The following is a 57,671-nucleotide window of genomic DNA, read 5'->3' as shown; positions in this document are numbered from 1 at the left end:
GATCGGAAACGACTGCATCATTGAAGACGGTGTCAAAATTGGAGATCGTGTTCAAATTGGTGATGGTGCAAGGATTGGAAAAAATTGTGTCTTCTTTGATGATACCATTGTTGGAAAACGATTCATTGTATTTGGAAATTCCACTTTTGGTGGGGATGGATTTGGTTTTGTTTTTGCAGAAGGAAAACACAATAAAATTCCACAAGTGGGACGTGTGGTCATTGGTGATGATGTAGAAGTCGGAAGTAATTGTACCATCGATAGAGGTGCACTAGCTGATACTACGATTGGAAACGGATGTAAGTTTGATAATATGGTTCACATTGCACACAACTGTAAGGTGGGAGATCATGTAATCATCGCTGGCCAATCAGGTCTTGCTGGTAGTGTCACTTTAGGAAACCATGTGATCATTGGCGGAGCATGTGCCATTAGTGACCACATAACTCTTGTGGAAGGAACCATCATCGCTGGTGGATCAAGCTTACGAACTTCTCCAAAAACAAAAGATGTGTATGTGGGTTGGGATTTAGGACTTACCTTCCCAGAGTTCCAAAAATACCGCGTGAATATCAAAAACATTGTGAACCTAAACAAATGGCTCAAACGAATTGAGAACATTGAAAAAAAAGTGGGAATCGAAGCAAAAGAATCCTAAACTTTGCCCAATCGTTTCTAGTAAAAACATCACAGCTTACGTTGTAGGCTGTGAAATAACTGGAGAAGTTCTCTCACAAACCTACTGAATCTATGTACAATTGAATGCGATTTTCGATATCGACCAAGATAGAACCTTCGGGAAAGGGAACTGAATTTCCTTCTGGATCCGTCCAATCAAATGTATCCCCCTCTTTTTTTCGTAAACTCAAATAAAAAATAGGAGCAGGACTTTTTCTTTTTCCATCTAACTCACCTAATCGTAGTGTTACGGAACCCATATCAGATACCACCCACTCAAAACCATGGCCTTTCCATTCCATAGTCCATCGGATCGGAAATTCAAATTCAGTTTTTGAAACATGTTGTTTCTCTAAATTGTCATGGGGAAACTTCGTAAGTAACCATTCGTATGCTTGGATCGATTTTTCTTTTAAAATAGGTAAATCCTGGATCTGGATCGAATTCATTTTTTAGTCTCTCAATTTGGATTTTTGTAACTCTTGTTTTGCCAAATCCCAATACGTGTCAAGTTCCTCTAACGTATGGTCTTTTACAGTTTTACCTGTTTGTTCGACAAGCCCTTCTAAAGTACGAAACCTAGACTCAAATTTTTCATTCGCACGGCGAAGGCAAATTTCAGGATCGATGGAGAGTTTTCGAGATAAGTTCACGAGTAAAAAAAATAAATCGCCCAATTCATCTTCAATGTGGGCATCATATTTTAATTTTTTAGAATGGAGAGATCCTTGTTTTTGGAGTTCCACATCTAATTCCCCAATTTCTTCTTGGAATTTTTGAAACACTCCTGAAACTGTTGGCCAATCAAACCCATGTTTGGTGACCTTTGATTGGATTTTTTCTGATCGTTGGATGGCAGGGAGTGCTTTTGGAATTCCTGCAAGGATACTTGTATCGGAACTATCGATTCCTTTTTTCTCTTTTTCCTTCTGCTTTAATTGGTCCCATTGGGTGAGAACTTCTTCGCCCGAACCAATTCCTTGTTTGTTTCCATAGACATGAGGGTGGCGATACACCAATTTTTGAAAGACATCATTTGCAACATCATCAAAAGAAAATGCCCCTCGTTCCTTTGCGAGTTGGCTATGGAAGGTGATTTGGAAAAGTAAGTCTCCTAATTCCTCTCGTAAATGGGTATCATCACCGCGTTCAATGGTATCTACCACTTCATAAGTTTCTTCAAGTAAATGAGGGATGACAGACATGTGGGTTTGTTCTTTGTCCCAAGGACATCCTTCGGGGCTACGAAGGTCACTGGTTAGTTTGAGTAGGTTTTGGATCGGTGAATCAAAATTGGGAGGGTTCACTCTTTGTATTTTTTCCCGATCTACTAAGGAAGCAAACGCAAATTTTATCTTGCGAAAGCCCCCCCCCTTTACGAGTCTATCCCTATGTTCCAATCTCGAGTTTCTGTTGCCATCCTGATGGTGATTGCCACTGTCCTAAGTCGTATTTTACCGCACCCTCCCAATTTTACGCCTGTTTTGGCTGTTTCTCTCTTTTCTGGTGCTTATTTGACTGACAGAAAGTTAGCCCTAGTGGTTCCCATCCTTGCGATGTTAGTATCTGATTTATACCTTGGATTCCATGACCTAATGCCAGTTGTTTATGGTTTTATGGTTCTTTCCGTTCTTTTTGGAAAACAAATCAAAACTTCCGTTTCAAAAGCATTTGGTTATACTTTGATTGGTTCCGTTGTTTTCTTTGTTGTGACAAACTTTGCTGTATGGGCAACAAGTGGAATGTATAGTTTGAATGTTTCTGGTCTCAGAGAATGTTTTGTAATGGCGATTCCATTTTTCCAAAACTCAATTTTAGGTGATTTCGTGTATTCGGGAATTCTATTCGGAGCAATGGCTCTTCTCAATCGCACAGTTTTCCAAACAGCAAAACAAACAGCTTAGTTTTTTTTAAACTCTTCCAAGATTCGGTGGACACGGTCCTTTGGTCCATCTGCCGAATTCTGAACTTTTTCCACTAATTTTAATCTCCCTACAAGACCCATTCGATTTGCAATTTGTATCCCAAGCCCAGGTCGTGCATTCATTTCTAATAATAATGGTCCTCTTGTTTCATCGAGTACGATATCCACACCCAAATATCCAAGTCCTGACAGATCATAACACCTCGACGACATCTCTAAGATTGAAAACCAATGAGGGATGACACGCCCACTTAATACCTGTTTTGTGTCTGGATGGATTTCAATGAGTTTGTCATTGCAAACTGAATGTGTTAGAGTTCCATTTGATAGGTTTACACCGACACCCAATGCACCTTGGTGTAAGTTTGCTCTACCACCTGATTCCTTTGTTGGCAAACGTAACATGGCCATAACAGGATAACCCAAATATACAATGACTCGTATATCAGGAATCCCACGAAATGAAATCTCTTGGAAGAATGGATGGCATTCCAAACGTTCTTGTAATATGCAAGTATCTGAATTTCCATCAAGGGAATACAAACCAGATAAAATTCCTGAGATATGGTGGTTTAATTCCTTTTCTTGTAAAAACTTTCCATCTGATTTCTGGTATAAAATTTTCCCGTGTTCCGATGTTTCAGAAGAAGTGATGACTAAAATGCCATTTCCCATCCCACCATTTGCTGGTTTGACCACAAATCCAGGATGGTCTTTGACTAAGTCTTTTGTCTTTTGGATTCCACCAAAAGTATCAATGACACCATAATGCTTGGGCATGGGAACGTGAAACTGCCTCGTGAGTTCTGCAGTTTTCCATTTGTCGTCAACGAGTGGATAAAACTCACGTGGATTGTTTGGTAAAATATATTCGCCGATCCTTCGATTGATTCCAAGAATTCCTGCTGATTCAAATTTTTGGAAAATGGAAATCACGATTTAAAAATTTCCTTAAATCGAAGGAGTTCGGAAATACGATACCCTTTATACAAACCTAGTAAAATTTGAATCGCAATGACAATGAGTAGTAACTCTGGATGTGTAAAAAATATTATCTGCAAGGAACCAAAGAAAAATATCATATAACTGATGAGAGCGATAACCAAGGTTCCAAACAAAGTAACCAAAGTATTCATCACTCCTTCTTCAATGATCATAATCGAAAATCTTTCAACAAATATTGTAGTGATCACTATCGGAAATAAGGTAACGCTCATTTGGTTAAAAATAGAAATCTCTTCATTGATGATGGAAAAAAGTATCAAAGTGAGAACAGTAATAGTGAGTAATATAGACAATCTAGGTACGGCAAGTAAGTAAAACTTGTCGAGGGCAAACCTTTCAAAAAAACCAAGGGCAATCATCAAAAGAAAAAAACCAATCCCAAACCATAGATTGGTTTCATAAAAAAACATAGCAAGTAAGATAGGAGTAAAAATTCCAAATGTAGGAATCCCAATCATATTCCTTGCAGTGGACAACACAAGTGCTCCAATTGGAATTAATATCACCAAACGAAACAAATTTTGCAAAGGTGTTGGTAAACTATAAAGAGAGTAATATCGCAAAAAACTATTGCTAGAGGCAATCTCTTCACTATATTCTTTAAAATTATATCGATTTACATTTGATTTGGTAATATAGGCCGTATAACGAAACGTTATGGGATCTTCGCCTAAATTCCTTTTTTCTTCCATTGATTTCCAAAGAGGTAGATAACCAGTTACTGAACCTGCAAATATACTTTTATAAGTTGATACAAAATACCATTTCCCATGGAACCTAACTTCATTCCAAAATGTGATTTTGTTTTTGTTATCTTTTTCGGTTTGTTTATTCAAATCAAAACCTGCAACAGTGCGAGCTTGAATCCCTCTCATTCGGCAAAGTAACGAAAAAAGTAAGGCTTGGTTATAAGCATTTCCACTATTCAACCGAATGGTCTCAGATAACGAGATGTCTTTATAAGAATTGATAATTTCTTCTGAGATAAAATAATAAATTTGTTTTGCGGAGGCAACGTTATCTTTATCATACGGATGAATTTGTTCATATAGTTTTTTTGCTAATGCCAGTTCATCGGTGGAAAATTGTTTTAACGAAAGATAATAAGGTTCTTTTGTTACTGTTTTTCTAGAAGGCGTTTGAATTTCAGGTTCTGGATCTTTGTTCTCGTAGGGCAACATTTTGATTTTTGCATAATAACCTATGGGGGAATTCCAATCTTCCCCTTCCCAGATTCCCAAATGACCATACTGTTTTTTTTGTACGCGAAAATCCAAATCATCGGTTTTGAGATTCGATTTTAATACTTTTGCTTGTATAAATTGTTTTGGGATAGGGAATACAACTTCAGAGATGGCAACATTTTCCTTAGGAGAAATAACTAATTGTAAATTGACAGTATCATCAACGGCTACCGGTAAAAGAGATAACTCAGCAACATTTAACTTATACAGAATAGAAAGGATAGGTAGGATAATCAGAATAACAATTGTGATATAGGTTTTACGATCCAAGTTAATCCCCTAATTGATGTGATAAAGACACATCCACTAAAAATTTACCGCGTAAAAAATTCCTACCGATCAAAATCGGATAATTTAGATTTGTGCGATCATTTAAATTGATCATGGTTTCTTCTTTGTATTTTCCAATTTTTATGACTTCACTAATCATGATCCGTTTTTCAGATACACCAGAAGTGCTAGTTACCTTTGCTTCCTTTACAAACTTACTTTTTAATCGAATTGGTTTTTCATTTACAAATGTATCAAACAAAATGAATGTTTCACCATTCTCTACAACTCTTTCAATATTCACAGCATTGATGGAACAAGAAAGAGCACCTGTATCAATTCTTGCTCTAAGTTTCAATTTCCAGTTAGGAAACTCGACCCATTCTACTCGCCCTACAATTGGTTTTAAATATTGGGGAGGAATCACAATTGGTTTTACATGTTGGTCTGGTTTTTTTTCAACCACCTGACCTGAGCCAAAACAATTCAAAAAGAAAATTATTACAAAATAAATACAAATCAGACAAGAATTAGATGTGAATTTTAGAATTTTATGATGACAGGATTTTTTAGAAATACTCATACTGCTTTCGATTTTTTATTTTTATTTTTCACTTCATTTTGATAGGCATTAAATAAATCAATATATCGTAAATAACCTAGACATCTATTTTCTTCAACTATAGCAAGTTTGTCGACATCATATTCCAACAAGATCCGAAGTGCTTTCCCCAATGTATCTTTTTGACACACTGGAGGCACATCTTGTACAATTTCTGCGCAAGTGATTAAATTTTTAAGCTCTGCTTCATATTCTGGGAGGATTCTATTCTTCCTGAGTGAGACAATTCCCTTATATTCCTCATTGGATCCTATTAGTATAAAATCACTGGCTTGGATACCAGGTGCATTGGATTGTAATTGAGTTAAGGATAGATGTTCCGAAACCATCGCATACTTTCTGAATTCCGTAAAATGATCCTGAATGCGAATTCGATCCATAATATCTTGGTTCATATCCCAATGGTGAGAAGGAGATAAAAATCTGTTTTTAATTTGATTCCGATAAATAGAAATTTTATGTGATAAAACCACTGCAATCATTGCGACAATCATAAGTGCAGGTAGTAATGCATAACTTCCAATCATATCACATACCATGATCATTCCGGCAATGGGAGCTCTTGCAACACCTGCAAAAAATGAACCCATTCCAACGAGTAAAAATGGGAAAACGATGATATTGAGTTCAGGAAATAATACATTTGCCATTGTCCCCACAAAAGCACCTAACATACCACCTATGGCAAAAGAAGGCCCAAGTAATCCTCCTGAACTTCCTGATCCTACAGTTAAGGAAGTGGAAAAAACCTTAAAGATGGCAACCGCGAGTAAGAAAAACGGTCCTGAAAAACCGAAACTTGTTGAAGTTAACACTTCTCCATTGATCATCCTTTGGATGAGTCCAAATCCGGAACCTAACACTTCTGGGAATAATAAAGCAATACATCCGACAATAAGTCCACCAAACGCAGGTTTTAAAAAATTTGGTAAAGGGAGTTTGGAAAATATATCCTGTACCCAATGGTATACCTTAACAAAAAAATAACCCACTACATAACACAAAAGTCCAAGGACAATGTAGAGGGGAATATGACGGTAATCATTTAAACTATATTCTTTAACAGAAAAGATTGAACCACTTCCCGCAATACTCGTGTATGTAAGATAAGCTGTTACGGACGACAAAATGCAAGGTACAAGTGAATCACTTTCGATATCTTCCTGGTAAACCATCTCAACAGCTGTGATGGCACCGCCTAACGGGGCACGAAAGATTGCTCCAAGTCCACCAGCCGTTCCAGCTAACATCAATGTTCGCCTTGCTCTGGCACCTGCTCCCAAAAAGTTAGCTAAACTCGATCCAAAACCTGCCCCAATCTGAGCAGTTGGTCCTTCTTTCCCCCCTGAACCACCTGAGCCTAACGTGAGTATGGTGGCTAGTGCTTTATAAAAAGGAACTTTGGTGCTAATTTTTCCCTCATTAAAATGAAAAGCATGGATGAGTGAATCTGTCCCTCCCCCTTGTGCCTCTTGGCAGAAAAAACTGGTTATGATTCCAACAAGGAGGCCACCAATGGCAGGCAAAAAAAGAATCCAAAGAAGGGAAAGTTCCCCTACTTTGTCGACGGAGTGGAAATGCAAATCTCCGGCAGGTGTCCCTGGGTCATAGCCAATCAAATTGCCAAAGGTAAATGATTCTGTCCAAGTGAGTGCCCAATTGAATCCATAGGCCCCAAAACCGGAAAATAAGCCTATGAGCAGGGAATAGACATAAATCGAACGTGGTCCCTGGATCGAAAACACAGAACTTAGACCGATGGGAAACCTCATATGCCAACCTTAGAATTTCCGTCAATTTTCCCAAGGAAATTCTGAATCCTCTTGACCCAATTCGGAATTCCTGGGACGATTGGATGGTATGCTCCGACTGATTTCAATTCTATTGGTTCTTGTTCCTTTTTTTTGGGGATGCCTCAAAAATGATAATAATGCAGCTCTCAGCATCTTAGATGATAGTACTCCTGCTTTATACCCATTCAATGGAGAAGTAGATACGAGTGTAACAACAAGCTGTGGACAAGCATCTCCCGCCACTTCAACAACAGGTACTACAACGGGGACAACACCAGGCTCTACTGGTACAACCGGAACAAGTACGAATAACACTCGTTTCTCTGTGATTTCACAGTTAATTTTTAAAACCAAAGAAACTTTAAATATCAGATTTCAATACGACAGTACTCAAATCCAAGGCAACATTGACCCTCAACAAGGATTTATCCTAGCGGGTGGATTATTTGGAAAAACAGTCCAAGGCACACAAGGGACAGTGAAGTGGTTTAACCAAGGGATCAACATCGATACCTCTATTCAAAACTCACAACAGATATCTTTTTTTAATATTGAAATTCGTCTCAATGGAACTTATTCTACAACAACAACAAACTCAGCTACCATTCTACTCCAATGTTTTACAACTGACGGTGTAAACTGTACTTCTGTAACAACGACTTCCAGATGTTTTACTTCTGATAACAAAACTTGTATCGTACAAAACACAAGTGGAGATGCAAAATCAGTGATCATATCAGGAACTATTAAATGTAACGCACCTAATATCGTTCCACAGTAAATTAACTTCACTCTGGTTTGTTTCGTTTTGTTCTAAGTTTTTTATGTTTTCCCTTTCTTCTTTTTGCAGAAGGGGAACCTCATTTGATCCATCTTGGAACCAATCCCAATTCTCTATCCATCAATTATAACCAAACTCAATCCATTTATTACTTTGGATTCACCAAAGAAAGCCATTATTATGAAATCCAATTGGAAGAAGATCCAACACGTTACATTCATTTTGAAAATGGCATGTTATCTGAGATTGATTGTGAGATTTACCAAAATAACAAAAAAATAAAAGAATTCCAAACAGGTTTATTTCGAAAAAAACTTCCAGAAGTTTCGTATACGGGAGGATTTTTATTCCCAGCGAAAGAAGAAGGATTATATCGATTTCGGATCCAATCAGATGATACCCATAGAATCAATTTTCATATTCGAAAAGAATCAGATTTATTTCAATATACAAAGTCTTTATCCTTATGGCAAGGACTCTACCTTGGACTTTGTATCCTATTATGTTTATTCACTGCAGCGCAGTATGTATTACTCAGAGAAAAAATCTCACTCCTATTGACATTTGCAATATCAACAATTCTATTCACGAATGTTTTGCGATCTGGGTTGTTTTATGAATATGGATTCAGTAATTTGGAATGGTTTTTTCGTTATGTTCCAGGACTATTGTCTTTAAGTCCAATTGGTTTTGTTTTATTCCTAAGAGAGTTTTTACATATAAAAAAGGAACATCCAAATTTTGATAAATATGTAAAACTTTATCTTTATTTAATGTTGGCTTCTATCATTTTAGCAATCATAGACCTTCAACTCTATTTTCGGTTTATTTACACCAACAGTTTTATGTTATCGACTACAACTTTTGGTTATTCGATATACTGCTTGATCAAAAAAAAGGAACATGCCAATGTTCTATTTTTTGCCTTCCTCATAAGACAAATTAGCACAATACTTCTAATTTTCACTAACACTGGTTATCTTCCTTCTTTCCCTTTTTTAAGTTCCGCAAATGAAATTGGTGCCGCAATTCAAATGACTATCTTTACGATTGTTATTTCAAAGTTTCAAATACAAACCAGGATCATCAAAGAACAAACAGTAACAAAAGTAAACGAAGAACTGGAGTTTATGGTTTCTGAAAGAACAAAAGAACTCCAATTTCAAAAAGAAAAATTAGAATCTACTATCTTACAATTAAGCCAAACCGAAAACCAACTAGCACTATCTGAAAAAATGACTGAACTCGGAAAACTAGTAGCAGGGGTTGCCCACGAAATTAATAACCCGCTGAGTGCCATCAAAGCCTCAATCGAAACCTTAATGGAATCCAAACAAAACGAAACAAGCCAACTCGGCTCCAAGGAAAACATTTTTGATAGTCTATCGACACCAGAAATCAATACTTTAAAACAACTTTTCCGATACCAATCCGACTTTGGATTATTAGCTAGTTATACGGAACGTAAGGAAAAAAAATCTGATCTCAAAAAAACACTAAAAGATAATGATTTAGATTACGACGAAGCAACTTTAGAAAAGTTTTTGGATGTCGGGATCACAAAACTTGAAGAAGACCAAATTTTATTATTAAAAAAAGGAAAAGAAAAACTTACCGATTTAATTTTAGATGAAAAAAACTTTCGACTCCATTTATCAATCATTCAGATTGCAGTTGACCGTTCTTCAAAAATCATTCTAGCTCTTAAAAACTTTTCAAGAATCACCCATTCAGAACATAGAAAAATTTTCACTCTACTCGAAAACATTGAAACAGTGATTACGATTTACCAATACAGAATGAGAAGTAAGGTTTCCTTAAAAAAAATATTTTTAACAGATGCAACTTTACTTGGATGGCCCGAGGACCTAATGCGTGTTTGGACAAACTTAATATTAAATGCATTGGAAGCCATGAAACAAAAAGGCAATCTTACCATTAGTTCTGAAAAAAATGGAAAGTATGTAGAAGTGAAAGTCATCGACAATGGACCTGGGATACCAATCGAAATTCAAAAAAAAATCTTTGAACCGTTTTTTACCACGAAACAACAAGGGGAAGGAACAGGTATGGGTCTCGGAATCACTAAATCCATCATTGAAAAACATAATGGATCCATTTCCTTAGAATCAGAGCCAGGCAGAACATGTTTTTCCATATCACTACCTGTGATCGAACTGATTGATCCGAATGAAACAGAATGAAATTTTATTTAAGTTAGTCGATTTAGCTGTTCGATGAAAAGTTCCCTTTCTTCTGTTTTAGGGAATTGATTTAAAAAGAGTAATAAGTCATTTTTTTCCGATTCCAATTCTTTATGAAGAATGTTTGGAATATTTTTTGATTTCATTAAGTTTAAGATGATTTTCTCATCATTTTCATCTCGAAATTCTTTTTGGAACATTCGATTCAATTTAGATTTTTCAATCATACTAAGTTTTGATCGTAATAACAAAACTGGATATGTAAATAATCCGTTTTTAAAGTCTTTTAAGAACTCTTTTCCACTTGTTTTTGAATCTTCAAAATAATCGAGACAATCATCTTTTTTCTGGAATAATTTTCCCAATCTAACACCAAATTGGCGAAACTGCTTTCTCTCTGATTTTGATTTGTTTGCTAAAATAGCAGCAGATTCTGTGCAAACACCAAACAAAGAAGCTGTTTTTCCATAAATGATTTGGTCATAAATCTTAAGAGTGATTTTAGGATTTTTTTCCCATTCCATTTGCAAAAGTTCACTCACTGATAAATCACGAAGCACTTGGGAAAAAATTTCCATGAGTTCTGAATTTCCAAGGGAATTGAGTCGGCTGATTCCACATGCCAATAAATAATCGCCTGCAAGGATGGCTGTTTTGTTTCCGAAACTTGCGCCAATCGTAGGTTTCCCCCGCCGGATTGGGGCATTATCAACAACATCATCATGTAGTAAGCTGGCAGCATGGATGAGTTCAGCTACACTTCCCACATCCAACCAACTAACATCCTTTACTTCCAAAAATTGGCAAAAAAGATAATGTGCAAAAGGTCGAATCCTTTTCCCACCAGAAGTGATTACTTGTTTTTTTATTTTTTTGAGGATAGGAATGTCTTCGTAAATGATACTATCTAAATTTTTATCAAATTTTGATAGTACAGATTGGATATTGAATTTAGACTTCATCCGTTATTCAACATGTGTGGATCGACTTTCAAGAATCTGAAGATGATCCTTAATTGTATTTTCCATTTCTTTGGTCTGATTGTCTCTATAAATGTGGAGTAAATTTCGGCACATACGTTTGATCATCGAAAGTGTAGATGCCTTTGTGAAATATTTTGGTGAATTGGAATATCCATTTGCTTCCAAAAATTTCTCACAGGTAAATTTATCTAATAAAACCCCACCATGAAAGGGATCGATGTATGTGAAATATCCATCTGATTCGTATTGCAAAAGAAAATGTAATGGTAAATTGGTGCCGTATAAAGGCAAACCTAGACGTTGGGCAACTAGAAGGTATACAACAGACAATGAAATTGGAATTCCCAAACGACTTTTGATTACTTGGAATAAATAGGAATTTCCTGGATCATTATAATTTTGGATATTTCCAACAAAACCTTCTTCTTGGAACATCACCTGGCAAAGGATTTGTACTTTGAGTTCGTCTGTTAAATAACCTGAATGATCATCATACAACTCAGAAATACGAAGTGCAATTCGATCTAATTCATGTTTGATTTCCGCATAATTTTGATCAGGAAAACCAATACTAGAAAGTTGAACAACCATCTCTTCTAAATCTTTATAATGATTTGTATTCCCACGTAACGTGAGTTTGAAGAAAGAATGCCTTAATCGATGGCGCAAAATTTCTGATTTTAGATTTCTAGCTTGGACACGAAGATAAGGATCTTTCACTTCATCCAAGGCAGATTCCAATTGAATTTGCCAAGGAATACGCGAAGCTATCAGTTTTAAGATAAAACGTTTTTTTTCTGCAGGAGCTACTTCCCAATCATACAATAAACGAGTGATATCATCCGGGTAAAAATCAGGAAAGGAGTTTTGTCCCATGCAAAAACTATCTTGATTAAAATGAAAAAGTCAATCGAAACAAAAAGTTTAAGCTAATTCTGCAAGAGCTTGTGCTTCTTGTTCTTTATTTGGTGGAGTACCATGCCACTTAGGATTGTTTTCCATATAAGAAACACCTTTACCTAAAATGGTTCTAAAGACAATGAGTGTTGGTCCACCAGTATGTTGTTTCGCTTTTGCAAATGCAGAGAAAATTTCTTCCATATTATGTCCGTCTGCATTGATCACATTCCAACCAAACATCTCAAATTTTTTATCCAATGGTTCTAACTTCATTACTTCTTCTGTGTTACCATCAATTTGAATGTAGTTACGATCCATAAACGCAATGAGGTTATCTGTTTTAAAATGAACTGCAGATTGGGCTGCTTCCCAAGTCATTCCTTCACCACATTCACCATCAGATATACATGTATAAATTTTATATGTCTCTTTCTTTAACTTTGCACCAAGTGCAAGCCCAACGGAAACGGAAAGACCTTGTCCAAGGGAACCAGAACTAGATTCAATTCCCTTCATATAACGAGTAGAAGGGTGTCCTTGTAAATAAGAGTTGATATTTCGGAATGTCAAAAGGTCTTCCACTGGGAAATAACCAGAAAGTCCCATGGCAGCATAACGAACGGCACAAACGTGTCCATTGGATAAAATCAAACGGTCTCGTTCTGACCATTCTGGATTTTTGGGGTCATGGTTGAGTATTGAAGTATAAAGGGCAGCGTAGATATCAGCAAGTCCAAGTGGTCCACCTGGGTGACCAGAATTAGCTGCCGTAACCATTTTGATTACTTGGATTCGGATATCATTTGCAAATTTCTTTGCGACTTCAATTTTTTCCATGAACATTCCTTAAAGCGGTTTTGATTGAAATAAAAACAGACCGGAGATATAAACAATCGTGTACAAAGGCAAAAAGATGTAATGCAATTTTACATGCAAATTTCGTTTTCTTTTCCATCCAGTGTAACCCATGACAAGCATCAAAACAAGGCTGATGGCCGCAAAAAAACGATGGGTATGAATGACAAAATCAGGTGCTGTTGGATAAATCTGAAACTCAGATATACCACCTAACAAATATTTAATACATAATAAATAAACGGCAGCTATTAAATTTGAGCCAATCCCAATCAAATTTGCGATTCGATGTTTTGTAATGTCAACTTTCCTAAAAAAATAACCAGTATAAAATCCCAAAACGGATAGTGTCATTAAAGAATTCACAAAAAACAGTGCCATCTAGGGTCATTCTGTGAGAATCCATCACCACTCAAAGAATTTTTATTTGACCTTAACGGCTTTTCACAAAAATTGGATATGCATGCCGCCTTAGCTCAGTGGTAGAGCAGCTGTTTTGTAAACAGCCGGTCGGAGGTTCAAATCCCTCAGGCGGCTCCATGCAACTTCTTCGGGTAGGTACTCAAGTGGCCAACGAGGGCAGACTGTAAATCTGCTGGTTTTACCTTCGAAGGTTCGAATCCTTCCCTGCCCAATCAAGTCTCTATTACCACAAATCAATTTCCCAACTAACAACTAATTGAAGGATTCGAATTGAGGAGATCGTCTGCGACCCCGCGAAGCTTTCACAAAAAGCTGAGGCGAAGTTGTTTGTCGTTAGACAAACAAGGGGGGATGGAGCAGTTTCCGCACGATGCGGAAAAGATCGACGACGGGCCCACGCAAACGGAGCCAGGATGGCGGAGTGAAGGGTGGGCGAACCTTCCCTGCCCAATCAAGTCTCTATTACCACAAATCAATTTCCCAACTAACAACTAATTGAAGGATTCGAATTGAGGAGATCGTCTAAGGCTCCGCGAAGCTTTCGCAAAAAGTTGACCCTTAAGGGATCACCCAACTCGAAATTTTCGTTCGGTAAAAGTAATAAGCTCCATCCTTTTTCTTTTGCAACTGAACTCCAAATTGGCCTCGTTTGGAACGAACCAGAGAAACAAAAACCAAAGGGTCCACACCTTCCCAAACAACGGTAGGGAAAACTTGTTTGCCCATGGAATCATAAAATGCCCACTGCGTTTCAGTTGGGTCTGTTATCTCTTCTGTAAAAAAAGATTCCAATACTACTTCTCCCTCAAGAACAGAAAAACAATTCAATTGGTTTCCCATTGGATTTCTTCCATACACTTGGATGGGATTTTGTTTACAGAAACGTAACTGGCTCCTAACGTTTGTTTGGAATTCTAATTTTAGAATTTCGTCAGGAGTGACAAGGAAATTAGACAATATAGGTAGGGTTGTGAAAAGAAGAATGCATATGATGCCGATCAGAAGAAATTTATCTTTCAATTGGTTCATAAACTATCCTTGGGATACAACACATTTAAAAACTCGTTCCCTTCACGTTCAGCAAGGATTCGAATACTAGCAAAAATAGGTCGTGTTGATTGTGTACCATTCGGAGAACAATGATAATGAAGGAGAGTTTCGATCTCATCAAATGGAGATACAAAAAATTTAAATGTAGAGCACATCTCTTTTGTTTTTCCTTGTAACACTAGAGATTTACTCGCTTCTAAATCAGCTCTAGGTTTTGCAAAAAAACTACCACTCATTCGAAAATAACGAGCAGATAACTCGTGTTCATTGGATTGGCGATAATGGACTCCCATTAAATACAATATATCCGATTTTTCTTGGTCTGTTCGTTCTTTGTCAGAATCAGTTAAAACTTTTTTTAAGAATTCTTTTCCCTGTTCTGTATCTAATTTTAATTCAGATATCCCGATGAATAATGGAGTCAGGAACATACTAGGATTTTCTTCGTAAAGAGATAAAATCACTTTGTATTGTTTGCGTTTTAATAAGAGTATGGAGGAAAATTCATATAATTTTGGCAAATTTCGTTGTCTCAAATGCTCTCGCAATTCACTAGAATTCTCTCCATTTGCCTTTGTAGCGAATACATATGTGGAAGATAATTCGGAAACATTGATTGGTTTATAAATTTCAGCAAGTTGGTTCCAAATCCATGACCGATCCTTTGATGGAATATGCGAGGGGAAACGACTTCCCAAAAATAAAGCATCTAATAATTTTGAATGTTTTTTATACAGAAAGAATAAACGAGAAACAACTGCTTTCTGTAATTTACCACTAGGTTTTTGGCTGAGTGCTTTTTCATATAATGGAATCGCAAACAAAGTATTTGTTTGTTCCATTTCATATGCTTCTTCGTATGAACCATTTGCGAAAAGGGGAAATAATATCCCAGATACTGAATAACTACCAACATACAATACAAAGGCGAATATTAAACTTTGAAATTTCAACAATTGGTACAATTAATACAATCCTTTCATTAAATCCTTATGATCCGAGGAAGTAGATTTATGATCTTCCGTACACGGGCCTTCCGGTGGATAATCAGATAAATACAATTCTTGTGTACTCGGACAAGTTGGTGATGCTTGTTTTCCCGATAATGTACAAATTTTGTAAGGTTTTGCATAGACTGGCAAACTAAATTGTGTTTTTGGTAAGATACTTTTTTTATCGATTGTGGCAAGAATCTCACCCCAAAGAGGAGCGGCCACTGCCCCACCAAGACCACTTGGACCCATTCCAAATTTTGGATTGTCATAACCAACCCAAACCGCAAGAGATAAATCTGGTCTTGCACCAACAAACCATGCATCTTTATAATCATTTGTGGTTCCAGTTTTACCAATTAGATCTCCCGTATAACCACCGTTTCGTACGCCACTTGCCCTACCACTATCCCGTAATAATGAAATCATTACTTCAGCAGTATCAGGCCGAATCACCTGCCTCTCTTCAGGCAATTTTAATTTAAACTCATCACTTCCTCCTACTTCGTAGAGGACATTGCCTTTTGAATTTTTGATCCTTTGGATTAAGTAAGGTCGTTTGATAGTACCTTGGTTCACAAAACTAGTAAACGCAGAAGCCATCTCTAAAGGTGAAATCTCAAGTGTACCAAGAGCCAATGAAAGATCCCCGCGAAATCTATTTTTTTTCTCTGTTTCGTTGGGAAAAAAGAATTTAGTAAAATACTTTTCTATCCCAGAACTACCTAGTCTTTCTGCTACTTGTACTGCAGCTGTATTTTTGGATTTAACAAGAGCCGTTCGTAGTGAAATTTCTCCATCAAAACTTCCACCTAAATTTTCAGGAGCCCATTCTTTTCCTCCACCCCCTCGGTAGTACAAAGGTGCATCTAAGATTCTCATTCCGGAATGAATGGAACCAGAATCAATGGCAGAAGCATATAACACTGCTTTAATGGAACTACCAGTTTGCCTTCGCATCTGGGTAACTCGATTAAACTGGTTCGAAGAATTAAACTCATCACCACCATGTAAAAATAAAACCTGTCCAGTGTTAGGTTGTATTCCGACTATTGCTGCTTGGATAACTGATTGGTCCTTATCTCCATCTAAATGATCAGGATTCCATACCATCTCATTCAAAAGTGATATCTCTTCCAACTTTTGGCGAAATGCAAGGTCGAGAGGTGATTCTGGTTTTAGACGTACTCGTCTCTTCTGAATTTTTCCAGAACGTTTGTTTTTGGCTAAGTATTCCCTTACAATGGGACCAATCAATTCTTGGGCATTCCGATCGAGTGTTGTTTCAACCGTATATCCGCCACTTTCATATATGTTTTTTTCCCCTTCAATCGAAGACAAAATGGCACGCACATGTTCAGTCACATACGGAGCAATGTCATGACGAGAGCCAAATACAGTTTCATTCGGAGACCTAGTGGATAAATTATGATAAAAACTAACAAACTTATCTCGGTCCAAATTGGGATAAATGCCACGATTCCTAAACATATTCAAAATGGCTCTAACTCGCGTATATGAATCTTCAGGATTTTTTAATGGTGAATACTTATTAGGTGCTGATGGAAGGGAAGCAAGTAAAACCATTTCCTCTTTCGATAATTCCATCGGATTTTTTTGGAAATAAAACTTGATTCCTTCTCCAAATCCAAAAGCACCATGGCCTAAATAAACATGGTTCATATAGGTTTCGAGAATTTGTTCTTTTGTTAAGACAGATTCCAAGGCAATCGCAAGCTGTGCTTCTCTCCACTTACGATTCAGACTTTTACGTCTGTCATCTAAAATGATCCTTGCTAACTGTTGGGTGATGGTAGATGCACCTTGTTTATAACTTAGATTGATAATGTTTTTAAAAAAGGCTCGTAAGATGGCGGAATAATCAATCCCACCATGGAAAAAAAACTTTTGATCTTCTATATTTAATAATATAGAAATCATATCTTCTGGATAATCTTGTAAACTTAGAGTAGAAGTACGTTTTTGGAAAATTTCACTGACAACTTGTCCATTTCGATCCAAGATTTTTGTTGGAATATTTTTGGACAAAGTTTCCAAATACATGGGAACTTCTTTTTTGGTCGCAAGTACACCTGCCACAAAATAAGAAAAACTAACAATGAATAAAAATAGAAGGATCGATGTGATCGTAAAGGCTACACGTAAATAAGAAAACGAAGACGGATTTTTTCGAGTGTTATTGTTTCTTCGAGACAATCGTAAAGGATTGGTATTAAATTTTACGTTTTCTTTTTTTGGTTCTTTTTCCCAAACCACTCTCTTTTCAAAAAATGGTTTTGGTTTTCCACTCGAAGTTTTTGAGGATGAAGACTCTTTAATTGAATCTGTGATACTAGGAACTGGAATTTTAAAACTTTGGTACGATTGTTTCAGATCTTCTTTTGGACTGGGAAGGATTTGAACAATTTCAAATCGATAATCGACAAAATTTAATACAACTTTTTCTGCACAATGAGCACACGTTAGCTGGAACTTTCCTTCTTTTGGAATGGGTTCCGGCAAACGAGATGCTTTTTGGCAATGAGGACAAAGGTATTTGGGAGAAAGTGCCGACATAGGTTCTCCCTATTCTTATCGGTCGTTTGTTAAAATTACAAAATCAGCGATTTTCACAAAATCTGATTCCTCTTCCCTTCCCTTGGGAAACCCGGATAAAACCAACACAGAATGGCCCATTTCTCGTAACCTAGACACAACTCCACCATTTCGATCGGAATGAAAACGTCCGTTCAAATGGACCACTTTTTTACCAGATTTATGGATTTCGGAGGAAATGGCCTCCGCCATGCCCTGGTCCCAAGTGGCTTGGCCTAGTATCATAAATTGGAGATTGGTTTTATGTTGGTTTGAATGTTCAATACCTCCAAAAAGATCAGTTAACCTTTGTTTGTATTCTTTTGTGAGATATTTTTCTAAGGTGTAGGCTTGTGGCAAAAAGGTTAATGCAGTAGTTGAAAAATCTCGATATGCCAGAAGTCCCTTTTTGGAAATCAAATTCACATACCTACGTGGGGGATTTGCAGCGATCACTTTACATTGATTTTCTTTTGTTAGATTGACAAGAGGCAAATAATCCGTTTTGAAATTTTTCCAATGTACGATGGATGTTAAAAATTGTGACTCCGAGATGGTTCCGTTGAGGTATTCATCCACAATGAATTGTTGGTCTTTTTCCAACATTTCAAGTGATAAACTGACCACATCTGTTGCATATAATGTACGTAAGAAACCTTCGTAAAACCGATGTAATTCGTGATTATCATGTTCTTCACCAAGTACGATGACATCATATTGTTTTGTTTCCTTAATGATGTCATCCATGGAAACTGATTCAGAGGTTTTGGTTCGTATGATATTTAGGTTGTTAGGACTTGTTTGCCCAAACAACCCAAACACAAAAAACGAATATAAAATGAAAGAGAATGTTCTCTTATAAAATACTTTCAATGGCTGTTTTCAATTCAACACTTTCAGGTTTAGTGGAAGATGGAAATCGATTCACAACGTTTCCATTTTTATCGATGAGAAATTTTTCGAAGTTCCATTTTACATCACCTTTTTCCTTCGCATTCTCAGTTAAAAATTGGTACACTGGATCTTTGTCATTTCCCAGAACTTTTGTTTTTTTCATCAGATCAAAACTGACCCCAAAGTTAAGCTTACAAAATTCTGCAATTTGAGCTTCCGTACCTGGTTCTTGACCGCCGAAGTCATTGGAAGGAAAACCAATCACTTTTAATCCTTTCTCTTTATATGTGAGATGGAGTTTTTCCAATCCTTCATATTGTGGCGTATAACCACATTTAGATGCTACATTGACTACAAGAACAGGATGGCCTTTATAATCACCTAGAGAAATTTCCTTTCCTTGGATGGTTACAGATTTTAAATTATGAAATGACATTTTTTTTCCTCCAGCATACAGATTCAATCCAACAAATAGAAAAATAGCAAACAAAACTTTTCTTTGCATTAGGACCCCCTCCTCCAATTTTAGACTATGCCATCATTGTTTTTTGCAGTTCTTTCCGAAGCAAAACCTTGGATCCAAAAAACAAATGCAAAACCGGTCCACCACTCTGGTAAATTTCGAATCTACAAAAATGATTCTATCTACATCATCATTTCAGGCATTGGAAAAATGGCAATGGCACTTGCCGTTTCAGAGTTTGCACACCTTTTGCCAAAAGAAGAACGAGACAAAATGAAAGTTTGGAATTTAGGAATTGCTGGTTCCAACCAACCAAATTGGAAGGTTGGCGAATTCTTTTGGATTCATAAAATCACTGACTTTGCCACTGGGAAAGACTTTTATCCAGAAAGGATGACAAAATCTGTATTTCCAATGGAAACAAACCTTACAACATTTGATCGTCCCATTGCCAAAACCACAACAGAAAACCAATTCCAAGTCTTCAGTGAAACGGATTTACAATCAGTATCACTTGTTGATATGGAAGGATCTGGATTTTTTGAAGCGGCATCACTTTATTTTCCTTTGGAAAACATATCGATTGGGAAAGTCATCTCTGACCATCTAGAAGGGAATTTTTGCAAGCCAGAAACTGTGGAATCCATAGTAACAAATGTGATGGAACCATTATTCTTTGAATGGACTCACCCTCTTCCTTGGGTAATGGAAGATCCATTTGAAACAAAAATTTGGCCAGACATTTGGAAAGAAGTAAAGGAACTTCGCCTAACAGAAACCATGAAACATGATCTTAAAAAATCATTACGATATTATTTTTTGCGTTATCCAAACACAAACATACCCATGCCCAACTTAGAAATTGTTCCAAAAATCAAATCGAAATCGGAAGTAAAAACATTTGTGGAGGAATGGAAAAAACAACTCCATGTTTAAATCATTTTCACATATTTATATTGAAGAAACAGTAGCTGATCACTTTCGAACCAAGGAAATCCTATCCAAATTTCCAAATGCGATCCAAATTCCCATTCGGCATTATAAGGACAGTTTTAATCGTAATTCACAAAACTTTCGAATCCAAAAACAATCGCCAAAACTGGTGTTAGCCGAAAAAAAAGAACATTTTTTATACCCTGGAAGTGACTTTTCACCTAACTTTTCTCACAAACATTTTTATTACAATACCTTAGCACTGAACTGTATTTATGATTGTGAGTATTGTTACTTACAAGGGATGTTTCCTTCCGCAAATCTTGTGTTATTTGTGAATTGGGAAGATTTTTTTACTGAAACAAAAAAGTTCTTAGATGTCAATGGATCTTTGTATTTGGCCCTCTCGTATGACACAGATTTGTTGGCATTAGAATCGTTTTTCCCTGCGACAAAAAGTTGGATCCAATTTGCTTCAACGGAACCAAATTTAACACTTGAAATCCGAACAAAATCTACCAATTTTCAATCCATTGCCCATCTAACACCCAACCCAAATATCATCCTTGCTTGGACAATCAGCCCACAAATTGTCATTGATACGATTGAACATGGAACTCCCTCTTTACAAGCGAGGATCAAAACAATGCAAAAAACAATCGAGGCCGGATGGAAAGTAAGAGTTTGTATTGATCCAGTACTTAGAATTCCAGATTGGAAATTCCATTACCAATCGTTAGCCGAAACGTTAGGGAAAGAACTAAATCCAAAAGGGATCACAGAACTCAGCGTGGGAGGGTTTCGTATGAATCTCGATTTTTTAAAACAAATCACAGACAAACGGAAGGACTCTTCCATTTTATTTCATCCTTTTGAAAAAAAAGACAAAATTGTTTCGTATTCAAAAGAAGAAACAGAAGAGATCATAAATGTAGTAGTCCCTTCCTTAGAGAAACATTTTGATCCTTCTCAAATAAATCTAAGTTATCCTTAAATTTTTCCTTTCCATTTCCCTTCGTTCTCATAGTCTTTGTAGCCTAACTATGAAGAAAACGTTTCATTTGGTTGTATCATTCTGCCTTCTCTTCTCCATTTTGTCCTGTGGAGAAGTCAATCGGAACAAACCAATTGCTGAAAAAGGGAAAATCGACTTGTCTTCATGGGATTTCCTCCGTGATGGAAACATCAACTTGGATGGTGAATGGGAATTTTATTGGAAAGAGACGTTAAGTGGCATTCAAATTGAAAAAGAACTAGGAAAAGAACCTAAGTTCATCTACCAAGTTGTTCCCTCGAATTGGAAAGGTGTCAATTGGTTTGGTGAAACACTTGGTGGTTATGGATATGCGACATATAAACTAAAAGTAATTTTTCCTGAAAACACACCTACTTTAGCCTTTCACAATTTGGATCTATCATCTGCGTACCGAATGTACATCAATGGGAAATTGGTTGTGGAACAAGGTAGTTTTGGAATCAATCCAAATTATTTTGAACCTTCCTACAAATCCATCTTAGTCGATCTCGAGCCCGTTTCTGGAGAAACAGAAATTGTTTATGAAATATCTAATTTCCATTATTCGAAAGGCGGATTTTGGGAAAGTATGGAAATCGGCGAAAGACGTAAGTTATACGACAAGGTCAATCGCAGTTACCAAATCACTTCCTTCTTAGCTGGTAGTATTTTTCTCTGGGCATTGTATCACTTGGGTTTGTTTCTCATGCGTAGGCAAGACAAAGCCAGTTTGTTCATCGCACTTTTCAGTTTACTCATTGTTATGCGCCTTCTCACGATTGGTGAGAGGAATATTTTGGACATCATTCCATCGCTCCCAATGTCTGCTCTCATTCGACTGGAATTTGCGACGATTTACATATCGACCATTGTTTTTGCATACTTCTATCGATTGGTTTTCCCTAAAACGGTGGGGCAAAGGACAATGTATGTTCTTTACACCCTCATCACACCATTTTTAGTTTCTTTGTTTTTACCTGTCTCTGTATTTACTTCACAAATCCATTATTTTCAAATTTTCCTCATACTCGTTTGTGTTCGTATCACCATTGCTATCATCATGGCCTATCGTTCCGATACAGTCGGAGCAGGTTTATCTCTCATTGGTTTTAGTTTTGTTTTTGGCACCGTCGTACACGACATTTTATACCAAAACAATATCATCAATACGATGAATATCACTCCTTTTGGATTTTTAGGTTTTATTTTGTTCCAAGGGTATATTTTGTCTAATGGATTTACAAGAGCCTATTTATCGATCGAAAAACTAAAAGAAAGTTTAGAAATTTCAAATAAAGAACTCAATATCTTAAAAGATGGATTAGAAGATATCGTTGTTGAAAGGACAAAGGAATTAGAAGTTTCAAAAGCCAATATTGAAAGGCTCAATGAATTTGCAAAAACACTCAACACATCTCTTGAGTTAGATAGCATCCTCAACAAAGCTTTTGATTATTTAAAAGAAGAAGTATTTTGTGATTCGATGATACTATTACTTGTCGATTCAGAGAATGGCAAACTCCAGTATCACAAAGCATTAGTTTCTTCCACATCCGAATTACAACTTGAATCTAAATTTCGTGGTGTCAGTTTCCCATTAGATCCAAGCGCTGGTTTGTTTTACCATGTTTACAAACGAAATCGACCCTTTCGATTTGCAAAAGTTTGGGAATCACGTTTAAATGAATCCAATCAAAAATTCATTCAATTGATTGGGAAAAATCCAGGAATGATCATTCCTTTGAGTTCACAAGGGAAAGTTATTGCGATGTTAGCTATTTTCAGCGAACAAAAAGGATCTAGTTTTTCAAAAGCACAATTACAATTAGTTGAAAATACTGCAGAAAATATCGCAACTGCAGTAACCAATTCCATTCTTGTGGAAGAGATGAACCGAGAAAAGTTCATTGCAGATAACGCACGTTTGCAAATGGAAGATGCCAAAAACGAAGTTGTCAAACTCAATGAATTCGCTAAAAAAATAAACTCTGAATCCAGTTTGTCTCAAATCATAGACGAGATGTTTGATTATATATTAAAGAGTTTTGAAATTGAAGCCACACTCATACAATTAATCGATCCGAAAAAAAGAGAATTATACACTTACAAAACCACAATTCCAATTTATGCAACAGAAGAACAATTACACTTTGCAAAATCCTTCCGAGTTCCATTGAATGAAAGAGGAGGGATCATTTATAAAACGTATTTGCGTAAAAAAACATTATTTGTTCCCAAACCCCCAAAAACATACGAATCAGAGTTAGACGAACAAATATTTTCAAAATTAAGTTTAACTTCTTTTATTGCAGTTCCTCTTGTTGTACAAAACGAAGTGATAGGAATTGCCTATTTTACATCCTACCAAAAACCATTGGAAGTAACACGTGAAGTACTCAGACGTATTTCGGGTTTTTGTGACCAAATCGCGGGAGCAATTCAGAATTCATTATTACTCCAATTAACGGAAGATGAACGAAAAAAATCGGAAAGAGCAAAAGCAGAAATTCAAAAAATGAATGAGTTTGCAAAAACGATAAACTCTCAAAACAACTTAGAAAACATTCTTGCCGAAATCTTTGGATTCATTCGCAAAAACTATAAAATTGAAAACTGTGTATTGTATTTTCTAGATAAAGAATTTAATGAGTTTCGTTATTTAAACCATTCCGGCTTTGATTTGTTAAATGATGAAAATGTGAATTTTTTTAAAACGCTAAGGTTTCCTCTGAAAGAAGAAAGTGGATTTGTTTATAAATGTTACTTACGAAAAAGACATTTTTACATGAAACATGTTCCCAAATCAATGCCTTACCATATTGATAAACAAATTACTGAAAAATCTGGTATGAAGGGTTTTTTAATTTCTCCATTAGTGAATAACGATGAAGTTGTGGCCATGGCAATGTATGGAATCAATGATGAGACCATACATTTTACCAGTGAAGAAGTTGATTCCATCGTAGGTGTTTCGGAACATATTGCAAGTGCCATCAACAACCACTTTTTACTGAAAAAAATTGAAGAAGAAAAACAAAGATCCGACTCTCTTTTACTCAACATCCTCCCAAAAAACGTAGCAGAAGAACTGCAAAAGAAAGGAAGAGTAAATCCAGTTGAATTTGAAAATGTAACCTTACTCATGACAAGTTTTCCTGGTTTCTCTCAAATTACAGGACAACTCACACCAGAAGAATTGATTGAAGGTCTCGATTTATATTTCTCTCGATTTGATGAGATCATCAAAACAAAGGGAATGGAAAAATTAAGAATGACTGGGGATATGTATTTAGCTGCCGGTGGTTTACCTGTCGGGAATTTTACTCACGCAGTTGATGCTTGCCTTGCTGCCTTACAAATTAAAAACGAAGTGATTCGTATGATGGAAGATTTTAAAGACATTCCATTCAAACCGAATGGCATCACCATTGCAATTCACTCAGGGCCTGTTGTTGCGGGAGTGATTGGAAAATCAAAATTCAACTATGATGTTTGGGGAAAAACGGTCACACAAACACAAGCCATCAGACGTGGTGGAGTCGGTGTTTCGATTAACATTTCCCAAGAAACCATGGACAAAGTGAAACGATTATTCCATATCGACAACCAAAGAATGATCAATACTTACGAAGGAGAACAATTCCCTATTTACGAATTGTTAGCATTAAAATCAGACTTAGCAGACGATACTGGAATCCTTCCAAATGATAAATTTGAAAGGTTATATACCCAACAAAAACGGGGAGCAAAAATCCTAATCAAATGATCTATGTTATCTATCTGATTGGTTTTTTGTTTTTAGGAATCCTATATGGGATAACGAAACTATACAAACAAAATGAAGAAAACCAAAATACTGTTACCGTCTTAAAATCTAAAATTCAATTACTGAATGAGGAATTAGAAGAAAAAGAAAAAGAACTACTCTCAACAAAAACGCAATCAGAGGAATTTTCGAACAAACTTGTTGATTCATATGGTCAACTTTCTGACCTTGATAGCCTTTTAAGAGAAATCAACTCAGCAACTGATTTAAAAGATGTTCTGAGAATATTAGGATTTTATATCAGAGAAAAATTCAACGTTCCACATTACCTTTTATACGTTTATAAAAAAGAATTAGATGCCTTAGAATTTTTTCACAGTAACTTCCCAGAAGAACTTTCAGAATCCGTAAAATTAGAGATCATGGGCAGGAGAATCCCTGTTTCCGATTCTTACGTAACTACGTATGCACATGCGTATGTTCGAAAAAGAAAACGGAGTTTTTATATTGAAGACTTTGAAACTTATAAAACAGAAGGTGTGGAACTAGAAAATAAAAAATCAGCAAATTTAAAATCACTTCTCATTGTACCACTTTACCTACGCAATAAATTCATTGGGACATTGGATTTATTAGATTACTCAGGTATATTTTTATTGAATGAACAACAACTGAACCAAATCAAAATCATTGCTGATTATATTGCAGGCACAATTGAAACAGGGTATCTTCTTGATGAATTAAAAACGGTTAATTCAAAAATCCAAGAAGAAAAAGATAATATAGAATCCAATCGTTTGAAATTGGAAAACCTTCACAAATTCAATCGAAAAATTAATTCCTATTCCGAAATCGAAGATATCACAAGAGAAGTATTTAGTTATTTAAAAGCCAATCACAGAGTTGAATTAGGTTTTATCTTATTAGTAGATCCAAAATCCAATACATTAGTCCCTCTTATGGAAGGAGCAGAAGTATTCAATAAAGGATTACTTGTCACAAATTTTTTACGAACATTTCGTCCTCAACTGATTCCTTCTATTGGCTCACTCTATAGGTCTTTTCAAAAACAAAAACCAATTTATCTCAAAAAATCATCTCGATGGAAAGAACTAACTCCAATCGATACCTCAATCGTTGAAAGTTTTAAATTAGAAATTTTTGGACATGTACCTCTTGTTGTCCAAGGTCAAACCATTGGGATAATTTGTGTCACTCGCCTAACAAAGGAAAACCCTTGGACACAAATTGAATTCCAAGAAATCATTTCGTTTTGTGAACAAGTGGCGGGTGCAATTCATAATGCAAATTTACGCCGAGATTTGGAAAAAGAGAGAGAAAAAACACTTCACTTCATTCGAAACATTCTTCCTGGTGATTTGGCGGATGAACTCATTGAACGTGGAGAAGTTGTTCCTATGGAATATGAATCCGTTAGTATATTATTTACTGATTTCAAAAACTTCACAAAAGCAGCAGAATCATTGTCTCCAGAAGATTTGATTGAACAATTAGATGGATGTTTTTCCCAATTTGATGATATAGCAGTAAGGCATAATTTTGAAAAACTAAAAACAATTGGGGATTCTTACATGGCTGCTGGTGGAATTCCGCAAGGAAATTTCACTCACCCCGTAGATGCATGTTTGTTTGCCATGGAGATCAAATCTTTTATGACACAGATTCGCTCCTTTAAACAAATGTTAGGCCAAGATTTTTGGGAGATTCGAATTGGTATCCACACTGGTCCTGTGGTTGCAGGTGTCGTTGGAAAATCAAAATTTGCATATGATGTTTGGGGAGATGCAGTGAACACTGCAAGTCGAATGGAAAGCTCAGGTGATGCCGGCGAAATCAATTTATCTGAGACTACTTATGATAAAGTAAAACGATTTTTTGAATGTGAATACCGTGGTAAAGTCAAAGCAAAAAACAAAGGGGAAATGGGGATGTATTTTTTAAAGCGTTTACGTCCAGAATTTTCCAGAGATCCAGATGGGATGGTTCCCAACCAAATCTTTTTAGATTTATACAAAAATTTGCAGATCGGTGCAAAAATCATCTACCGCCAAACTGGTTCTTAATTAGCTTCCACTCTGTTCCGAACCAGTCCCTACAGAACTAGAACTTTAAAAATTCTCTCCAAGATGATCCGAACCAGATCGTGAGGATGATCGCTGATGATTAGGCATCGTAGTTGCAACTGGGTTGTTACATTGAGGAGATGGAACCATTGTTTCATGTGTTTAAGGTCGCACGGTTTTTTAACTCTCCCAATATAAGAAAAACGCAAATGTGCCAATTACCTTTGAAACATACTTGATTCTACATTAGAGAAGTTTGAAATTGAATCATTAGATGGAAACTCGCACGTTACGTATCCTATTTTTGGTTTTTTATGTGATTTCTTTAATTGTATGGATCATTGAAGAAATATACACTCTTACAAAACCACCTGAATACTTCGACCGATTTCGAGTCATCATAGCAACCATAGAATCATTCATTGCCATTTCTTCCTTCCTTGTTGTTTTTATTTTATACAAAGAACTCAAAAAAGAAGCTGTTGAAAATAAACAGGCAAAAACACAAATCCATGATTTAAAAAGAACCAATCGAATTTTAAAAAATCCTGAAATAGGATTTTGGGCGGAAGCAAAGGCCCAGATGTTAGAATGGAATTTAACAGAAGCAGAAACTGAGATTGCTATTCTTTTGTTAAGAGGTTTTTCCCAAAAACAAATTGCTGCTGTTAGGAAAAAAAGTCTGAGGACGATCGAAAACCAAACCGCGTCTATCTACGAAAAATCTTCTATGAGAGGGAAACTGGAATTTATTTCTTTCTTCCTTACTCCCCTTTTACCCGAAGAAGACTGAACAAAAAACCTTGACCAAAGTGGTTCTTTTTTGTTATTTTAAGTTTGTTTTATGAAAAATCGAAACGTAATTTTATTCACATTCTTATTTGCATTATGTAACATTTCTCTTTGGTCCCAAACACAATTAGAAGACCGTGACAAACAAAGACAGTCTGGGTTAATCAAAACCAATCAAAAAAAACAAGAGGAAATTCTGCAAAAGTATAACGATTTTGTTTCTAAAGTGCAGAGCAGATTCCCTGGCCTCAAAATTTCCTCTTCCCCCATTGATTTAAAATTAGCAGAAGGAATTTCTGACCACAATAATGCACCAGGAGCTACTGATAAAAAATCCAAATCTGTAAGTGCCATTGCTTCTGATCATTTTTATTTACAACTCGAGCCAAATAAACAGCCTAACGCACGTTCGCAAATTAAGGTAAAAAAAGGGGATACCCTCGAAGTAGTTTTAGTTTTAAAACAAGATGTAACAGAAAAAAAAGAAGGTTCTCATTGGGTTTTGGTTCGAACAAAATCAAAACAAGAAGGGTATACCACCCAAGACTTATTACAACCAACAAAACCAGCAGTAAAATCCAGAAATACTGAAGGATTCTCTTTAGATGTGTCTTCTATACCTACTAGAATCACAACTGAATCAGCTAGCACAAGTTATACTGACTCGAAAAAAGGTAAGGAAATGTGGGTAAACGCTAGTTCCTTAAATATGAGAGGAGAACCCGATGTGAATGGATATGTAATCGCGAGGTTACCAAAAGGAATCAAAGTCACCATACAAAGTTCCACATCCAATGAAGAAACGATCGACGGAATCTCTTCCAACTGGCACCAAGTATCTTCTGCTTATGGTAATGGTTGGGTCTTCGGTGGATACTTAAGTAACTCAGAAGTTGTCTCATATGAAGTTCAACCAGGCGAAATTTCATTTCCACAAGAAAATCCAGATGATTTAAAAATTGGAGACAAACGTTTTGTTAGATCTACAAATTTACGAATGAGAGACGAACCTAACGAATACGGTTCTGTCGTTACTTCAATCCCTGGTGATGAAAAACTTAAAATATTAGATACCAAGAAGGAAATCGAAACCATTGGTGGAGTAAGGTCTAAATGGATTTATGTAAATTGGAATGATGAGTGGGAAGGATGGGTCTTCGGTGGATTTGTTTCAAAAGAACGTGGTCCTCTAGTTGATACTGATGATATCTCAAAATACTTTCAGATTCCAGTAGATAATGACCGCTATGTGTCATCGAGTTTTGGAACACGCGTAGATCCAGTAACTGGAAAAATTGGTGCCTTCCATTCAGGAATTGATTTACCCGCTCCAGTGGGAACTCCAATCAAAGCTGTAAGTGATGGAAAAGTATGGCGAACTATTACAACTAGCGGTGGTTATGGGATGTTAACGATTATTAGCCATAAAAATAACATTTATACCTATTATGCACACCAAAGTGACAGGCAGGTAAAAGAAGGTGACACCGTCCGCTCTGGCGATATCATTGGTCTAGTAGGAAACACTGGAAAATCAACAGGTCCTCATCTACATTTTGAAGTTAGGAAAGGCCCAGACCAACAAGCATTGGATCCAGGAGCATATTTACCCAAATGAAATCTAAATTAATTCTAATTTTCTTTTTTCTGATTCAATCGTTTCAACCAATTTTGTTAGCGGAAGAAACTTTGCCTACTTCAACAGAAGTTTCACCAAGTTTTGATATGGTGCAAATCATATTAAAGGGAAATCAAAAGGAATTAGAAAATGCCGTAACAAATGGAGGAGATATCAATGCTTCAGATGATTCCGGAAAATCACTCCTCATTTTAGCTGTTGAAAAAAATCGATCAAAACAATTTGAGTTTTTATTAAACCAGGGAGCTGATTTAAACAAACGTGATCTATCTGGCAAAACATTATTACATTATGTTGTTACATCCAAATTCACGAACCAAATCAAAACATTAGTCGAGAAAGGTGCAGATCTAAATGCTTATGATGCTGATGGAAATACTGCCCTACATGTTGCGATCTTAAAATCAAACTTAGCTGTTCAGAAGTTACTTGTGGAAAGTAAAGCAGATGTGAATCTCAGAAACAATCCACGAAAATCTCCTATCTATTTGGCATTTGAAAAAGGAAAAATAGATTCTATCAACTTCCTATTACAAAATGGTGCTGATATCAATTTACCTGATTTAACAGGTCGAACACCCATTTTTGTAGCAATTGAACAAAGAAACATAAAACTACTTACTCTTGCTTTAGATGCAAATGCCAATCCAAATGCGGAAGATACAAAGTCTATTCGGCCCATCGTATTTGCGATCGAAAAAGGATTCACAGCGGGAGTAGAATCCTTATTAAACCGAGGAGCAGATGTCCAATCCAAAACACCTGAAGGTGAATCATTATTATTTTATTCGGTTGAAAAAAGAAACCTAGTTGTAACGAATTTATTAATCAAAAAAGGACTCAATGTTGACTCTAAAAACACAAATGGAAAAACATTGTTTGAAATTGCGTTAACCAAAAACGATACTAACTTATTAAAATTGGCGTTAGATGCTGGTGCAAATCCAAATCAAATACTATCAATGAATAAAAACCCTTTGGAAGAAGCAATCGAAAGTTCCAAATGGTCTATTGCTGAACTATTGATTGAAAAAAATGCAGAGATTCAAACACCCAATCTTTCTGGTTACTTACCCATCCATTTAGCTTCCAGAAAACAGGGAATCAAAGTTGTAGACCTCCTCTTAAAAAAAGGAGTTCCCGTTGATATCGTAAATGCAAAAACAAATGAAACTGCATTGTCACTTGCATTAGATAACAAACAATTAAATATCGCCAAACTCCTATTATCGAAGAAAGCTAACCCAAATCATCAACTGAAAGATGGAGTTGGATTAATCTTTTCTACGATTGAAAGAAAGGATGCCGAAGCATTTAAACTACTCGTATCCAGTGGTGCAAATTTATTAATACTAAATGATGAGGATGAAAATCTAATCACTACGGTTTGTAAATTAGAGGTTGATAAAAAAGAACAAAAGTTTGTTGATGAGACTCTTAAATTATTGATTAGTAAGGGTGTAAACCCAAATGCAAAAAACAAACGAGGATTAAGCGCTCTTCACATAGCACTCAATCGTAATCGAATCGAAACCATGTCAACTTTGTTAACCATGGGAGCAGATCCTAATCTAACAGACAATAATGGATTTTCGCTTTTACACAAAGCGATTCAAAAGTTTTTAAATGCAAAAGATACCAACCAAATTGAACTATATAAAAAGTTAGTACTATTCCTAGTAGAAAAACGAGCGAACCTCAACCAACAAGATAAATTAGGGAAAACTATACTTTCCGAACTGGCAATTCAATTTGATCCTGGTAAAAGTGATCCCATTTTGGAATTGGCAAAAGTATTGGTTCTAAATGGCGGAGATCCTAAGCTAAAAGATAAAAATGGTAAGTCTGCATTGGATTATGCAGATGAGAAAAAAAATCCACAACTCTTAGAAATTTATCGCGGTCTTTAATGTCCATTCCCAAAAAAGATAATCGTATCAATATATTCGACTTTGTTAATACGGTCCCAACTAAGACATTCAAACGAGGTGAGATCATCGTAAGAGAAGGTGATCCATCAAATGAAAAAATGTATTTTATATTGAGTGGAACATTGTCAGTAGGAATGGGTGCACCTGACCAAGGAAATTTCCATGAAGTGAGAAAACTTTCCACAGGAGAGTTTTTTGGAGAGATTGCACTGATCTCTGCACATCCCAGAGCAATGACAGTATTCATCGAATCAGATAGAGCACAGTTAGGAATTCTTGATAAACAAAATCTAATTCGAATTGCAAATTCAAATCCTATGTTCGTCTACGCATTATTACAAACTTATGTAGAACGTCTTATTGAAGCCGAACAAAAGTTAAAAGATCTAACCGAGGCGAGTGATGGGACTTAAAGAATCTCTAGCCAAACTCAGTATGATCAATATCAAAAGAGGAGAAGTCCTTTTTAAGGAAGGAGTTCCTTCTAATGGAGCTATGTTCTTTTTGTTTGAAGGCCAGTTAGACATTTATAAACAAATAGAAGGCAAACATACTAAATTAAGAAGTATATTGCCTGGCGAATTTTTTGGAGAAATGGCAATCATCAACAATAGCCCAAGAGCAGCATCTATTGTTGTGGTATCTGAATCGGCAAAACTTGGTATCATCAATCGAACTACTTTTGTACAAATGAGCCAGGAAAGTCCTGAATTTTTATTCTTATTACTAAAAAAAGTAATCGAAAGATTATATGAAACGGATGGAAAAATCAGAGCGATCAAAAGAAAACAAGATGAAGACTCAATGATTGCCAAAGTTGCACCTGCTGTCTCCAATACTGGTTCTGATTCCGATGGAGAGAATCTAGGTACAGTACCTTTGGAAACATTTACAGATGATGCACAATCAATCGGTGAATGATTTATAAACTGAATTTTTTTCTTTTAATTTTAAATATTTCAGGCCTAACAACAATTTCAGGAACTACAAATCCAGATTGATCCAATATTAAATGTTTTACCACATCAGCAATTTGGTCTGGTAACAAATATGACTTTGGATCTTGATCTGGTTCTATATTCAAATGATTATAAAAATCTGTTTTTGTAATATCAGGTATTACCAAGTGTACCTTCACTGAATATTTGCGAAGTTCATCAAATAATAACCGAGCATATTGGTGGATTCCAGCTTTTAGTGAACCATAAACATTCCCCCAAGGAGATACTTCATTCCCCGAAATTGAACCAATGAAGATTATCCTACCTTCATTTTTTTTCAAATTACGAGTGAGAGCACTTGTTAAGATCATAGGTGAAGTTAAATCAACTTGCACCATTTCTACTATTTTTTCAGGAGATAATTCTTCCACGGGACCAAAGTATGCAATCCCTGCACTATGGATTAATAAAGAAATATGATCTTTAGCAGGTAGTAAATTTAAGATCTTGGGTATGGTATTTGGATCACTTAAATCACCTTTAATTAAATGGAAATCTTCGTGTAACTCTTGGCATTGTTCTGGATGCCTACAAATTCCATATACAATGAAATCCATTCCGAGCAAAACCTTTGTGATAGCAAGTCCTATGCCACGTGATGCTCCTGTTACAACCGCAACCTTTTTCATTTTAAACTTTCCATAAATTCCCAAACTAACAAGGAAGCATCGACTACCTTAGTCTTTTTTCCCTGGTTGATAAACGGAATCATTGTGGTTTCACCTGGCCAACTGTGACCAAGACCATTCAATCGAATCAATTCCACAATTTTCTTATTTGAACAATTAGTAAACCTTTCAAATTGAATCTGAAGATTGTTGCCATCTTCTACAAAATCTTTGGTATTTTTTGTAATAGTATCTTCGCAATGATTCCATTCCTTCCATCTAAGGATGCTATCTGTAACTGATAGAATTTCTTTTCCGTCTTTTACGTAACCACCATTATAAGGAACCAATGGATCTTCAGTGCCCGCCATAATCGCTACAGAGACTGGCGTCGTGTTATGTTTCTGTTTTGATTTCAGTAGACCAACTGAAATTTGAGCGGCCACACTCATGACCCCTCTCCAAAGTTCAGATTTTTCAATCGCCAATCTTTGGGCCATAAATCCACCATTGGAATGTCCAACCAAATACACATAACGTTCGTCAACCGATCCTTCAGAAATCATACGTTTCACAATCGATTCTATAAATATAACATCATTGATTGAAGCCTCATCAGCAGGAGAACTACCTCTTCCATCAGCCCAACTCCTTTTGTAACCATCTGGAAACACTACGATAAAACCTTTTGAATCGGCAATCTCATTCAATTTGGTTTGTTTCATCATTGCAAGCCCAGTACCAAATCTACCATGAAGTGCAACTAACATCGGTATAGGCAAGCCATTCCAATTTTTTGGGTAATGTACAAAGTATGTACGTTTCACTCCATTCAGTTGAAAATAATCATTTTTTTCATTGGGTTTTAATTTATAAAAGTAACCCATACAAGAAAATAATGTAACAAGACAAAAGATTCCTACTTTAAAATGTTTCATTGAGCCATCTCCAATTTAGTTACCTCAAGAAGTTGTTCTTTGAAAATTTGATTTGGCCAATTAGTAATCATCAAAAGAACGACAGGAATTCCTCTCCATTGGTCGATACCCACCGAATATTCATTTTCAAATAGAATCTCATCCGATCGTGAATAACGGAAGGTAAGTGATTGTTCTGTCCGAATATGAGATGGAAAAATACCACCTGAAAAAAATGTAAGTAGAAACTGCACCTTATGCACAAAAGGATATCGGTAAGTAGGATCTTTTTTTTGCAGTATCACTTCCAAAGAGGAGGAAGAACTCTGATCTTCAATTAACCCTTGTTTTTTGAAATAATCTAAGATGATTTCTTTTTCAGATTCATATCTATAAAATCCAGTAAAAATAAGCCTGATACGTTTTTCTTCCATTTTAAGTTTATTACGATTTTTAGAAGTGACTGGATCGGGAAAAGCAGCACAATTAATTGAGAACATAACAAGTATTATGATTAGAATTCTATTCAGATCAAAGATCATTATTTATATCTCCTAAAAAATCCGAAACTTTTTCCGTTAAAATCGAATTCCATTGGTCGCTATCATCTACCCACATAAATAAAATAGAGACCCAACCAAATACACGATAAGATTCCAAAGAGTATCTATATTCTCTTTCTATTTTCCCTTTTTTTTTGAGTCGAAATAAAAGATAATCATCATCTCGATCAATATCAGGTACAACAAAGAAAGTACTAACAGCTAAGAAACGGTTTACTAAATACAATAAAAATCGATCCTGTTTTCGTTCCGCCAAATAAGATACAGGTTCAGTTGATTCCCCCAAAAAAAATTTAAACTTAGGACTGGACTCCAATATAATTTGCAAATGTAAATCTGCTTTAGTTTGATCATAATAACGAATAGAAGAAAATTTACCAGATTTCTCTAAGGCCGATAAAATGAATGTTACACGACTTCTATCAAGTTCTTCGTCCCAACCAATCAATTCATAACTAAGTGTTCGATTGAAGACTTTATTATTTAATTCTATCTTGCGTCGTTCGCCTGAATAAAAGACTGAACATGAAATACATAAATTCAAAATCAAAAATAATACTTTTAGCTTCATTTTTTTCGTTTTTCTAACCTTTTAACAATTCAAATTGAGAAGTTTTACATTCATTCCCATTGATCACAATTGAGATCTCATGTTTACCTGGATAATACACTCTAGTTGTAATCGGTTTAAAAGAATGTTTTTTATCGTATTGAAAGAATTCTTTTGGCTTCAAAGTTTTTTCACCTAACTGAAATATCTTGTATCCAACTTTTCCATTAGCTAACAAAAATCCTATTTTATATTCGATCCTAATTTTAATATTCTTTGTGGATGGATTCAAAAAACTGAATTGAAAATCCAATGAATCTCCAAATTTAATTTTATTCTTTCTTAGAGATAACTTAAAATCTTTAGGCATCCACTTTGTATCATATTGAAAATAAGACAAGGCACGAGCATCGGCTTTTTTGAGCAATCCTCGCAATGCATGTTTCAAATTTTTATCTAAACTTTCTGAAACTCCAAACTTATTTTTACAAAAATCAATGACGATATCTGGTTGAAATTTTGAAATATCATTCAGATGGTTGGATACACTCCTTCGGACAATTTCATTTTCATCACTCCATAAGTTTTCCAAGATATTCAAATGAATTTCAGGTTTTTCTTTGATTGCAGGAATTCCAATACCCCAAGGTAAGATGGGCCTACTGCCTTCACTTGCTAATCTTCTAACAAAAGGTTCTTTGTGTTTTGACCAGTTCTCCATTTGTTTCACAGTTTTTTCAAAATGATTGATGTAATAAAATCGAATCGCGAACTCGGCACTTGAAAATATAGTCGTCTTTTCTAATATTCTCATAGAAGATTTAAAATCATCAATTCCAGTTTTTACAACAATATCGTTTACAAAAATATATGGAAAATTAAAATCACTGACACCTTGTTGTCTTAATAATTTGATTAATTCCAAAAGTTTTGGTTCAATTTTATCTAATGGATGATTCCAATAATGCAAAAATGTATCTGCTATACGATTGATTCTCTGCTTTAATTCATAGTTTTTCCATGGAGTTTCCTGGATTTTTTTTTGGAAATCATATGACTTAATCTTTGGATCGACTTTAGAAACGACAAAACTTAAATTTTGAATCCAATGAGTCGAATAAATTTCTTTTAATGGTTCCATTGTTAATTCATTACAGCCATTTAATTCAGTATTTTTTGCGAACCATACATTTTGTTAGTGATTTGCTTTTGGTAACCATACAGAAAAACATGCACCTCGATTACTTGGTTCCAATTCAATGTTTCCGCCCATTTGTATGATCATTTTTTTACAAATGTCCAATCCAAGCCCCATCCCTTCCCCATTTGGTTTCGTTGTAAAAAATGGATCAAAAATCTTATCTTTGATATGCTCTGGAACTCCAACACCGGAATCAATAATGGACACTTTGATCCAATTTTGAATGGGGATTATCTTAATTTCTAATGTGCCATTAAAAGACATTGCATGTAAAGCGTTATTGATCAAATTAATCCAAACTTGGTTTAGCTTATCTCGGTTTCCTATACATTTCAGACCAGATAAATAACTCTTAACCACCGTTATATTACTCAAATTATAATGATAAAGTGACAAGATAGTTTCGATTTCAGATTCTAAATCAATCACCGATTCATTGCTAGTCGTTTCTTTTTCAGAGACTAAGTAATTCTTTAAGGCACGGATAACGTGAGTTGCTTTTTCAGAAGCCACTGATATGATTTGATTACATCGATGTGCTGAATTGATACTCGCCACTGAACGAAGAATATCAAGTGATCGTTCACTACCCAATATATATTCAATCTGATCTAACTTTCGGAACAGACCAGTTTCAATGACTAGTTGCATATGATCACCGTACAATTCCATTTTTTCTAAATGAGAAAACTTTGAATGTAACTCTTTTTTTAACGATCTTTCGGATTTACCTTCCAAATATACTTGATTTTCCAAACTTACTTTTAGAACTATTTGATAACGTATAGTATCTTCTTCATTAAAATTAATAATCGTTGAGATTACTGTTTGTAATTTATTCTTTAGAAAATCAGAAAGTGAAAAATTAGATGAAACAATGGCTCCTAAAGGAGTATTTAATTCATGAGCCATGCCTGCTGCCAATTGACCGAGAACGGCTAATTTTTCTGATGCAAGTAGTCGGTCTTGTGCTTCGGTAAGTTCCTTTAAAGTATGTACCAAACTTTGATTTAATATTTGCAAACTTTCATTCGATTGCCTTAATTCTTCTGTTCTTTGTTTGACTTGATTTTTTAAATTTTCCGAGTATTGTTTATTTAACCTTCTCCATTGAATTAGCCAAATAACACCGACACCAATTAAGACTACAAAAAAAGTATAATAAAGCCAATCATAATTGGTAGGAGGATTTGGATCATACAAAAATCCTTTTAAGCTAATGTTTTTAGGCAACATTCCAAGTTCGTTATATATATCATTGATATGTTTCCATCTACCCGGATTCATATAGCCCATTTCAACAAGTACAGGTTGTATCAACGTCGTCATTTGCTGAGCTTCAAATAGGAGACGTTCTTTTGGATTTTTTTTGGAATATTTATTATAAATAAGTTCAGCAATTTCTTCTTGGTGACTCATTGCATATTGCCAACCAAGTAATGTTGCTTCGCGAAAAGCTTTCACTCTATTAGGATATTTTTCTATCTCTTCTTCGCTTGTAAAAAAATTATCACCATAAAAATCAATCCCCGCTAATCTTGGAGAATAAGCAATGACAGGAAATCCAGCTTTTTTAAAATCAAAAGCTTGTGTTGTTGCATATCCTGAATAAGCATCTACTCTACCTTCAATTAAATCTCTTGGATTAAAACGATGTTCCAATAATTGAAGATCAGATGGATTTATTCCTTCTTTCTTAAGATAGGCTACAATTTCTTCCATCCAAGGAGTTAACATAACGCGTTTGCCAACTAAATCATGAATGCTCTGAACATTTGAAGATTTTTTAAAAAACAAAACTGATGGAGAATGTTGGAAAATAACTCCTAAGACAACAACGGGTTTCCCCATATGTCGGTGTAATAATAATTCATTACTTCCAACACCGTATTGACCAGTTGTTTTAACAACTTTTTCATGAATGCCTCTAATCCCAACCGTACTTTCCAAAAGTTCTACATCCAATCCTACATCTTTGTAGAAACCCTTTTCATACGCAGCATAATATCCAGCAAATTGAAACTGATGGAACCATTTGAGATGTAATGTAATTTTTTCTAAAGCAAACAGTGATTGAAATGGTAGTATAAAAACTAAAATGAATAAGACATAGTTAATTCTGCGAAAAATCAAAGTCGTTTCCATTCTATAAATGTTTTAATGATTTAGCAGTGCAAATCAATGAAATAACATATCAAATCGATTATTTTTAAACTTTTTCTTGGATTTTTCCCTTTACCTTTTGTATCCAATCTAAGTTTAACAATGTCTGTTTCTCCGCATATTCCAATGTTAAATTCCAATACTCATTATCTGGGTGTTTTTCCCATTCTGATTTTAATTCTTTTTGAAATACTTTTAATGATTTTAAATCTTCCTTTTGTTTTCTGATTTCATTTTCTAGCTGTTCCATCAGTAACTTCGGATTCATATGCCTTCCAAAGAAAACTTTAAATAACAATTCATTTCTTTTGTTTGTTTGAATGGGAGATTGGTCCATCCACTTTCGAAATTCTTCTAAACCTGGACGTGTAACCTTAAATACCTTTTTTTTCTTTCCATTTGAATCCGTTTTTTCCCACTCTTTAATGAAACCATCTTTTTCCAATTTAGATAACGTAGGATAAATTTGTCCGAAACTTTCACTCCAAAAGAAACTAATCGTAGATTCGATATACTTTCGAATCTCATACCCATTCATTTCACATTGAGATAAAATACCTAAAAGTGCGTATTGTGTTTTACTTTCTCTTTTCATTTTTCCTGTAGTTTGTTGTATGCATTTAATTCTTTATGAAATAACATCAATGCTGAGATTACTTCCTTTGGTGCTTCCACCTGAGGCCAATGGCCAATTTTATTAGATAAAAAGTATACAGAAGCAAATGGATATTCTTTTTTAAATCGTTCTGCCATATGGATTCCTGAATTAGGATCCATTGGACCACAGATGTAACAAAAAGGAACTTTAGTATTTTTAAGTGTTTTGATCCATTGGTCTTGGTATTTAACTTTATCAAAAACCAATCGACCGATTAAATATGCTATATCTTTTCCTTGATTGTAATTTAAAATATTCCAATATTCATTTAATAATTCTAAATTTGGGCCAGTTTCGGGCCCAAACATTTTATTCAAAGAATTCTCAATCGAATTCCTTTTTATTTTTTTACTTAAATACTTTCCGATAACATTAGGCGTTTGGGATAACAATCTTTGGATCATTCTTGGTTGATACACATCAGTAAACATTCCACCATTCATAAATGCAACAGATAGAATCTCAAAATCCAAACTATCAATTTTTACCAACATTTCTTCAACGACACTTACAGCTAAATCATGTGCTAAAATTCTTATCTTTCTAATGTTCAACTTTTTTATTAGAGTATTAATCATTTCGACATATTCTTCAAATGAATAGGTATGATTTTGTGGTTTATCGGAAAATCCCATACCCAACAAATCAATAAAGACCAATTGATACTTTTTTGCTAAATCTTCCATTACCCAATTCCAATCATAACTGTTAAATGGATATCCGTGTAACAAAAGTAATGGCTCTCCTTCACCCATTGTCCCATAGAATATGGAGTTCCCTTTATAATCATAGAATTTTCCAAATTCTTTCAGAGCAGAAGCATTTATAAACCTACCTTTCATCTTACGCTCCCATCGCACCAAGTTTTTCTGATTCTAATATGAATTGATTTAACTTTGACAAATTTCTAAACCTAATTTGATCAAAATATGTAACTTTAACTTTCGTAATTCCACAAAACCCTAATGTTCCCTGTTTTAATAACTGAACTCCTGGACTTCGATTGAACCATTTGTAATACCAGGTCGGTGCATCCATCGTAATCATGATCCTAGCTGTTTTTCCCTTAAGCAATCGTTTGGGGAGTGGAGAACGTTTTTGATAAGAAAAAGCAAAACCTGGTAAAAACACTCTATCGATCCACGCTTTTAATATTGCTGGCATACTAGACCACCAATTTGGGTAAACAAATACAAGATGATCTGCACTCTGTATCAATGATTGACTCAACAAAATATCAGGTTCTAACTCCTGTTTAATTGTTTTATCATACCCAAAATTTAGATTATAATCGAATTTTAGTTCATTTAACTTTAAGAATTGGACATCAAATCCAGAATTCTTGGCAAATCGGAAATAGGAATCAGCGAGTTTTGCACAATATGAATTAGGATTCGGATGTCCTAATATAATTAGAATTTTTTTGTTTTGCATAATTATATCTACCAGATATAATTATTAGCTATATCTGTTAGATATGATTAGTCAATCTATTTTTCTAGTCTTTTTGGATTCTTTTGAAAAATATTGAAATATCTAAAATAGAAAAGATCGTAATGATTGAATGGCCTTTCTAGAATCTGTATGATTATTTAATTAATAAGTAAAGAATCAATAATACTTAATGATGAAGATGGAATCCAAATACATTTTACCAGGAATTCATGATTAATTGTTCTTATTGTTCTACACAATAATGCAAAAGTGAAGTGGCACAACCAAAAGAATTAAAACCTATTGATGTACTCGTATTACTTCCTGTATCTCCAGCATATCCAAATACTCCTGAAGATGTCCAACCCGTGCAGGAGTTTACGTTATTAGTCCAGTCAGAACTCAAACCAGTCCAAGCAGTTGAGCTAGATCCAGATATAGCAAATGTTAAATTAAAAGTAAACAATGAGGCACTTGTAGTTGTCCCAATTAAATCTGTACGGTTCGATCGATAATAGGAGGCAAATGGTTTTAAAACCCAATCAATCTGACCATCTCCTACATTTGCAGTTACGGAAGCTCTTCGTAATGAATTAAAACTATCACCTAACATTGCTTTACAAATTTTACCAACAGGACAATTTGCCTCCGACTGACAAATATTATCTGCACCTGATATTCCACCCAAAGTTCCCAAACGTCCAACACTTGTAATAAAAATAATCTTATCATTATCAGTAATCTCAACTTGTATCATCCGTTCCTCAAGTCGAAAGGAAGAATCTGTTGAACTTGGCACCAATCTTACCGTTATAGTTCTTGTCCCATTGATGATTGTATCATTCATTGCAGTAAGCGTTAAATTCTGTAATGTACTCCAATTTGTTTTTGTGAATGTATAAGAAGTTTGAGAAGGCGTTACATATGAACCGTTGCTAACAATTACTTGAATATTTACATTTTCTTTGGGTTCGCTACCTAGATACAATTGAACTGTAGAGGAAGTTCCAACGGAAGCATTACCACCTGCCTCAGTTAATGAAACAAATTGACTCGTTACATTTAATCCAGGTTGGCTTACAATTGTAAAATCAGGATAACATGGGTGCCGTTTTTCGCCTAGAGACGCAGCTAAGATTGAAGTTTCAAAATAAGATTTTGATTTTGTATCACAGGCATTATTAAAGGTTTCACTTTCACAAGAGAACAAAAAAAGGATTGAGAGTGTACATAATAAGAATCGATTTGATTTTCGAAAAATGAACAAAAGTGATATTGATTCAATCATCATGAGCAACCAGTGTTAGGCCAAGTTTCTGCTATATGAAATGGATGTAATTCAAAATCTGAATGTTTGTATTTGCCTTTTTATTTCTTAATTTCTCCAACCGAATGAAAGAATTTATTTTTTGGATCATGTAATCATAAGGATTACATGATGTTCTTAGACTGTAAGGGTGAACACTACGAAATCGATTCTAAAAACGAATGCATTAAGTTTTGAAGTGCGATATCGGTTTCTTCATCACAAATCTCTCCCTCCAAAGACACCTTGCCTTTAACGCCTGAAATGAGTAGACTGGTGTCATCTGTTAATTTTGCACCGATCGTTTTTAATACTAAAAGTAACGATTCATGTGCTTTTTGGCCAACCGATGCAGCAGTAATAACAGCAACAGGTTTATCAGTAAATACAACAGAAGAAACTGCCCACTCTAATGCATTCTTTAAGACACCAGGTATACTAAAAACATACTCAGGGGAACAAATTAAAATTCCATCTGCACGTTTCACTTCACCCAAAAACTCTTTTATGATATCAGGAGTTCCCTCTTCCGATATTCCAGAATCAAAAAAAGGAAATCTAATAATTTCATCGTAAATGGTCATATCACAAGTCAACTTATAATTAACTTTTAGTGTATTTAGTATTTTTCTGTTATACGATGTTAGGCTGATGCCACCTGTAATGGCTAGAATGACAGGCTTTTTGTTTTTCATAATTTAAATACTGATTCCAAGAATTTTTTTGGTTCCATCAGGTTCTTTGGAATAGGAAAACAATTTTAAAATTGAAAATTTTTCATACCCATTTTCTTCTGTTTGGTATTCCCAAAGCCAACCCCAAAGGCTTCCTCTTTTTACAAACCCTCTCTCCAATTCTGTTTTTTCTTGGTATAAAACACCTAACAATACATATGTTGCATATTGTTTATCTGATTTTGTTTCATTATGATAATAACCAATCCCTAGAAGCCCTAATTCTGTTATTTCCTCACTTGATTTGGAAATATAATATATTAATGGGCCATACATTTTTGACGTTTCATCTTCTGACTCTGCGGTTCTGATGAGTGGGAAAAAATTAATAGTCTTTTTATAATTTGTTTGGTCGTAACCTAACCAAAGCAATGTAAGACGGTCAATATCGTTATTTGTTCTTTGGAAACTAAATAAAAAGTTCCAGAAACTACGTAATTGGTATGCGGAAGAAGTGTTTTCCGATTCCAATAAATACAGGAGATTGTAGTAATGTCCTTCCTTTTTATACTGATAATAGTTGAATAAGGTAAAGGTAGTAAATTCACCTTCTCCCCAATGATTGAAAGACAAAGGAATCATCGAAAAACTTGAATCCGAATAATAAAAAGGAAAAAACAAAAGGTGTGATAATTTTTCTTTTTTCACCGGCGGACCAATTTCATTTTTATCATTTGCAGGAATGGGAGAGATATACTCATATTCCCAATCCACAAACCATAATAGATTTGTTCTGATACTTGAAGTTTCCTTATTTCGATAGAAAAATGGTGTGATCCATACTGTAGTATTAGGATCTTTATTTGTATATTGATAAGATTGATAGGAGATCCAAACGGGCCATATCAAAAATTCTTTAGATTCATAGTTCTTATTACTTATTTTTGTATAACTCGAAATGAGTGTATAAGTATTACTTTTGGAACTTTCTTCTGCTTTTGTTTTGTTGTGTACATAAAAAGGCAATACTCGATGACCAGAATCAATATCAGATTGGTATAAATTCACAAATGGCCAAAAAAATGATTTTTCAATCCGATGGTTTAGTTGGTATTCCTCCTTGATATAACCATTTAAAAGAAAGGATTGGATTTCAGATGTCTTATCCTTTTGTTTTCCATAAAACGGGAAGATAATTTTATATTCTAAATCATCAGAAACATAACTCAACCAAATTGGAAACAGCGGAGGAATCAAAACAACTTTATCTTCAGAAGACTCATCCCAGGTAAACCAAGCAAATGGTAATAAACGAATGTGTTTTTTCGTATCTGCTAATTCATAGGAAAAGATCCCAAATAAAAGCTGAAAGCCAGTAAACTCATCACTATTCTCTCGATTGAATTCCCTTTTTTTCCTTATCTCTGGTTTTGTAGAAATGGTACCATTTACTTTAGCAGAATTTCCTTTGATGATTCGACTCCTTTTGGAGATTCCAATTAAATTATAGAATAACCCAAAGTCATAATCCAAATATACATTTCCTTCATTTGTTGCCAAGTTAACACTTGTGTCGTGTACCTTAGTGTACCAAAATAAATTGATATGATAATCGTCTTCCTTGTCTTTTAGATTTAAATAAATAGGAAATATAAAATTGAATTCTTTTTTGGGTGAAACATAACTTCCAACAAATGGAAATAAAACAAACAATCTCTCTTCCTTGGATTGATCTTTAGAATAATACAATGGACCCAGCCAATACTCATGATAAGTAGATCGGTAATTTTGATAATAGAGCAAAATTGGTAAAAACAAATAATTCTCTTTTGAATAATATACAAAAGGTATAAATGATACTTCATTTAATCCTCGTTTACCACTTGTTTCAAAATGAAACAAAGTGAAGAGTCTGTAATAATTCAAATAATCATCACCTAACTCTTCTTTATTTGTGTAATAAATGAATGGCAAAACAGGAAAACCAAATCTACGTTGATTTTCTATTTTTTTCTGATAAAAGAAAGGAATGGCGATTAAATGTGAGTTATTTACATTATTTCCCCAAAATACAAGAGGATATATTGATTTATGAACAGAGTCATTTTCTCTTGTGACATTATAATTCAAAATACGTTTGTATTCACGATTATCTATTTTGCTTTGTAGATGATCATAAAAAGGAAATACTGTTTTTGATTTCGAGAGTGGATAATCGTAATAACGATAGACTCCCATTGTTTTCACTGAGTAATGATCTTTCCAATCTTCGATGTCATATAAAACATTACTGGCCTTGTATTTTTTACTCCTTTCACTCCCATAAATCTGAATCTCTCTTTCACTTTCTAAATCTGGCCAAGATTTCGCAGTAATGGGAAATACTAAAAATAAAATGAGACATGGGAGGAGATGGTCCAATTTCAATTTACTAATATTATGTTTATGATTCATTTTTATTTGATACTATTTCGAACGGGTAAAGAAATCGTTTTTTTCATTTTTTTAGGTAGATACTCAATCATCGTAACGGAACTGGGATTTGCATTTATTTTGTTATATTTGTAATCTAGTTGAGAAATTAAAATTGGTTTAGAAGAAGGATACATTTGTCCTATCTGTTTTTTTCCTTCTCGGTCATACAATGGGATCACAGATTTTGATATAGATCTGTATGGCAAATATGTCATAATTGATGTGAGTCTATTTTTATTATCATAAAGATAATCATTGTAAGCTAAGACGATCTCCTGATTCGAAACAACAACTCCTTCCAGAATATCTTCAGTAAACTCGTAAGTTCCTTTTCCTAAACCAACGATAAATGCAGTACCAGTAGAAGCCACGTATGCAATGCCAAAAGCTGCCAATGAAGCAATCCCTGCGGAGGCATAGACTGGCATATACACAGGTGAGTTGTCAGATGCTCTTCTGATATCATATGTTGATTTATAGTAAGGCCAAAAACGGAACTTTCTTGAGACACTACTCGCATAATATATCGGATAATGAATGTATTCTTCTGGTTTCAAATTGAGTGTTTTGTCATCGACAAGAATGGCAATTGTACGAACAATTTTACCAGTTTCTTTTTCTTTCAAAATCGCTTGGTAAACATTGCCATCATTTTGTGGTCGTTTTATCTCGGTAAACACTGGTATAAAATATTCGTCAATTTCTTGCGAATCTGAATACACAGGTATATCTAATGATTGGCGTAAATTTTCTTTAGGGATCGTTACCTCTTTCGTAAAACAACCATTTAGTGAGAATAAGATTATGGGTATCAAAGTCCAATTTTTCATAAGGAGAATAAGAATATACTCTGCTCTCTCGAACGAATACAATCAAAATTTGATTGATGCATTCAGATTTATGGAAATGAGCTAAAGTTTCATTCGCTATGAAACTTCTGTTAAATATCCCAGTAGCTTCGGTATTCTCAATTTAAATTAACTACCATTTTTTAGGAAATTTATAATGATCAGAGGTGACGTAGTGGGAAAAGTGACAGGATAGGATCATTTTTCTTTTGCGTATTCTACTTGCTCCAATGGAAGGACTTCTTGATTTTCGTTTACGCGATATATTAACGCGTGTCGGCGGATATGATGAATGTGTCAGCGAATTCATTCGGGTGAATGATACACTGCTCCCTTCTCACCGATTTTACCGTTATGTTCCAGAACTCTACCAAAATTCACTTACAAAGTCAGGGATCCCTGTTAAGGTTCAATTACTAGGTTCTGATATCAATTGTATGGCGGAAAACGCCGGTAAGGTGGCTTCTCTTGGAGCCTATGGTATCGATATCAATTTTGGTTGTCCTGCCCCAACGGTAAATCGAAACCGAGGAGGTGCAGCTTTACTCAAAGAACCAAACCTAATGTATTCGATCGTAAAAGCAGTTCGAAATGTTGTACCAGAAGAAATTCCAGTCACTGCAAAAATGAGACTGGGTTATGATACCACAGAACATGCGCTTGTTTGTGCTAAAGCATTGGAAGAAGGCGGAGCAAAAGAAATAGTTGTACATGCCAGGACAAAGGTTGATGGATACAAACCACCTGCATATTGGGAATGGATTTCTAAAATAACGGAACATATAAAAATTCCAGTTGTTGCCAATGGAGAAATTTGGACAGTAACAGACGCCATCCGATGCAAAGAAATCTCAGGATGTAAGGATATTATGATTGGAAGAGGTGCTGTTGCAAACCCTGCACTGGCTTTACTCATCAAAGGGACCCAATACAATCGTTTCGAGTGGCTCGAAATTAAAAACTTATTGCTGAATTATTGGAAATCCATGGAAACGGGCATTGATGGAATTAGCAAAACTGGCAGAATCAAACAATGGTTAAAATACCTTTCCAGAGAATATGAGGAAGCAACTGTTGATTTCCAAATCGTGAGACAACTTACTAATCCCAAAGAATTGGAAACTACTTATTTCTCCGAGTTATTCTCACAAAGAAAATGATGGTAAAATCCATCTCAATATTGTATTAAGTATTCAATATGTTTGAATCATTTTCCAATTCTGAAATCCTATCAGGTATGATCACACCTGCTGTCCTTGTGTCTGCTTGTGCTAGTTTGATTTTTTCCACAGCGAATCGACTGGGAAGAATTTTTGATCGAGTGAATCTTTTGAAATCAGAAGTCGAACTTTTACTAGAAGGAAAACGAAGTTTTCATGAACAAAGAATGGTCTATATGAGACACCAACTTTCTGTTCAAAAAAAACGAGCTGTTCTCATTCAGCGATCGATGGCATTTTTATACTTAGCAACATCCTTATTTATCATTTCCAGTTTGGCACTTGCATTTACACTTGCTTTTGCTAAAAATCTCAATTGGATCCCAACTGTGGTTGCTCTATCAGGTGGGATTTGTTTGTTTTTTGCTAGTGCACTTCTTTTGTATGAAAGCCGATACAACCTAACATTCATTAAAAGACAAATTGAGTTTACCGAGTTTTTGGAACGAGAAATCCAAGAAAAAATGAAATAACTTGTTTCAGTCAAAGCCCAAGAAGAGTTTTTTTGGGCGCCTCGCATCCATCTCTTCACAAACATATTTACGTTTAGCGACCGCGTTATACGCTCCAATCTTTCGCTAAGCGAAAGGATTTCCGCTACTACCGCTGGCGCTTGGAAAACTTCCTTTTTATGCTTCAAGAGAATAAAAGTTTAACATAGCTTATGTTTAGCGTCGAATCCATAAAATTCTTTCACTTCTTCTTTTCATTATTCAATGTACAAAGCGAAAGACCAGCGTTAAAATTATTAATTGAATAGGTGGAAACTCGGCAAAGTAGATAAAATGTAATCAAAGCAATATAGATATTATTTTGATTTCAATTGATGAATCCTTTTGATTTCCAATCATTCAAAGCATTTTTTTAGAATATTTTAATATCTTAATCGAAATTGACAGCAAAAGGAATGATCATGCAAGTTCGAAGAGACAATACAAATAAGTTTGTAGTTTTAAAACCTCGGTCACAACTCGTTCCGATTCTTTCGACTTCGAAACACTTCCCCGCACCAGGGATCCGCAGGGCTTGGTCTTCGGAAGGTCTGCCTGACGAAGACGGGAGCGAATGCGGACCCCGTAGTGAGCCCGCCCGGGTGCCCGAGAGTTCGTACTATGAACTTTTGGAAATTAAAATCGGCGATTTTTAGAAGCGGCGTGCCAAAAATGGCGGGCCGTGGTAAAGGGAACACATTGGGTGGCGGGTCCAGTACCCCACCCTCTAATCGGGCGGGGAAAGTGTACCCTGCGCCGCACCCCCCACCGCCCCTCTTTTGTAACAAATCTGACAAAAAAAAACGATTTTCCTGTCACCTCACCTTTCTAGAACGGTAAGTAAAAATTAGATTCGGAAATTCCTTCATGAGAGAAATCAAAACTGTCACGATTTTAGGTGCCAACGGAGCCATGGGTTCTGGAAGTACAGGCGTTATTGCTGCCTTCGGTGGTGCTAAAGTCCATATGCTCGCTAGAGATGTAGAAAAAGCAAAACAGGGTATCGAAGCCGCTGTCGCATCCGTAAAAACGGATACTATTCGCGCTAGGATGATCCCTGGTTCCTACGATGCGGATCTGGAAAAAGCAGTCGCAGAGTCAGATTGGGTATTCGAACTCGTGGCGGAAAGTTACGAAGTCAAAGAACCGATCAACACTCGTATCGCAAAAGCGCGCCGTCCGGGAACCATCGTTTCCACTGTGTCCTCAGGACTTTCCATTGGTCGTTTGGCAAAAGCTTACGATGAAGATGGTCAAAAACACTACTACGGAACCCATTTTTTTAACCCTCCTTATAAAATGATCCTTTGTGAACTCGTAACTCACTCTGGAAATGACAAAAAAGTCACACAAGCGTTAGGTGAATACTTAGATAAAGTTTTAGGTCGTGCTGTTGTTTATACAAACGACACTCCTGCATTTGCTGGAAACCGTATCGGATTTCAGTTGATGAACGAAGTGGCTCACTTTGCTGAAAAGTATGCTGACAAAGGTGGAATCGCACTTATGGATGAAATCATGTCTGGTTACACTGGACGTGCCATGGGCCCACTTGCAACTGCAGACTTCGTAGGACTAGACGTTCACAAAGCCATTGTAGACAATATCTACGACAACACAAAAGACGAAGCACATGAAACATTCAAACTTCCTGGTTACTTCCAAAAGTTAATCGATGCTGGTAAACTTGGTATGAAATCTGGTGGTGGTCTCACAAAAGTTGTGAAACACGCTGACGGAAAACGTGAGAAGTTTGTTTACAATATCAAAACAGGTGAGTACGATCCGTACCCAAAATTTGATATTCCCTTTATCAAAGAAGCTCGCCAAAAAATCAAAGACTCCGATTACAAAGGTGCGATGGATGTAGTAAAAAAAGCGAGTGGTTTCGAAGCAGAAATCGCACGTTACTTCATTTCACGTTACATCAGTTATTCGCTCTCTCTCGTTGGAGAAGTAGTGGATACAAAAGAAAACACTGATGGAGCAATGGGTTTTGGTTTTAACTGGGTTCCTGCATCTGCGTTTGTTGATTTCCTTGGTGGACCAAAAGAAACAATTAAGATGATGGAAACGTCTAAAATACCAGTTCCAAAACTTTTAAAAGATGCGAAAGAAGGCAAAAAGTTCTACGAACTTGGCGAGAAACTAGACGCAAGGTCTCTTTTCAAAGGTTAATTAGGAGTATCATATGAGTGAAAAAGTATTTGTACTAGGCGGGGAACAAACCGACTTCCAAAGAAATTGGACCAAAGAAGGAAAAACCTTCATGTCCATGATGCGTGAAGTATTAGATGATGCTCTTGAAAAAGTTGGCATTAGTTATGATGAAATCAAACGATTGAACAAAGAAAATCGTGTGGCTGTTTTTGTTGGAAACTTTGATGCAGAACAGTACGCAAACCAAGGACATTTGGGTGCATTTTTAACAGAAGTTAACCCTGCACTTTTCGGCGTTCCTGGTGCTCGTTATGAAGCAGCTTGTGCTTCCGGATCGGTTGCACTTGATGCAGCGATCACACACATCCGTGCAGAAGACTACGATCTAGCGATTGTACTTGGTGTGGAAGTGATGAAAACCGTTTCTTCTTCTGTGGGTGGTGACTTCCTTGGAACTGCTGCTTACTATGAAAAGGAAGCAAAAGGGGTTCAATTTCCTTTCCCTAAACTTTTCGGAAAATTAGCAGACGTGATCCTCGAACGTTACGAACTCAAAGAAGAACGTTTTATGGATGCTCTTGCTGAAATTTCACGTATCAATTACGCAAACGCAAAACGTAACCCAAAAGCACAAACTCGTACATGGTTCATGAACAAAGAACATGCGATGGCTCGTGGTGGTGATAATAATATGGCAGTGGGTGGAAGACTTTGTATCACAGACTGTTCTCAAGTAACAGACGGTGCTGCAGTAACCATCCTTGCTTCTAAAGATTACACAAAAGAATACGCTAAAAAAACTGGCCGTAAAATTGATGACATCCCTCGAGTAAAAGGATGGGGTCACCGAGTTGCACCAATTACATTTGAAGCAAAAAAACAAGAATCCGTTGGAGACAAATACATCCTTCCATGGACTCGCCAAACAGTAAAAGATGCGTACAAACGTGCTGACCTAGATGTAAAAAACATTGATGTATTTGAAACACATGACTGTTTTACTTCTTCTGAGTATGCTGCTATTTCTGCTTTTGGAATCTCAGAACCAGGAAAAGAACACATCGCGATCGAAGAAGGAACCATTGACTTTGGTGGTAAAAAACCAATCAATCCATCCGGTGGACTCATCGGTGTGGGTCACCCAGTGGGTGCGTCCGGCGTTCGTATGATGCTCGACCTCTACAAACAAGTTACAAACACTGCAGGTGACTACCAAGTGAAAGGAGCTAAGAACGGTCTTATGCTCAACATTGGTGGATCGGCAACGACGAACTTCGTGTTCATCTTAGGGAAGTAAGCTTGTGAATTCGCTGAATACAGAAAAATGGAATCGGATACTCGTCCGGTTCCTCCTTGCCTTTTCGTTTTGGGAAGCAGTGTCGATCCCTGTTCGTATGTTGTTTTTTGCAAAGTTTTACTTTGATCCAACATTCAAATCGATGTTTGTTCCTATAACAGATGTTTTTTGGCTAGGACCTGTTTTCAGCGATTTATTGTTCACACTATCCTTTGGATTTTTGTATGCACTGATGAAAGAATCACTTCCACAAGGACTTGTGGGTGGATTTTTAGTGGGAATCTTAGTATCGATCATTGGATTTGTATCGCCAATGCTTTGGACATTGTCCCTCACAAACTTTGCCCCCACACAACTTGTATGGGTTTGGGTAGCGTATTATTCCTTATTCACTGTTTCTACAGCAGCCATCTATTCTGTAGGTTGGAACTCAGAAGACTAATGAATTGCTAAACCCAAAGGAAACTTTGGGTTTTTTATTTTCTTCGAATCTCACCAGCCAAATCAGTGCCAGGTGCAATGGTATTAAAAACAGTTCCATATTTTTTGATATTTTCATGCAACAGAAGCAAACGTTCGTCTGATTCCATCTACAGTCACTTGAATCCCTTTGAGTTGAAAATGAAGAATGGGAGCCACTCTTTCCACCCCTTTGATGATACAGGCCGATAACGCAGAAAGTAACAACTCAGCAGGATTGAAGGCATTTGGATTTCCCGCCATATCTGTATCTAATACGATTTCTGCCGATTTACACCGTGAAAGGCTTGCCTGAGAATCCACTCTAGTGGTTTCCACATGAAAATTCATTTTGGGTTTTGCATTTGAGTCTGGATTTGTCATTAACTTAACCTAATATCTGAACTACGAGATTTTAAAACTTAAATCGAAAGGCAACTGAATCCAATCTGTCTGCCACTTTATCTAAATTGGAAATTGATTCTTCAATTGCCGCGACAGTTTGTTTCTGTTCATGAGCAGCAGCTGACAATTCTTCCACGATAGAAGAAGTATGTGTCAATTGGTTTTGTATCTTTTCAATATTAAAAAGAACACTTGTAGATTTTTCTTGTGTCCCTTCTGTGGAGCCGTTGATTTTTTCGGAACTAAGTTTTGTGCCTTCAGAGTTGGCTAGAATTTTCCCCATCTCAACTTGCACAGTTTCAAATTCATTGGACCCTAATTCCACTTCATTTAAACCCTCTTCAATATCTGTCACTGTTTGTAAAATTTTTGAAGTGAGCTCACTGATAAATACAGAGATTTCTTTTGCCGATTTTTTAGATTGTTCCGCGAGAAGACCTACTTCACCCGCAACAACTGCAAATCCTTTTCCAGCATCACCTGCTCTTGCCGATTCGATAGATGCATTTAACGAAAGTAAGTTTGTCTTTTCGGAAATTGCTGCAATTGTTTCTGTGATCTTTCGTATGGCTTTTGTTTTTTCACCAAGGTCTTTAATCGATTCGGAAGTTTTAAAAATCTGATGTTTTGCTTTTAAGAATTGGGACATTGCTTTGTCGGAACGATTTTTTCCTTCCATGGCAATATGATGTGCATTGGTTGATTCAAATTGAACAGCCATTGCTTCCGATCGAATGCTTTGGATCAAATGGTTGAGAGCATCCATTTGATAGAATATACTTTCGGAACTCTCTTTTGTTACGTTACTTGATTCAGATAATGATTGCATGGCAAGGGATAACTCTTGAAAGGCAACATGGATATGTTCTACAGCTTTTGTAAGTCCTTTGATTTGGCTTTTTACGATTTCAGCATTACCAATGAGTTGTGAAATCATCCCTCGGAATTCAAACTGTGTTTTTTTGATAAGCAACAGTATTTCAGAGTAACCACCGCCATTTTCTAAAATTACATCAAACTTCAAATTACCTTTGTATAAGTTTTGCAAATATTCGATTACTCTAAAAATAGAATTTTTGTTTTTTTGAATTTTAAAATATCCTAATATAAAACCCAAAGAAAAAACAAAAATCCCAACCCCAAAAAACCGTGGGTTATGAAGGAACGGAATGTTTACAAAATAGGAAGAACCAAATAATACTAACAAAACCAAACTGATGAAAGATTGAATGGAAAAAACTAATTCAGTAGAAATGGCAAACAATTTCCCAAACCGTTGCGACTCATTTTTTTGCCCAAGATTTAACTTTGCATACAATCCTTCTGCTTTTAGGATCTGTTCTTTCGTCGCTTTTGTGCGAACCGACATATAACCTATGTGTTTTCCATCTTCATAGATAGGAGAAACATTGGCATCAACCCAGTAATAATCTCCATTTTTACAGCGATTTTTTACGAGTCCAACCCATGAGTTTTGGGATTTGACAGTCTCCCATAAATCACGAAAGGCTTCCCCAGGCATATCTGGATGCCGAATGAGATTATGAGGTTGGCCAATGAGTTCTTCTTGCGTATATCCACTAATCTTCAGGAAGTCTTCATTTACATAGGTGATGATTCCTTTTAAATCTGTTTTGGAAGTTATCTTTGTTCCTTCTTGGAATTCTACTTCATGTTGAGTGACTGGTAAATTTTTGCGCACAGATAATGGATCCAGTTTTAGGGAGATGGAGAAAGGATTTAGGTAAAGACCTTATTTAGCAAGCAAAATAGAATCAAACTAAGAATGATTCTTCTGCAATGACTTGACAATTCTCATTTTTTATTAAAATCTCCTACGATATTCTAAATCCTTCATGTTTAAAACTATATTTTTACCTCTCACACTCCGTTTAGAAGCGTTCACACATTTGGTTCCAGTTCCATTTGCTATTTATATGGCTTCCATCACACAGGAATATAGCATAAACGAATGGCTGTTATTTTTAGTTTTATGCATCACGAGTGGAACCTTAATGGTATTAGGAGGGTGTTTATGGAGATACCTCACACTTCGAAAATTATCCAATCAATTTGAAGCTCTCCAATCAGAAAAAAACAAAGAGACATATACAATCGGATCCAATTCAAAAGCAAAAGAACTCAAACTGTTCTTATATCGATATCCATTCTATGAAGGATTTATCATCATCATTCGCTGGTTTGTTGGTGTAGGGCTTATTTTCTTTTCAACACCTTTTTTCGATTTATACAGACCTACTTTATGGACTACGTTTATCCTTTATATGGTGATGATTCCACCCATTTCCTTCGTTGCCTATTACTTCATCACAGAAAATGCATTTCGGAATTTATTCAAACTGCCTCTGATTCGACCCATTGCCATCGAACCAAACGAAATCCCAAAATTTGATTATTTCAAAAGGATTTTAATCTCATTTTTTGCCCTTGCTGCACTACCAGTTACTGTTCTTGGTTACATGTTGATTTCAAGTGCAAGTGGAAATTTAAATGTCCAAAATCCATCTTTACAAGTTCTAATCATTGGAATCATCTTTATATTTCCTTTAGTTTTTGTTGCTTATTTGGTAGCAAAAGCAGTCAGACAAGGGTTAGGTGAAACTAGCCATATTTTGGACGAACTCTCAAAAGGAAATTTTTCAGTTGTTTCCATGCCTTCTTCTGGAGATGATTTTGGACAACAGTCTTTCCACTTAAACCGTGTCATACAACAACTGAACACAATGTATACGGAAATTTTTACCTTAAACGTTGGTTTAGAAAGTAAAGTAAAAGAAAGAACAATGGAATTAGAGAACTCTTTGGAAGAAGTGAAAAAACTTAAGTTCCAACAAGATGGAGATTATTTTTTAACACATCTACTCCTCAAACCACTTGGAAAAAACCAAGTGAGTAGTGAACTTGTTAGCATTGATTTTTTCTTAAAACAGAAAAAGAAATTCGAATTCAAAGGCAAGGAATATGAAATTGGAGGAGATCTAAACATTGCCCATAATGTCATTCTGCAAGGGAAAAAATTCTCTGTTTTCGTTAATTCTGATGCCATGGGAAAATCGATGCAAGGTGCAGGAGGTGCACTTGTTTTAGGAGCCGTTTTCCAATCAATCATTGAAAGGACCTATTTATCTTCGGCCACTTTCAACCAATCACCGGAACGATGGTTAAAAAATGCTTTCATTGAAATGCACAAAATCTTTGAAGGATTTGACGGAAGTATGTTGGTTTCTCTTGTGATTGGACTGGTTGAAGAAGAAACAGGTTTTTTATATTTTATCAATGCAGAACACCCTTGGCTTATATTATACCGAGATGAAAAGGCTAGTTTTTTGGAAAATGAACTGAGTTACCGAAAATTAGGAACCAAAGGTCTCAATTCTGGAATTTTTATTAAAACCTTTCGGTTGTTACCTGGAGATACAATCATCAGTGGATCCGATGGAAGGGATGATTTATTACTCTTTAATGAACAAAATGAATCCAACCAAAGACAAATCAACCAAGACGAAAATTTAATTTTATCCTACGTTGAACAAGGTAAAGGTGAATTAGAACCAATTTTCAAAGTGTTAACCAAAAATGGAGAGATCACTGATGATTTATCACTGATCAGAGTTCATTATAAAGGCAATGTAGATACAGTTTCGAATACCGATGTATCAAAATCCTACCAGACAGCAAAAAAACTTGTGGAAGTTGGAAATATTGATGCGGCCATTGATTCCCTACAAAAACAAATTCTAACACAACCAATTACTAACAAACGTTTTCACAAATTACTCGCAAAACTTCACTTCAAACGAAAAGATTATACTGAAGCCACTGAACATGCGCAGGTGTATTTAGAAAGCCACCCATATGATCTAAGTTTTATGGAATTAAGTTCGATTTTACTACGGAAAGCTGGTAGATTGGACCAAGCCATCGAAATCGCCGAGCGGATCCGATTAAGGGAACCAAAAGCTGCCAAAAATACCTTTCATTTGATTCGATTGTATTTGGAAAAAGAAAACCAAATTCGGGCGAAAGAAATCTTAACTGAGTGGGAAAACCAATTCCCAACCGATCTGGAACGAACAAAAAAATGGAAACAAATCTTAAGATTAAAATTTCCGAATATCTTGATTTAATTTTAATGTTATAGTATCGTCTCTTGTGACAGTTTCCACTAAAATGAATCGGAACAGGAAAACATTATTCTGGGATCTCACCATAAAACTGGAGGCATTCACACATACTGTTCCTGTACCATTTGCCGTTTATTATGCGATCATCACACAAAAGATGGAACCAAACCATTGGGAAATCTTTATTGCGTTATGTCTCGTGTTTGCCACTGGGATTGGCCTCTTAGGAACTTTTGTTCGACACTTACTATTAAAATACCTATTTGCCAAAATCGAGAAAATGAAAACAGTTTCCGAATTCTCGATTCCACTCTCTCAAGAAGAGAAGGAATATGCAAAATCTGTTAAAATCCTCCTCTTTCGTTATCCACTGATTGAAGCAATCATTATCGTAATACGCTGGTTATCCGGTGTGATCCCAATCAGTTTATTGTTTTTTTATTTGGTGGAATATACTCCGTCTGTGGCTCGGTCTGCAATATTTACATTTGTAATGATTGCTCCCATCTCGTTTGTCACTTATTATTTTATCAGTGAAAGTGCAATTCGCAATTTATTCGACTTACCTCAGTTTAAGAATGTAGAACTCCAAGAGAGGGACATTCCTAAATTTAATTATTTCACACGTATTCTTGTCGCATTTTTTAGTTTGGCTGCCCTTCCCTTTGTGATTTTTTCATATATTTTATATTCCTTAGCAACAGGTGAAATCGCAGTCAAAGATCCAATGATTCCCATAGTCACTGTGTCTTTTATATTCATCATCCCTCTTATCGTTTGTTCCTACGTAGTCGCAAAATCAGTGAATGAGGGTTTAAGCGAAACGAGTCGTTCACTTGGGGAACTGGCCAAAGGAAATTTTGATGTTATTGTAACTCCAAAATCCAGTGATGATTTCGCGAAACAAGCGTTCTACTTAAATTCTGTTATTGGAACTCTTAAAAATATGTATGCTGAGATTCGAAATCTGAATGAAGGATTAGAAGAAAAAGTTACACTTCGTACAGATGAATTAAACCAATCGTTAATTGATATCAGCAAGTTAAAAGTGCAACAAGATGGTGATTATTACTTAATTTACCAATTATTAAATCCATTTGCCATCCAGGATACGAGTAGCAAACAGTTTTTGGTGAATCATTTCCTACGCCAAAAAAAGTCTTTTGAATTTAAAAATCAGAAATATGAAATCGGTGGGGATATTAATATCTCTCACACAATTTATCTAAACGAACAAAAATACCTTTTGTTTGTGAATGC

The 57,671-nt window shown here is 35.6% G+C and carries 49 protein-coding genes, 2 tRNA genes and 1 pseudogene (2 of these 52 cut by a window edge); 22 read left to right on the top strand and 30 right to left on the bottom strand.

All coding sequences use genetic code 11. The annotated features are described in order from the left end of the window. Window positions 1-658, top strand: the 3' portion of a protein-coding gene (lpxD, locus tag ND812_RS05955) for a UDP-3-O-(3-hydroxymyristoyl)glucosamine N-acyltransferase (RefSeq protein ID WP_265374693.1). 401 nt of this gene lie to the left of the window's left edge; 658 of the gene's 1,059 nt are visible here — the last part of the coding sequence; the start codon falls outside the window, past its left edge; it ends in the stop codon at window positions 656-658. Between the two features lie 73 nt (window positions 659-731). On the opposite strand, the gene ND812_RS05950 is transcribed toward lpxD, so the two are convergent. Further along, a complete protein-coding gene (locus tag ND812_RS05950; protein ID WP_265374692.1) occupies window positions 732-1,127 on the bottom strand; it encodes an LIC_13241 domain-containing protein in 396 nt (131 codons plus the stop codon). Window positions 1,128-1,130: 3 nt separating this feature from the next. Then, window positions 1,131-1,985: a nucleoside triphosphate pyrophosphohydrolase gene (gene mazG / locus ND812_RS05945; protein ID WP_265374691.1), complete on the bottom strand. Its 855-nt coding sequence runs from the start codon at window positions 1,983-1,985 to the stop codon at window positions 1,131-1,133. Between the two features lie 84 nt (window positions 1,986-2,069). Between mazG and ND812_RS05940 the strand changes: the two genes are divergently transcribed. Continuing rightward, the gene (locus ND812_RS05940; protein ID WP_265374690.1) at window positions 2,070-2,582 is read left to right on the top strand and encodes a DUF6580 family putative transport protein; all 513 of its coding nucleotides are present in this window, start codon (window positions 2,070-2,072) and stop codon (window positions 2,580-2,582) included. Here ND812_RS05940 and ND812_RS05935 read toward each other — a convergent pair. The 4 genes from ND812_RS05935 to ND812_RS05920 are packed head-to-tail and all read right to left on the bottom strand — an operon-like array spanning window position 2,579 to window position 7,515. Further along, window positions 2,579-3,538: an alpha-L-glutamate ligase-like protein gene (locus ND812_RS05935; RefSeq protein WP_265374689.1), complete on the bottom strand. Its 960-nt coding sequence runs from the start codon at window positions 3,536-3,538 to the stop codon at window positions 2,579-2,581. The two genes, ND812_RS05940 and ND812_RS05935, sit on opposite strands and share 4 nt — an antisense overlap. Beyond that, entirely contained in the window at window positions 3,535-5,121 is a 1,587-nt protein-coding gene (locus ND812_RS05930; RefSeq protein WP_265374688.1) for a 7TM domain-containing protein, read from the bottom strand. Before ND812_RS05930 ends, ND812_RS05935 begins: the two co-directional genes overlap by 4 nt. Before the next feature lies 1 nt (window position 5,122). Continuing rightward, window positions 5,123-5,704, bottom strand: a complete 582-nt coding sequence (locus ND812_RS05925) for an ATP-dependent zinc protease family protein (protein ID WP_265374687.1) — start codon at window positions 5,702-5,704, stop codon at window positions 5,123-5,125. Continuing rightward, on the bottom strand, window positions 5,701-7,515 hold the full coding sequence (locus ND812_RS05920) for a chloride channel protein (RefSeq protein WP_265374686.1): 1,815 nt from the start codon (window positions 7,513-7,515) through the stop codon (window positions 5,701-5,703). The genes ND812_RS05925 and ND812_RS05920 overlap by 4 nt, the downstream gene beginning before the upstream one ends. An 88-nt stretch (window positions 7,516-7,603) precedes the next feature. Between ND812_RS05920 and ND812_RS05915 the strand changes: the two genes are divergently transcribed. Further along, window positions 7,604-8,317: an LIC10920 family plasminogen-binding lipoprotein gene (locus ND812_RS05915; RefSeq protein WP_265374685.1), complete on the top strand. Its 714-nt coding sequence runs from the start codon at window positions 7,604-7,606 to the stop codon at window positions 8,315-8,317. A gap of 17 nt (window positions 8,318-8,334) precedes the next feature. Then, window positions 8,335-10,521 (top strand): ATP-binding protein, encoded by a 2,187-nt coding sequence (locus tag ND812_RS05910; protein ID WP_265374684.1) that lies wholly within the window; start codon window positions 8,335-8,337, stop codon window positions 10,519-10,521. Between the two features lie 8 nt (window positions 10,522-10,529). Here the strand turns inward: ND812_RS05910 and ND812_RS05905 are convergent, their stop codons facing one another. Genes ND812_RS05905 through ND812_RS05890 form a run of 4 tightly spaced genes read right to left on the bottom strand, consistent with a single transcriptional unit; the run spans window position 10,530 to window position 13,640 of the window. Further along, window positions 10,530-11,483 (bottom strand): polyprenyl synthetase family protein, encoded by a 954-nt coding sequence (locus ND812_RS05905; RefSeq protein ID WP_265374683.1) that lies wholly within the window; start codon window positions 11,481-11,483, stop codon window positions 10,530-10,532. A 3-nt stretch (window positions 11,484-11,486) separates the two neighbouring features. Further along, the gene (locus ND812_RS05900) at window positions 11,487-12,380 is read right to left on the bottom strand and encodes a transglutaminase-like domain-containing protein (protein ID WP_265374682.1); all 894 of its coding nucleotides are present in this window, start codon (window positions 12,378-12,380) and stop codon (window positions 11,487-11,489) included. A 48-nt stretch (window positions 12,381-12,428) separates the two neighbouring features. Next, entirely contained in the window at window positions 12,429-13,241 is an 813-nt protein-coding gene (locus ND812_RS05895) for a transketolase (protein ID WP_100715657.1), read from the bottom strand. Window positions 13,242-13,250: 9 nt separating this feature from the next. Continuing rightward, window positions 13,251-13,640, bottom strand: a complete 390-nt coding sequence (locus tag ND812_RS05890; RefSeq protein ID WP_265374681.1) for a hypothetical protein — start codon at window positions 13,638-13,640, stop codon at window positions 13,251-13,253. Window positions 13,641-13,724: 84 nt separating this feature from the next. On the opposite strand from ND812_RS05890, the gene ND812_RS05885 reads away from it, so the two are divergent. Continuing rightward, window positions 13,725-13,799 (top strand) — tRNA-Thr (locus ND812_RS05885). A 12-nt stretch (window positions 13,800-13,811) separates the two neighbouring features. Then, a tRNA-Tyr gene (locus ND812_RS05880) sits at window positions 13,812-13,893 on the top strand. Window positions 13,894-14,240: 347 nt separating this feature from the next. On the opposite strand, the gene ND812_RS05875 is transcribed toward ND812_RS05880, so the two are convergent. From ND812_RS05875 to ND812_RS05855, 5 genes are all read right to left on the bottom strand, one after another. Further along, window positions 14,241-14,711, bottom strand: coding sequence for a hypothetical protein (locus tag ND812_RS05875; RefSeq protein WP_265374680.1), 471 nt, complete (start codon window positions 14,709-14,711; stop codon window positions 14,241-14,243). Beyond that, window positions 14,708-15,574 carry a hypothetical protein gene (locus ND812_RS05870; protein ID WP_265374679.1) on the bottom strand — a complete coding sequence of 289 codons (867 nt, stop codon included), beginning with the start codon at window positions 15,572-15,574 and terminating at the stop codon, window positions 14,708-14,710. Before ND812_RS05870 ends, ND812_RS05875 begins: the two co-directional genes overlap by 4 nt. A gap of 123 nt (window positions 15,575-15,697) precedes the next feature. Further along, window positions 15,698-18,301: a transglycosylase domain-containing protein gene (locus tag ND812_RS05865; RefSeq protein WP_265374678.1), complete on the bottom strand. Its 2,604-nt coding sequence runs from the start codon at window positions 18,299-18,301 to the stop codon at window positions 15,698-15,700. Between the two features lie 15 nt (window positions 18,302-18,316). Further along, window positions 18,317-19,192: a ChaN family lipoprotein gene (locus ND812_RS05860; RefSeq protein WP_265374677.1), complete on the bottom strand. Its 876-nt coding sequence runs from the start codon at window positions 19,190-19,192 to the stop codon at window positions 18,317-18,319. Beyond that, window positions 19,176-19,718 carry a glutathione peroxidase gene (locus tag ND812_RS05855; protein WP_322113649.1) on the bottom strand — a complete coding sequence of 181 codons (543 nt, stop codon included), beginning with the start codon at window positions 19,716-19,718 and terminating at the stop codon, window positions 19,176-19,178. Before ND812_RS05855 ends, ND812_RS05860 begins: the two co-directional genes overlap by 17 nt. Before the next feature lie 27 nt (window positions 19,719-19,745). Between ND812_RS05855 and ND812_RS05850 the strand changes: the two genes are divergently transcribed. The 9 genes from ND812_RS05850 to ND812_RS05810 all read left to right on the top strand — a co-directional run bounded on the left by ND812_RS05850 (window position 19,746) and on the right by ND812_RS05810 (window position 32,757). Further along, on the top strand, window positions 19,746-20,612 hold the full coding sequence (locus ND812_RS05850; protein WP_265374676.1) for a phosphorylase: 867 nt from the start codon (window positions 19,746-19,748) through the stop codon (window positions 20,610-20,612). Continuing rightward, on the top strand, window positions 20,605-21,603 hold the full coding sequence (locus ND812_RS05845) for an SPL family radical SAM protein (protein ID WP_265374675.1): 999 nt from the start codon (window positions 20,605-20,607) through the stop codon (window positions 21,601-21,603). The genes ND812_RS05850 and ND812_RS05845 overlap by 8 nt, the downstream gene beginning before the upstream one ends. Before the next feature lie 49 nt (window positions 21,604-21,652). Continuing rightward, a complete protein-coding gene (locus ND812_RS05840; RefSeq protein ID WP_265374674.1) occupies window positions 21,653-25,390 on the top strand; it encodes an adenylate/guanylate cyclase domain-containing protein in 3,738 nt (1,245 codons plus the stop codon). Continuing rightward, complete coding sequence (locus ND812_RS05835; RefSeq protein WP_265374673.1) at window positions 25,387-27,474, top strand: adenylate/guanylate cyclase domain-containing protein; 2,088 nt, start codon at window positions 25,387-25,389, stop codon at window positions 27,472-27,474. Before ND812_RS05840 ends, ND812_RS05835 begins: the two co-directional genes overlap by 4 nt. Before the next feature lie 274 nt (window positions 27,475-27,748). Continuing rightward, complete coding sequence (locus tag ND812_RS05830; protein WP_265374672.1) at window positions 27,749-28,267, top strand: helix-turn-helix transcriptional regulator; 519 nt, start codon at window positions 27,749-27,751, stop codon at window positions 28,265-28,267. 51 nt (window positions 28,268-28,318) lie between these two features. Then, complete coding sequence (locus tag ND812_RS05825) at window positions 28,319-29,884, top strand: peptidoglycan DD-metalloendopeptidase family protein (protein WP_265374671.1); 1,566 nt, start codon at window positions 28,319-28,321, stop codon at window positions 29,882-29,884. Further along, window positions 29,881-31,815, top strand: coding sequence for an ankyrin repeat domain-containing protein (locus ND812_RS05820; RefSeq protein ID WP_265374670.1), 1,935 nt, complete (start codon window positions 29,881-29,883; stop codon window positions 31,813-31,815). Before ND812_RS05825 ends, ND812_RS05820 begins: the two co-directional genes overlap by 4 nt. Continuing rightward, window positions 31,815-32,249: a Crp/Fnr family transcriptional regulator gene (locus tag ND812_RS05815; protein WP_100715671.1), complete on the top strand. Its 435-nt coding sequence runs from the start codon at window positions 31,815-31,817 to the stop codon at window positions 32,247-32,249. The genes ND812_RS05820 and ND812_RS05815 overlap by 1 nt, the downstream gene beginning before the upstream one ends. Next, a complete protein-coding gene (locus tag ND812_RS05810; protein WP_265374669.1) occupies window positions 32,239-32,757 on the top strand; it encodes a Crp/Fnr family transcriptional regulator in 519 nt (172 codons plus the stop codon). Before ND812_RS05815 ends, ND812_RS05810 begins: the two co-directional genes overlap by 11 nt. A 1-nt stretch (window position 32,758) precedes the next feature. On the opposite strand, the gene ND812_RS05805 is transcribed toward ND812_RS05810, so the two are convergent. From ND812_RS05805 to ND812_RS05745, 13 genes are all read right to left on the bottom strand, one after another. Then, window positions 32,759-33,466 (bottom strand): SDR family oxidoreductase, encoded by a 708-nt coding sequence (locus ND812_RS05805; RefSeq protein WP_265374668.1) that lies wholly within the window; start codon window positions 33,464-33,466, stop codon window positions 32,759-32,761. Further along, window positions 33,463-34,383: a CE1 family esterase gene (locus ND812_RS05800; RefSeq protein WP_265374667.1), complete on the bottom strand. Its 921-nt coding sequence runs from the start codon at window positions 34,381-34,383 to the stop codon at window positions 33,463-33,465. The genes ND812_RS05805 and ND812_RS05800 overlap by 4 nt, the downstream gene beginning before the upstream one ends. Beyond that, window positions 34,380-34,904 (bottom strand): hypothetical protein, encoded by a 525-nt coding sequence (locus ND812_RS05795; protein ID WP_265374666.1) that lies wholly within the window; start codon window positions 34,902-34,904, stop codon window positions 34,380-34,382. Before ND812_RS05795 ends, ND812_RS05800 begins: the two co-directional genes overlap by 4 nt. Then, complete coding sequence (locus tag ND812_RS05790; RefSeq protein ID WP_265374665.1) at window positions 34,894-35,496, bottom strand: hypothetical protein; 603 nt, start codon at window positions 35,494-35,496, stop codon at window positions 34,894-34,896. The genes ND812_RS05795 and ND812_RS05790 overlap by 11 nt, the downstream gene beginning before the upstream one ends. Window positions 35,497-35,509: 13 nt before the next feature. After that, window positions 35,510-36,616 carry a DNA alkylation repair protein gene (locus tag ND812_RS05785; protein ID WP_265374664.1) on the bottom strand — a complete coding sequence of 369 codons (1,107 nt, stop codon included), beginning with the start codon at window positions 36,614-36,616 and terminating at the stop codon, window positions 35,510-35,512. A gap of 54 nt (window positions 36,617-36,670) precedes the next feature. Beyond that, entirely contained in the window at window positions 36,671-38,821 is a 2,151-nt protein-coding gene (locus ND812_RS05780) for an ABC transporter substrate-binding protein (RefSeq protein ID WP_265374663.1), read from the bottom strand. 64 nt (window positions 38,822-38,885) lie between these two features. Further along, complete coding sequence (locus ND812_RS05775) at window positions 38,886-39,434, bottom strand: PadR family transcriptional regulator (RefSeq protein WP_265374662.1); 549 nt, start codon at window positions 39,432-39,434, stop codon at window positions 38,886-38,888. Next, window positions 39,431-40,339: an alpha/beta fold hydrolase gene (locus tag ND812_RS05770; protein WP_265374661.1), complete on the bottom strand. Its 909-nt coding sequence runs from the start codon at window positions 40,337-40,339 to the stop codon at window positions 39,431-39,433. Before ND812_RS05770 ends, ND812_RS05775 begins: the two co-directional genes overlap by 4 nt. A 1-nt stretch (window position 40,340) precedes the next feature. Next, complete coding sequence (locus ND812_RS05765) at window positions 40,341-40,931, bottom strand: NAD(P)H-dependent oxidoreductase (protein ID WP_265374660.1); 591 nt, start codon at window positions 40,929-40,931, stop codon at window positions 40,341-40,343. A 244-nt stretch (window positions 40,932-41,175) separates the two neighbouring features. Further along, window positions 41,176-42,219 (bottom strand): DUF1554 domain-containing protein, encoded by a 1,044-nt coding sequence (locus ND812_RS05760; RefSeq protein WP_265374659.1) that lies wholly within the window; start codon window positions 42,217-42,219, stop codon window positions 41,176-41,178. Between the two features lie 176 nt (window positions 42,220-42,395). Next, window positions 42,396-42,932, bottom strand: a complete 537-nt coding sequence (locus ND812_RS05755; RefSeq protein WP_265374658.1) for an NADPH-dependent FMN reductase — start codon at window positions 42,930-42,932, stop codon at window positions 42,396-42,398. Window positions 42,933-42,935: 3 nt separating this feature from the next. Beyond that, on the bottom strand, window positions 42,936-45,332 hold the full coding sequence (locus ND812_RS05750; RefSeq protein ID WP_265374657.1) for an LA_1737 family protein: 2,397 nt from the start codon (window positions 45,330-45,332) through the stop codon (window positions 42,936-42,938). Between the two features lie 35 nt (window positions 45,333-45,367). Continuing rightward, entirely contained in the window at window positions 45,368-46,216 is an 849-nt protein-coding gene (locus ND812_RS05745) for a hypothetical protein (RefSeq protein ID WP_265374656.1), read from the bottom strand. A 227-nt stretch (window positions 46,217-46,443) separates the two neighbouring features. Here ND812_RS05745 and ND812_RS05740 point away from each other — a divergent pair, with 227 nt between their 5' ends. The 5 genes from ND812_RS05740 to ND812_RS05720 all read left to right on the top strand — a co-directional run bounded on the left by ND812_RS05740 (window position 46,444) and on the right by ND812_RS05720 (window position 51,844). Next, complete coding sequence (locus tag ND812_RS05740) at window positions 46,444-47,394, top strand: tRNA dihydrouridine synthase (protein ID WP_265374655.1); 951 nt, start codon at window positions 46,444-46,446, stop codon at window positions 47,392-47,394. Between the two features lie 38 nt (window positions 47,395-47,432). Further along, window positions 47,433-47,927 carry a DUF2721 domain-containing protein gene (locus ND812_RS05735; protein WP_265374654.1) on the top strand — a complete coding sequence of 165 codons (495 nt, stop codon included), beginning with the start codon at window positions 47,433-47,435 and terminating at the stop codon, window positions 47,925-47,927. A gap of 885 nt (window positions 47,928-48,812) precedes the next feature. After that, window positions 48,813-50,123 (top strand): 3-hydroxyacyl-CoA dehydrogenase NAD-binding domain-containing protein, encoded by a 1,311-nt coding sequence (locus tag ND812_RS05730; protein WP_265374653.1) that lies wholly within the window; start codon window positions 48,813-48,815, stop codon window positions 50,121-50,123. A 13-nt stretch (window positions 50,124-50,136) separates the two neighbouring features. Further along, entirely contained in the window at window positions 50,137-51,402 is a 1,266-nt protein-coding gene (locus ND812_RS05725; RefSeq protein ID WP_108959891.1) for an acetyl-CoA acetyltransferase, read from the top strand. Between the two features lie 4 nt (window positions 51,403-51,406). After that, entirely contained in the window at window positions 51,407-51,844 is a 438-nt protein-coding gene (locus tag ND812_RS05720; RefSeq protein ID WP_265374652.1) for a hypothetical protein, read from the top strand. Between the two features lie 34 nt (window positions 51,845-51,878). Here the strand turns inward: ND812_RS05720 and ND812_RS05715 are convergent. Beyond that, window positions 51,879-52,245: pseudogene (locus ND812_RS05715) on the bottom strand (OsmC family protein). A 31-nt stretch (window positions 52,246-52,276) separates the two neighbouring features. Beyond that, a complete protein-coding gene (locus tag ND812_RS05710) occupies window positions 52,277-53,968 on the bottom strand; it encodes a methyl-accepting chemotaxis protein (RefSeq protein WP_265374651.1) in 1,692 nt (563 codons plus the stop codon). Window positions 53,969-54,122: 154 nt separating this feature from the next. Between ND812_RS05710 and ND812_RS05705 the strand changes: the two genes are divergently transcribed. Then, window positions 54,123-56,414 (top strand): SpoIIE family protein phosphatase, encoded by a 2,292-nt coding sequence (locus tag ND812_RS05705; protein ID WP_265374650.1) that lies wholly within the window; start codon window positions 54,123-54,125, stop codon window positions 56,412-56,414. A gap of 43 nt (window positions 56,415-56,457) precedes the next feature. Further along, window positions 56,458-57,671 carry the 5' portion of a SpoIIE family protein phosphatase gene (locus tag ND812_RS05700; protein ID WP_265374649.1) on the top strand. Its footprint extends 586 nt past the window's final position, so the window shows 1,214 of its 1,800 coding nt (coding positions 1-1,214); its start codon is at window positions 56,458-56,460; the stop codon falls past the right edge of the window.

The sequence above is a fragment of the Leptospira limi genome, from assembly GCF_026151395.1.
GTDB lineage: Bacteria > Spirochaetota > Leptospiria > Leptospirales > Leptospiraceae > Leptospira_A > Leptospira_A limi.
Note: the sequence above shows the minus strand (reverse complement) of the source record. Positions and strands in the feature narration are given on the sequence as shown.

What these genes read in the sequence shown, in the direction of transcription:
- ND812_RS05950 (WP_265374692.1), bottom strand. Translation starts at nt 1,127, where the DNA reads ATGAATTCGATCCAGATCCAGGATTTACCTATTTTAAAAGAAAAATCG.
- ND812_RS05940 (WP_265374690.1), top strand. Translation starts at nt 2,070, where the DNA reads ATGTTCCAATCTCGAGTTTCTGTTGCCATCCTGATGGTGATTGCCACT.
- ND812_RS05925 (WP_265374687.1), bottom strand. Translation starts at nt 5,704, where the DNA reads ATGAGTATTTCTAAAAAATCCTGTCATCATAAAATTCTAAAATTCACA.
- ND812_RS05920 (WP_265374686.1), bottom strand. Translation starts at nt 7,515, where the DNA reads ATGAGGTTTCCCATCGGTCTAAGTTCTGTGTTTTCGATCCAGGGACCA.
- ND812_RS05915 (WP_265374685.1), top strand. Translation starts at nt 7,604, where the DNA reads ATGCTCCGACTGATTTCAATTCTATTGGTTCTTGTTCCTTTTTTTTGG.
- ND812_RS05905 (WP_265374683.1), bottom strand. Translation starts at nt 11,483, where the DNA reads ATGAAGTCTAAATTCAATATCCAATCTGTACTATCAAAATTTGATAAA.
- ND812_RS05900 (WP_265374682.1), bottom strand. Translation starts at nt 12,380, where the DNA reads ATGGGACAAAACTCCTTTCCTGATTTTTACCCGGATGATATCACTCGT.
- ND812_RS05895 (WP_100715657.1), bottom strand. Translation starts at nt 13,241, where the DNA reads ATGGAAAAAATTGAAGTCGCAAAGAAATTTGCAAATGATATCCGAATC.
- ND812_RS05890 (WP_265374681.1), bottom strand. Translation starts at nt 13,640, where the DNA reads ATGGCACTGTTTTTTGTGAATTCTTTAATGACACTATCCGTTTTGGGA.
- ND812_RS05875 (WP_265374680.1), bottom strand. Translation starts at nt 14,711, where the DNA reads ATGAACCAATTGAAAGATAAATTTCTTCTGATCGGCATCATATGCATT.
- ND812_RS05870 (WP_265374679.1), bottom strand. Translation starts at nt 15,574, where the DNA reads ATGGAACAAACAAATACTTTGTTTGCGATTCCATTATATGAAAAAGCA.
- ND812_RS05865 (WP_265374678.1), bottom strand. Translation starts at nt 18,301, where the DNA reads ATGTCGGCACTTTCTCCCAAATACCTTTGTCCTCATTGCCAAAAAGCA.
- ND812_RS05855 (WP_322113649.1), bottom strand. Translation starts at nt 19,718, where the DNA reads ATGCAAAGAAAAGTTTTGTTTGCTATTTTTCTATTTGTTGGATTGAAT.
- ND812_RS05850 (WP_265374676.1), top strand. Translation starts at nt 19,746, where the DNA reads ATGCCATCATTGTTTTTTGCAGTTCTTTCCGAAGCAAAACCTTGGATC.
- ND812_RS05845 (WP_265374675.1), top strand. Translation starts at nt 20,605, where the DNA reads ATGTTTAAATCATTTTCACATATTTATATTGAAGAAACAGTAGCTGAT.
- ND812_RS05840 (WP_265374674.1), top strand. Translation starts at nt 21,653, where the DNA reads ATGAAGAAAACGTTTCATTTGGTTGTATCATTCTGCCTTCTCTTCTCC.
- ND812_RS05835 (WP_265374673.1), top strand. Translation starts at nt 25,387, where the DNA reads ATGATCTATGTTATCTATCTGATTGGTTTTTTGTTTTTAGGAATCCTA.
- ND812_RS05830 (WP_265374672.1), top strand. Translation starts at nt 27,749, where the DNA reads ATGGAAACTCGCACGTTACGTATCCTATTTTTGGTTTTTTATGTGATT.
- ND812_RS05825 (WP_265374671.1), top strand. Translation starts at nt 28,319, where the DNA reads ATGAAAAATCGAAACGTAATTTTATTCACATTCTTATTTGCATTATGT.
- ND812_RS05820 (WP_265374670.1), top strand. Translation starts at nt 29,881, where the DNA reads ATGAAATCTAAATTAATTCTAATTTTCTTTTTTCTGATTCAATCGTTT.
- ND812_RS05815 (WP_100715671.1), top strand. Translation starts at nt 31,815, where the DNA reads ATGTCCATTCCCAAAAAAGATAATCGTATCAATATATTCGACTTTGTT.
- ND812_RS05810 (WP_265374669.1), top strand. Translation starts at nt 32,239, where the DNA reads ATGGGACTTAAAGAATCTCTAGCCAAACTCAGTATGATCAATATCAAA.
- ND812_RS05805 (WP_265374668.1), bottom strand. Translation starts at nt 33,466, where the DNA reads ATGAAAAAGGTTGCGGTTGTAACAGGAGCATCACGTGGCATAGGACTT.
- ND812_RS05800 (WP_265374667.1), bottom strand. Translation starts at nt 34,383, where the DNA reads ATGAAACATTTTAAAGTAGGAATCTTTTGTCTTGTTACATTATTTTCT.
- ND812_RS05795 (WP_265374666.1), bottom strand. Translation starts at nt 34,904, where the DNA reads ATGATCTTTGATCTGAATAGAATTCTAATCATAATACTTGTTATGTTC.
- ND812_RS05790 (WP_265374665.1), bottom strand. Translation starts at nt 35,496, where the DNA reads ATGAAGCTAAAAGTATTATTTTTGATTTTGAATTTATGTATTTCATGT.
- ND812_RS05785 (WP_265374664.1), bottom strand. Translation starts at nt 36,616, where the DNA reads ATGGAACCATTAAAAGAAATTTATTCGACTCATTGGATTCAAAATTTA.
- ND812_RS05780 (WP_265374663.1), bottom strand. Translation starts at nt 38,821, where the DNA reads ATGGAAACGACTTTGATTTTTCGCAGAATTAACTATGTCTTATTCATT.
- ND812_RS05775 (WP_265374662.1), bottom strand. Translation starts at nt 39,434, where the DNA reads ATGAAAAGAGAAAGTAAAACACAATACGCACTTTTAGGTATTTTATCT.
- ND812_RS05770 (WP_265374661.1), bottom strand. Translation starts at nt 40,339, where the DNA reads ATGAAAGGTAGGTTTATAAATGCTTCTGCTCTGAAAGAATTTGGAAAA.
- ND812_RS05765 (WP_265374660.1), bottom strand. Translation starts at nt 40,931, where the DNA reads ATGCAAAACAAAAAAATTCTAATTATATTAGGACATCCGAATCCTAAT.
- ND812_RS05760 (WP_265374659.1), bottom strand. Translation starts at nt 42,219, where the DNA reads ATGATTGAATCAATATCACTTTTGTTCATTTTTCGAAAATCAAATCGA.
- ND812_RS05755 (WP_265374658.1), bottom strand. Translation starts at nt 42,932, where the DNA reads ATGAAAAACAAAAAGCCTGTCATTCTAGCCATTACAGGTGGCATCAGC.
- ND812_RS05745 (WP_265374656.1), bottom strand. Translation starts at nt 46,216, where the DNA reads ATGAAAAATTGGACTTTGATACCCATAATCTTATTCTCACTAAATGGT.
- ND812_RS05735 (WP_265374654.1), top strand. Translation starts at nt 47,433, where the DNA reads ATGTTTGAATCATTTTCCAATTCTGAAATCCTATCAGGTATGATCACA.
- ND812_RS05730 (WP_265374653.1), top strand. Translation starts at nt 48,813, where the DNA reads ATGAGAGAAATCAAAACTGTCACGATTTTAGGTGCCAACGGAGCCATG.
- ND812_RS05725 (WP_108959891.1), top strand. Translation starts at nt 50,137, where the DNA reads ATGAGTGAAAAAGTATTTGTACTAGGCGGGGAACAAACCGACTTCCAA.
- ND812_RS05705 (WP_265374650.1), top strand. Translation starts at nt 54,123, where the DNA reads ATGTTTAAAACTATATTTTTACCTCTCACACTCCGTTTAGAAGCGTTC.